The 55,787-nt window shown below is 37.0% G+C and carries 60 protein-coding genes and 1 pseudogene; 12 read left to right on the top strand and 49 right to left on the bottom strand.

The window, feature by feature from the left end:
- Positions 1-198 precede the first annotated feature (198 nt).
- Positions 199-2,886: a cation-translocating P-type ATPase gene (locus ACFSTH_RS13255; RefSeq protein ID WP_377774171.1), complete on the top strand. Its 2,688-nt coding sequence runs from the start codon at positions 199-201 to the stop codon at positions 2,884-2,886.
- Between the two features lie 100 nt (positions 2,887-2,986).
- On the opposite strand, the gene ACFSTH_RS13250 is transcribed toward ACFSTH_RS13255, so the two are convergent.
- From ACFSTH_RS13250 to ACFSTH_RS13230, 5 genes are all read right to left on the bottom strand, one after another.
- Positions 2,987-3,169: a hypothetical protein gene (locus ACFSTH_RS13250; RefSeq protein ID WP_377774173.1), complete on the bottom strand. Its 183-nt coding sequence runs from the start codon at positions 3,167-3,169 to the stop codon at positions 2,987-2,989.
- A 15-nt stretch (positions 3,170-3,184) separates the two neighbouring features.
- Positions 3,185-3,874 carry an aspartate/glutamate racemase family protein gene (locus ACFSTH_RS13245; protein ID WP_377774175.1) on the bottom strand — a complete coding sequence of 230 codons (690 nt, stop codon included), beginning with the start codon at positions 3,872-3,874 and terminating at the stop codon, positions 3,185-3,187.
- 137 nt (positions 3,875-4,011) lie between these two features.
- A complete protein-coding gene (locus tag ACFSTH_RS13240; protein ID WP_377774177.1) occupies positions 4,012-4,134 on the bottom strand; it encodes a hypothetical protein in 123 nt (40 codons plus the stop codon).
- Positions 4,135-4,138: 4 nt separating this feature from the next.
- On the bottom strand, positions 4,139-5,350 hold the full coding sequence (locus ACFSTH_RS13235) for a UxaA family hydrolase (protein WP_377774179.1): 1,212 nt from the start codon (positions 5,348-5,350) through the stop codon (positions 4,139-4,141).
- Between the two features lie 23 nt (positions 5,351-5,373).
- Entirely contained in the window at positions 5,374-5,718 is a 345-nt protein-coding gene (locus ACFSTH_RS13230) for a UxaA family hydrolase (protein ID WP_377774181.1), read from the bottom strand.
- Positions 5,719-5,841: 123 nt separating this feature from the next.
- Here ACFSTH_RS13230 and ACFSTH_RS13225 point away from each other — a divergent pair, with 123 nt between their 5' ends.
- Positions 5,842-6,711 (top strand): helix-turn-helix domain-containing protein, encoded by an 870-nt coding sequence (locus ACFSTH_RS13225; RefSeq protein ID WP_377774183.1) that lies wholly within the window; start codon positions 5,842-5,844, stop codon positions 6,709-6,711.
- A 13-nt stretch (positions 6,712-6,724) separates the two neighbouring features.
- Here ACFSTH_RS13225 and ACFSTH_RS13220 read toward each other — a convergent pair whose 3' ends face one another.
- The 3 genes from ACFSTH_RS13220 to ACFSTH_RS13210 all read right to left on the bottom strand — a co-directional run bounded on the left by ACFSTH_RS13220 (position 6,725) and on the right by ACFSTH_RS13210 (position 9,398).
- The gene (locus ACFSTH_RS13220) at positions 6,725-7,720 is read right to left on the bottom strand and encodes a metal ABC transporter solute-binding protein, Zn/Mn family (RefSeq protein ID WP_377774185.1); all 996 of its coding nucleotides are present in this window, start codon (positions 7,718-7,720) and stop codon (positions 6,725-6,727) included.
- Between the two features lie 74 nt (positions 7,721-7,794).
- Positions 7,795-8,655, bottom strand: a complete 861-nt coding sequence (locus ACFSTH_RS13215) for a metal ABC transporter permease (RefSeq protein WP_377774187.1) — start codon at positions 8,653-8,655, stop codon at positions 7,795-7,797.
- A gap of 2 nt (positions 8,656-8,657) precedes the next feature.
- Complete coding sequence (locus tag ACFSTH_RS13210; protein ID WP_377774189.1) at positions 8,658-9,398, bottom strand: metal ABC transporter ATP-binding protein; 741 nt, start codon at positions 9,396-9,398, stop codon at positions 8,658-8,660.
- A 246-nt stretch (positions 9,399-9,644) separates the two neighbouring features.
- Here ACFSTH_RS13210 and ACFSTH_RS13205 point away from each other — a divergent pair, with 246 nt between their 5' ends.
- From ACFSTH_RS13205 to ACFSTH_RS13195, 3 genes are read left to right on the top strand one after another with little or no spacing between them, the layout of a single operon-like run.
- Positions 9,645-10,022, top strand: coding sequence for a GntR family transcriptional regulator (locus ACFSTH_RS13205; RefSeq protein ID WP_377774191.1), 378 nt, complete (start codon positions 9,645-9,647; stop codon positions 10,020-10,022).
- Between the two features lie 14 nt (positions 10,023-10,036).
- Positions 10,037-10,894 carry an ABC transporter ATP-binding protein gene (locus ACFSTH_RS13200; protein ID WP_377774193.1) on the top strand — a complete coding sequence of 286 codons (858 nt, stop codon included), beginning with the start codon at positions 10,037-10,039 and terminating at the stop codon, positions 10,892-10,894.
- Positions 10,891-11,535, top strand: coding sequence for an ABC-2 transporter permease (locus ACFSTH_RS13195; RefSeq protein ID WP_377774195.1), 645 nt, complete (start codon positions 10,891-10,893; stop codon positions 11,533-11,535). The genes ACFSTH_RS13200 and ACFSTH_RS13195 overlap by 4 nt, the downstream gene beginning before the upstream one ends.
- A gap of 33 nt (positions 11,536-11,568) precedes the next feature.
- On the opposite strand, the pseudogene ACFSTH_RS13190 reads toward ACFSTH_RS13195, so the two are convergent.
- From ACFSTH_RS13190 to ACFSTH_RS13165, 6 genes and pseudogenes are all read right to left on the bottom strand, one after another.
- Positions 11,569-11,754 (bottom strand): annotated as a pseudogene (locus ACFSTH_RS13190) (thioredoxin reductase); the annotation flags it as partial.
- Positions 11,755-11,761: 7 nt separating this feature from the next.
- Positions 11,762-12,739 (bottom strand): ABC transporter substrate-binding protein, encoded by a 978-nt coding sequence (locus ACFSTH_RS13185; protein ID WP_377774197.1) that lies wholly within the window; start codon positions 12,737-12,739, stop codon positions 11,762-11,764.
- Positions 12,740-12,781: 42 nt separating this feature from the next.
- Entirely contained in the window at positions 12,782-14,497 is a 1,716-nt protein-coding gene (locus ACFSTH_RS13180) for an ABC transporter ATP-binding protein (protein ID WP_377774285.1), read from the bottom strand.
- A gap of 11 nt (positions 14,498-14,508) precedes the next feature.
- Positions 14,509-15,519, bottom strand: coding sequence for a FecCD family ABC transporter permease (locus tag ACFSTH_RS13175; RefSeq protein ID WP_377774199.1), 1,011 nt, complete (start codon positions 15,517-15,519; stop codon positions 14,509-14,511).
- Positions 15,519-16,571 (bottom strand): FecCD family ABC transporter permease, encoded by a 1,053-nt coding sequence (locus tag ACFSTH_RS13170; protein WP_377774201.1) that lies wholly within the window; start codon positions 16,569-16,571, stop codon positions 15,519-15,521. The genes ACFSTH_RS13175 and ACFSTH_RS13170 overlap by 1 nt, the downstream gene beginning before the upstream one ends.
- 156 nt (positions 16,572-16,727) lie before the next feature.
- A complete protein-coding gene (locus ACFSTH_RS13165) occupies positions 16,728-18,248 on the bottom strand; it encodes a helix-turn-helix domain-containing protein (RefSeq protein WP_377774203.1) in 1,521 nt (506 codons plus the stop codon).
- 360 nt (positions 18,249-18,608) lie between these two features.
- Between ACFSTH_RS13165 and ACFSTH_RS13160 the strand changes: the two genes are divergently transcribed.
- Complete coding sequence (locus tag ACFSTH_RS13160; RefSeq protein WP_377774205.1) at positions 18,609-19,751, top strand: Fic family protein; 1,143 nt, start codon at positions 18,609-18,611, stop codon at positions 19,749-19,751.
- Positions 19,752-20,007: 256 nt separating this feature from the next.
- On the opposite strand, the gene ACFSTH_RS13155 is transcribed toward ACFSTH_RS13160, so the two are convergent.
- The gene (locus ACFSTH_RS13155) at positions 20,008-20,613 is read right to left on the bottom strand and encodes a hypothetical protein (RefSeq protein ID WP_377774207.1); all 606 of its coding nucleotides are present in this window, start codon (positions 20,611-20,613) and stop codon (positions 20,008-20,010) included.
- 291 nt (positions 20,614-20,904) lie between these two features.
- On the opposite strand from ACFSTH_RS13155, the gene ACFSTH_RS13150 reads away from it, so the two are divergent.
- Entirely contained in the window at positions 20,905-21,099 is a 195-nt protein-coding gene (locus ACFSTH_RS13150; RefSeq protein WP_377774209.1) for a hypothetical protein, read from the top strand.
- A 384-nt stretch (positions 21,100-21,483) separates the two neighbouring features.
- Here ACFSTH_RS13150 and ACFSTH_RS13145 read toward each other — a convergent pair whose 3' ends face one another.
- From ACFSTH_RS13145 to ACFSTH_RS13040, 22 genes are all read right to left on the bottom strand, one after another.
- Positions 21,484-22,227 carry an N-acetylmuramoyl-L-alanine amidase gene (locus ACFSTH_RS13145; protein WP_377774211.1) on the bottom strand — a complete coding sequence of 248 codons (744 nt, stop codon included), beginning with the start codon at positions 22,225-22,227 and terminating at the stop codon, positions 21,484-21,486.
- Positions 22,224-22,646, bottom strand: a complete 423-nt coding sequence (locus ACFSTH_RS13140) for a phage holin family protein (protein WP_377774213.1) — start codon at positions 22,644-22,646, stop codon at positions 22,224-22,226. Before ACFSTH_RS13140 ends, ACFSTH_RS13145 begins: the two co-directional genes overlap by 4 nt.
- A 10-nt stretch (positions 22,647-22,656) precedes the next feature.
- A complete protein-coding gene (locus ACFSTH_RS13135; protein ID WP_377774215.1) occupies positions 22,657-22,971 on the bottom strand; it encodes a BppU family phage baseplate upper protein in 315 nt (104 codons plus the stop codon).
- The gene (locus ACFSTH_RS13130) at positions 22,968-23,963 is read right to left on the bottom strand and encodes a LamG-like jellyroll fold domain-containing protein (RefSeq protein ID WP_377774217.1); all 996 of its coding nucleotides are present in this window, start codon (positions 23,961-23,963) and stop codon (positions 22,968-22,970) included. The genes ACFSTH_RS13135 and ACFSTH_RS13130 overlap by 4 nt, the downstream gene beginning before the upstream one ends.
- Complete coding sequence (locus ACFSTH_RS13125; protein WP_377774219.1) at positions 23,956-24,249, bottom strand: hypothetical protein; 294 nt, start codon at positions 24,247-24,249, stop codon at positions 23,956-23,958. The genes ACFSTH_RS13130 and ACFSTH_RS13125 overlap by 8 nt, the downstream gene beginning before the upstream one ends.
- Complete coding sequence (locus ACFSTH_RS13120; protein WP_377774221.1) at positions 24,239-24,622, bottom strand: hypothetical protein; 384 nt, start codon at positions 24,620-24,622, stop codon at positions 24,239-24,241. Before ACFSTH_RS13120 ends, ACFSTH_RS13125 begins: the two co-directional genes overlap by 11 nt.
- 30 nt (positions 24,623-24,652) lie before the next feature.
- A complete protein-coding gene (locus tag ACFSTH_RS13115) occupies positions 24,653-24,790 on the bottom strand; it encodes an XkdX family protein (RefSeq protein WP_377774223.1) in 138 nt (45 codons plus the stop codon).
- Position 24,791: 1 nt separating this feature from the next.
- On the bottom strand, positions 24,792-25,139 hold the full coding sequence (locus ACFSTH_RS13110) for a hypothetical protein (RefSeq protein WP_377774225.1): 348 nt from the start codon (positions 25,137-25,139) through the stop codon (positions 24,792-24,794).
- Positions 25,140-25,162: 23 nt separating this feature from the next.
- Positions 25,163-27,457, bottom strand: coding sequence for a hypothetical protein (locus ACFSTH_RS13105; RefSeq protein WP_377774227.1), 2,295 nt, complete (start codon positions 27,455-27,457; stop codon positions 25,163-25,165).
- A 1-nt stretch (position 27,458) separates the two neighbouring features.
- The gene (locus tag ACFSTH_RS13100; protein ID WP_377774229.1) at positions 27,459-27,743 is read right to left on the bottom strand and encodes a ketopantoate hydroxymethyltransferase; all 285 of its coding nucleotides are present in this window, start codon (positions 27,741-27,743) and stop codon (positions 27,459-27,461) included.
- Positions 27,740-28,327 (bottom strand): putative phage tail protein, encoded by a 588-nt coding sequence (locus ACFSTH_RS13095; RefSeq protein WP_377774231.1) that lies wholly within the window; start codon positions 28,325-28,327, stop codon positions 27,740-27,742. The genes ACFSTH_RS13100 and ACFSTH_RS13095 overlap by 4 nt, the downstream gene beginning before the upstream one ends.
- Positions 28,320-29,399 carry a baseplate J/gp47 family protein gene (locus ACFSTH_RS13090; RefSeq protein ID WP_377774233.1) on the bottom strand — a complete coding sequence of 360 codons (1,080 nt, stop codon included), beginning with the start codon at positions 29,397-29,399 and terminating at the stop codon, positions 28,320-28,322. Before ACFSTH_RS13090 ends, ACFSTH_RS13095 begins: the two co-directional genes overlap by 8 nt.
- Positions 29,392-29,802 (bottom strand): DUF2634 domain-containing protein, encoded by a 411-nt coding sequence (locus ACFSTH_RS13085; protein WP_377774235.1) that lies wholly within the window; start codon positions 29,800-29,802, stop codon positions 29,392-29,394. Before ACFSTH_RS13085 ends, ACFSTH_RS13090 begins: the two co-directional genes overlap by 8 nt.
- On the bottom strand, positions 29,799-30,170 hold the full coding sequence (locus tag ACFSTH_RS13080; protein WP_377774237.1) for a DUF2577 domain-containing protein: 372 nt from the start codon (positions 30,168-30,170) through the stop codon (positions 29,799-29,801). Before ACFSTH_RS13080 ends, ACFSTH_RS13085 begins: the two co-directional genes overlap by 4 nt.
- Positions 30,145-31,140, bottom strand: coding sequence for an XkdQ/YqbQ family protein (locus ACFSTH_RS13075; protein WP_377774239.1), 996 nt, complete (start codon positions 31,138-31,140; stop codon positions 30,145-30,147). The genes ACFSTH_RS13080 and ACFSTH_RS13075 overlap by 26 nt, the downstream gene beginning before the upstream one ends.
- A complete protein-coding gene (locus ACFSTH_RS13070) occupies positions 31,137-31,925 on the bottom strand; it encodes a LysM peptidoglycan-binding domain-containing protein (RefSeq protein WP_377774240.1) in 789 nt (262 codons plus the stop codon). Before ACFSTH_RS13070 ends, ACFSTH_RS13075 begins: the two co-directional genes overlap by 4 nt.
- Before the next feature lie 12 nt (positions 31,926-31,937).
- A complete protein-coding gene (locus ACFSTH_RS13065; RefSeq protein WP_377774241.1) occupies positions 31,938-33,872 on the bottom strand; it encodes a hypothetical protein in 1,935 nt (644 codons plus the stop codon).
- A gap of 192 nt (positions 33,873-34,064) precedes the next feature.
- Positions 34,065-34,484: a phage tail assembly chaperone gene (locus tag ACFSTH_RS13060; protein WP_377774243.1), complete on the bottom strand. Its 420-nt coding sequence runs from the start codon at positions 34,482-34,484 to the stop codon at positions 34,065-34,067.
- Positions 34,485-34,582: 98 nt separating this feature from the next.
- Positions 34,583-35,041, bottom strand: coding sequence for a phage tail tube protein (locus ACFSTH_RS13055; RefSeq protein ID WP_377774245.1), 459 nt, complete (start codon positions 35,039-35,041; stop codon positions 34,583-34,585).
- Between the two features lies 1 nt (position 35,042).
- Positions 35,043-36,374 (bottom strand): phage tail sheath family protein, encoded by a 1,332-nt coding sequence (locus tag ACFSTH_RS13050; RefSeq protein WP_377774247.1) that lies wholly within the window; start codon positions 36,372-36,374, stop codon positions 35,043-35,045.
- A complete protein-coding gene (locus tag ACFSTH_RS13045; RefSeq protein WP_377774249.1) occupies positions 36,375-36,572 on the bottom strand; it encodes a hypothetical protein in 198 nt (65 codons plus the stop codon). It lies immediately after the preceding gene.
- Positions 36,565-37,044 carry a phage tail terminator family protein gene (locus tag ACFSTH_RS13040; RefSeq protein WP_377774251.1) on the bottom strand — a complete coding sequence of 160 codons (480 nt, stop codon included), beginning with the start codon at positions 37,042-37,044 and terminating at the stop codon, positions 36,565-36,567. Before ACFSTH_RS13040 ends, ACFSTH_RS13045 begins: the two co-directional genes overlap by 8 nt.
- A gap of 841 nt (positions 37,045-37,885) precedes the next feature.
- Here ACFSTH_RS13040 and ACFSTH_RS13035 point away from each other — a divergent pair.
- Positions 37,886-38,275, top strand: coding sequence for a VOC family protein (locus ACFSTH_RS13035; protein ID WP_377774253.1), 390 nt, complete (start codon positions 37,886-37,888; stop codon positions 38,273-38,275).
- A gap of 91 nt (positions 38,276-38,366) precedes the next feature.
- On the opposite strand, the gene ACFSTH_RS13030 is transcribed toward ACFSTH_RS13035, so the two are convergent.
- Complete coding sequence (locus tag ACFSTH_RS13030; protein ID WP_377774255.1) at positions 38,367-38,795, bottom strand: hypothetical protein; 429 nt, start codon at positions 38,793-38,795, stop codon at positions 38,367-38,369.
- A 258-nt stretch (positions 38,796-39,053) separates the two neighbouring features.
- On the opposite strand from ACFSTH_RS13030, the gene ACFSTH_RS13025 reads away from it, so the two are divergent.
- Complete coding sequence (locus tag ACFSTH_RS13025) at positions 39,054-39,389, top strand: helix-turn-helix domain-containing protein (protein WP_377774257.1); 336 nt, start codon at positions 39,054-39,056, stop codon at positions 39,387-39,389.
- 77 nt (positions 39,390-39,466) lie between these two features.
- Positions 39,467-39,970, top strand: coding sequence for an ImmA/IrrE family metallo-endopeptidase (locus tag ACFSTH_RS13020; protein WP_377774259.1), 504 nt, complete (start codon positions 39,467-39,469; stop codon positions 39,968-39,970).
- 256 nt (positions 39,971-40,226) lie between these two features.
- Here the strand turns inward: ACFSTH_RS13020 and ACFSTH_RS13015 are convergent, their stop codons facing one another.
- The 8 genes from ACFSTH_RS13015 to ACFSTH_RS12980 all read right to left on the bottom strand — a co-directional run bounded on the left by ACFSTH_RS13015 (position 40,227) and on the right by ACFSTH_RS12980 (position 48,115).
- Positions 40,227-40,385: a hypothetical protein gene (locus tag ACFSTH_RS13015; protein WP_377774261.1), complete on the bottom strand. Its 159-nt coding sequence runs from the start codon at positions 40,383-40,385 to the stop codon at positions 40,227-40,229.
- Entirely contained in the window at positions 40,382-41,224 is an 843-nt protein-coding gene (locus ACFSTH_RS13010; RefSeq protein WP_377774263.1) for an ABC transporter substrate-binding protein, read from the bottom strand. The genes ACFSTH_RS13015 and ACFSTH_RS13010 overlap by 4 nt, the downstream gene beginning before the upstream one ends.
- A 171-nt stretch (positions 41,225-41,395) precedes the next feature.
- Positions 41,396-43,288, bottom strand: coding sequence for a hypothetical protein (locus ACFSTH_RS13005; protein ID WP_377774265.1), 1,893 nt, complete (start codon positions 43,286-43,288; stop codon positions 41,396-41,398).
- Entirely contained in the window at positions 43,281-44,528 is a 1,248-nt protein-coding gene (locus ACFSTH_RS13000; RefSeq protein WP_377774267.1) for a hypothetical protein, read from the bottom strand. The genes ACFSTH_RS13005 and ACFSTH_RS13000 overlap by 8 nt, the downstream gene beginning before the upstream one ends.
- A 19-nt stretch (positions 44,529-44,547) precedes the next feature.
- Positions 44,548-45,405 (bottom strand): ABC transporter ATP-binding protein, encoded by an 858-nt coding sequence (locus ACFSTH_RS12995; RefSeq protein ID WP_377774269.1) that lies wholly within the window; start codon positions 45,403-45,405, stop codon positions 44,548-44,550.
- Between the two features lie 2 nt (positions 45,406-45,407).
- Positions 45,408-46,550 carry a hypothetical protein gene (locus tag ACFSTH_RS12990; RefSeq protein WP_377774271.1) on the bottom strand — a complete coding sequence of 381 codons (1,143 nt, stop codon included), beginning with the start codon at positions 46,548-46,550 and terminating at the stop codon, positions 45,408-45,410.
- Positions 46,551-46,569: 19 nt separating this feature from the next.
- On the bottom strand, positions 46,570-47,628 hold the full coding sequence (locus ACFSTH_RS12985; RefSeq protein ID WP_377774273.1) for a hypothetical protein: 1,059 nt from the start codon (positions 47,626-47,628) through the stop codon (positions 46,570-46,572).
- A gap of 109 nt (positions 47,629-47,737) precedes the next feature.
- Positions 47,738-48,115: a hypothetical protein gene (locus ACFSTH_RS12980; RefSeq protein ID WP_377774275.1), complete on the bottom strand. Its 378-nt coding sequence runs from the start codon at positions 48,113-48,115 to the stop codon at positions 47,738-47,740.
- A gap of 1,074 nt (positions 48,116-49,189) precedes the next feature.
- Here ACFSTH_RS12980 and ACFSTH_RS12975 point away from each other — a divergent pair.
- Together ACFSTH_RS12975 and ACFSTH_RS12970 are read left to right on the top strand one after the other, a co-directional pair.
- Complete coding sequence (locus tag ACFSTH_RS12975; RefSeq protein WP_377774277.1) at positions 49,190-49,510, top strand: hypothetical protein; 321 nt, start codon at positions 49,190-49,192, stop codon at positions 49,508-49,510.
- Positions 49,511-49,849, top strand: a complete 339-nt coding sequence (locus tag ACFSTH_RS12970) for a helix-turn-helix domain-containing protein (protein ID WP_377793708.1) — start codon at positions 49,511-49,513, stop codon at positions 49,847-49,849.
- Positions 49,850-50,613: 764 nt separating this feature from the next.
- Here the strand turns inward: ACFSTH_RS12970 and ACFSTH_RS12965 are convergent.
- From ACFSTH_RS12965 to ACFSTH_RS12955, 3 genes are all read right to left on the bottom strand, one after another.
- Positions 50,614-51,453, bottom strand: a complete 840-nt coding sequence (locus tag ACFSTH_RS12965) for a hypothetical protein (protein ID WP_377774279.1) — start codon at positions 51,451-51,453, stop codon at positions 50,614-50,616.
- A gap of 1,328 nt (positions 51,454-52,781) precedes the next feature.
- Positions 52,782-53,807 (bottom strand): DUF4917 family protein, encoded by a 1,026-nt coding sequence (locus tag ACFSTH_RS12960; RefSeq protein WP_377774281.1) that lies wholly within the window; start codon positions 53,805-53,807, stop codon positions 52,782-52,784.
- Between the two features lie 407 nt (positions 53,808-54,214).
- Positions 54,215-54,964 carry a hypothetical protein gene (locus tag ACFSTH_RS12955; protein ID WP_377774283.1) on the bottom strand — a complete coding sequence of 250 codons (750 nt, stop codon included), beginning with the start codon at positions 54,962-54,964 and terminating at the stop codon, positions 54,215-54,217.
- Between the last annotated feature and the right edge of the window lie 823 nt (positions 54,965-55,787).

The following is a 55,787-nucleotide window of genomic DNA, read 5'->3' as shown; positions in this document are numbered from 1 at the left end:
ATTGGGGTGATGTGAATTTGTCAAGAGGAACCTTCGTTCGCACTCCATATTTAGGGGTGAAACAATAAAAAGCCCTAGTCGAAAGACTAGAGCTAAAGCGGAAATTTAATTTCCGAGAGACTATTTATAATCATTGAGGTGATTTTATTTAGCGTATAGTGTGAAGTAATATTGTAATACTATAGGATATAAGGAGTGTTGTCCATGTGGTTCGCCAAGTCAGAAGAAGAGGTGCTCAAAGAGCTTCAAGTTGACCCCGCAGCGGGACTCACAGCAGAAGAAGCTAAAGCCAGAGTAGCTAAGTATGGTGCTAATGAATTAAAAGGGAAGCCGAAAAAAAGTTTATTTTTGTTATTCTTTGAACAACTAAAAGACATGCTAATCTATGTATTATTAGGAGCAGCAGTCGTTACGCTTGTTATTGGTGAATATGTAGATTCGTTAATTATATTATTAGTCGTCGTGCTGAACGCAGCTATTGGTGTTTTCCAAGAATATAAAGCTGAAAAGGCAATTGAAGCGTTACAAAACATGACTACCGCCAAAACATTAGTAAGAAGAAATGGCGAATTAATCGAAATAGAATCAAAAGATCTCGTCCCTGGTGATATTGTTGTATTAGATGCCGGCAGAATTATACCTGCTGATTTACGGCTTATCGAAAGTGCTAATTTGCAAATCGAAGAATCGGCACTAACTGGGGAATCTGTTCCATCGGAGAAAGATGCTAAGCTCGTATTGGAAGATCCTAAAACACCTATCGGTGACAAAGCAAATATGGCATTTATGTCTACACTCGTTACTTATGGGCGTGGAGAAGGTGTTGTCGTCCATACTGCTATGGAAACCGAAATGGGTAAAATAGCTAAAATTTTGGATGAAGATATTAAAGAATTAACACCGCTACAGAAAAAACTCGAGGAACTAGGCAAAATGCTTGGCTTTATCGCCATTGCGATCTGTGTCATTATTTTCGTAATTGCACTATTCCAAAAACGTGACTTATTCGAAATGTTTTTGACAGCGATTAGTTTGGCTGTTGCCGCTATTCCTGAAGGACTACCAGCAATCGTCGCAATCGTACTTGCTCTTGGTGTCACGCGAATGTCCAAAATAAATGCGATTGTAAAAAAATTACCGGCAGTCGAAACACTTGGTTCGGTTAACATTATATGTTCTGATAAAACAGGTACGCTAACACAAAACAAAATGACAGTCGTCCAATACTACACACTTAATCAACTAAAAGAGTTACCTGCCGATGCTGTAGAACAAACCGTAGATACAGCGACTTTGTCCACAGATGAACAAGAGTTAGTCACTTCTTTCGTTCTCTGCTCTGATGCTACATATGAACATGGGCAAGCGACAGGAGATCCAACCGAAGTAGCTTTGATCGTACTAGGTGATCGATGTGGGCTCAGTAAAAAACAACTCAATCAAGATCATTCACGAGTAGGCGAAAAACCGTTTGACTCAGATCGTAAACTAATGTCTACATTGAACAAAACTGCTACTGGCTATCGTGTCCATACGAAAGGTGCTATCGATCAGCTGCTACAAATATCTTCGACCGCTCTAGTGAATGGTGAAGTTGTCCCACTAACAGAACAAATGAAGCAGCAATATTTGAGCGTTGCCGAAACGATGTCGGATGATGCATTACGGGTACTTGGAGCTGCTTATAAAGATACGAAACAGGTCATTTCTCCAGACGAAATGGAGCAAGAATTAACAGTACTTGGTTTTGTCGGCATGATCGATCCACCAAGACTAGAAGTAAAAGATTCCATTCGCGAAGCGAAGCTAGCCGGCATTACACCAATTATGATAACTGGCGACCACAAAAATACAGCAGTTGCTATCGCCAAACAACTTGGCATCGCCGAGTCAATCGACCAAAGTATGACTGGTGCCGAGATTGATCAACTATCAGATGATGAATTTAGTAAAAATATTAATAACTATCGTGTATTCGCCCGAGTATCACCGGAACATAAAGTGAAAATCGTCAAAGCGTTCAAATCACATGGCAACATCGTTTCGATGACCGGCGATGGAGTGAATGATGCTCCATCACTTAAAAACGCTGATATTGGTGTGGCGATGGGGATTACCGGTACTGACGTTTCCAAAGGTGCCAGCGATATGATTTTAACCGATGATAACTTTACGACTATTGTTCATGCTATACGGGAAGGACGTAACATTTATCAAAATATTAAGAAAGCCGTTATTTTCCTACTATCGTGTAACTTTGGAGAAGTAGTCGCTATACTGGCATCAGTTTTATTTTTCTGGCCTATCCCTTTATTACCGACCCAAATATTGTGGATAAACTTAATTACCGATACATTGCCAGCAATTGCGCTTGGTATTGATCCTGGTGACAAAGATATTATGAAAAACAAACCACGTGATCCCAAAGAAAGCTTCTTCGCTCACGGCGCAGGATTAAGAGCAATTCTTGGTGGATTACTCATCGGTATCCTTACATTAGTAGCGTTCTACCTTGGATTAAACGAATTCGGTTTTAGTTTAACATCCAAAGATATTTCTGAAGATGCTTTAACTTATGCAAGAACGATGGCTTTCGTCGTCCTCGCAGCGTCGCAGTTGTTCTATTCGTTGTCGATGAGAAGTGCTACCAAATCGATTTTCCAAGTCGGCATATTTACGAACAAGTTTTTAATTGGAGCCATTATAGCGGGGTTACTATTACAACTATCCGTTATCTCCATTCCTTTTCTAGCTAATGCTTTCAAAGTACAAAACTTAAGCTTAGCGGATTGGGGACTCGTATTCGTACTTGGTTTAATCCCATTACTAATCAACGAAATAGTGAAAATATTTATTAGAATGAGTAATAAACAAAAAACAGCATAACAGATATAAAAAAACCGCAAGTAGGATACTTACGAAAGGACTGGTCCTCGTTAAGTTCCTTACTTGCGGTTATTAATAGGTGGAAAATAGGTACGGATATTTACAAACCCATTTCCACATGCAATTGCTTCAATTGCTTTGTGAAATATTTCATATCAACCTTATATTGGATATTTATTCTCAGTCCAGAAGCACGTAACGCCGCACGAAACTGTTGCAACTTCTGTTGTTCTTCCTCCGTCAACGTTATTAACTTATATGTTTCATGCAGCGGATCTCTCAATTTGCAAATCTATCGTTATTGCATTGCTAACTCGACTGCTTTTTCAGCATGAATAATCGTCGTATCAAATATCGGGATTGCAACATCCGCTTGTTTAATTAACATTCCTATTTCCGTACATCCCAAAATAATAGCTTGTGCACCTTTCGCTACCAAACTTTCGATCACTCGTTTATATTGTTCTCGCGATTCATCTAATACATGTCCACGGCACAATTCATGAAAGATAATCGTGTTAATGATCTCGATATCTGCTGCTTCTGGAATATGTACGGCAATACCTTGATCTATTATTTTACTTTTATAAAAATCTTGCGTCATCGTATATTTCGTTCCTAATAAAGCGACACTTGACACTTGCTGCTTCGTTAATTTCTCGATTGTAGCATCCGCAATATGAAGAAGTGGAATAGTAATATGCGCTTGAATCATATCCGCTACTTTATGCATCGTATTTGTACAAATAACAATCAGATCAGCACCCGCAACCTCTAATTTTTTCGCTGCTTCTCCTAGCACTGCTGCACTTTCCGCCCATTGATTGTTACGTTGAAGCTGCTCTATTTCTGCAAAATTAACACTATAAAGTATACACTTTGCGGAATGCAAACCACCGAGCTTTTCAGCAACTACTTGATTAATAATTTGATAATAAGTAACCGTACTTTCCCAGCTCATTCCACCAATCAATCCAATTGTCTTCATACTACCCGCTCCTCATTTATAACATAATCATGTTCGCAATAACTATCACTATTATTCTATCATAATTAGAGGAGTCATTATAACAATTACCTCCCAACTTTAACAAGGAAAGTGAGAGGTAATTTGTATAGTTTGGCTTATAATCCGATATCCTCGGGCTTTCCAGACTTGCCCATCGGTGTTCTTCCCAATATTTTTGCACTTCTTTCAGGATCTCGTTCTTCAACTAAACTAAATCGATTTAACTTATGATCTCCCAATCTTTCACCCCTCACAATTTGTTCCTGCCGATTGATATTTATATGGAATATAATATTCTTTATGATGAAGTAATTCTGCTTTCGTCTGCTCGCCTTGACAAGTCGAGATAATCATCTGAAACAATGCCGAAGTCAGCTCTGCTAAAGTAGCTTCCCCAGTTAACATATCACTGGCACAAAAATCAATATCATCGCTCATCCTTCGATAAGTATGACGATTTCCCGTTACTTTAATAACTGGACTAACAGCGCTTCCTACTACCGTTCCTCTACCTGTAACAAACAACAAAACATGCGCTCCACTACAAACTAAATCCATTAATCCTTCACTATCGTTTGGATTAGTGTAACCAAAGCTCATATACGTTGGATCAGGTACGCTGTCCAGTAACCACAACCCTTGCTCTGGAGCAGATTGCGCTACTTTCAGTACACCTGCAATCGGTTTCGAACCGCTTTTTACAAAAGCGCCCATACTTTTTTCTTCTATCGTCGTTAAACCACCAGCGAAATTACCTGGTGAAACAGAATATTGCCGCACACTTTTACAATAATCAAGCATTTTATTATACGTAGTGAGCAACTGCTCACCAACTTGCTTCGTTTTACCTCGACTTACTAACATATCTTTCAATCCAATAGCTTCTACAATTTCCTCGAAGATTGCCGTGCCGCCTTGCTCCACTATATAATCAAACACACTGCCAACGACTACATTACCTGCAAGACCTGATGTATAGTCCGATCCGCCGCATTCCGCCCCAATGACTAACTCGTCCACCGACATAGTAACGCGCACCGTTTTGTTCCTTAATTGTTCATGTAAAATCGTAACCATTTCTTTTGCTTCAGCAATAGACGTTATCGTTCCACCACTATTTTGAATTAACAAAGACTGCGCTGGCTTCTCCTCTTCCTTCGCAATCGCCGCTAATTTATCCGCCTGCAAATATTCACAGCCAAGCCCAATGACCAACACTGCTCCAACATTAGGGTGGCGAATAAGCGCTAGTAACATATTTAGTGCATACTGATTATCTGTACAACCAGTAAACCCGACTACATCCACATCGATATTCGTATTGCGAAAATGTATGCCCACTTCTTTCGCTACAAATGAAGCACACTCCACCGTATACATTACTAATATTTTATTACGAATGCCCTTTCGTCCATTTTTACGCGCATACCCTTGCCACTCTATATTTGTATTCAATAATTCCATTCGCCTCCTACCTTTTAACTATAAGAAATATCGGTCGGTGCTCCTGAGTGCAAATCAAGCGAAGCTGATCGTTCATCGTAGGCACTTTTACAATTATGCAGATGTACCCACTCCCCCGCTTCAATATCTGTAGTAGCAATAGCAACTACAACGCCGTATTTTATAATAGCTTGTGTCTCTGCAATAAACTGATTAGCCACTTTGTGTCCTTTTGTCAGCTCAGCTTTCACATCTAATTGCTGTAATCGTGCTGTTCCATTAACCCGTATTACTCCTGCTGGCAAATCAGCTAACGCAACACAAACATTATCGTTCCGATCTATTTGATATAAACATTCATCCAACGATTGTTTTTCCATCTGTCACGCTCCCTTCTATTGCATCAAGTGATGCCTCTATTGCTTTCATTATATTTAAGGTATGATAAAATTACATCGATAATAATAAGCTGAAAATACATAAAAATTGCGGAGGTTATCCCGATGAGTCATGTTTACAGTAAAGTTGCTGATATTATTAGTGAAGATTCTTTGCACCTGCTACATACGACTAGTTCCATTGCTGGATCGTTACCGATTCGGATCATTGCGTGTGGACATTATTTTTGTTTGCAAGGTTATCGCGTAGAGCGGAGAGGGCTAGATCATCGTATTCTGCTGATTACTTTAGCTGGACAAGGGCTGCTGTATTATCGAGGAGTACAACTAACTGTAGAAGCAGGCGATGCTTTTATTATTGATTGTAGCGAATTACATATGTACGAATGTACGGGAGATAATTGGGAGACAAAGTGGGTCCGCTTCGAAGAACTACCACATACTAATTATGAAACTATTATAAATAAACATAGCATACAGCTATTACCTTTTTCAGCTTTAAACAATGTGGAGGAACAAATTGACCTCATTCTATCACTCGCAACGCACTATTCCATACATAGTGATTTGAAAATGACAGCAGCATTAACCGATGTTCTAGCTACTTTGCATCATAATGTCACCTTCATTCCGACATCCAAACTATCCGATTCTATCGATAAAACGATAGCCGACTCCGTAGATTATATTCACCAGCATTATATGGAGCAACTGACGGTGCAACAACTAGCACAGGTGGTTCACCTTTCCACTTACGCATTCATTCGCGCCTTCAAACGGAAAATGGGCTTAACCCCTTATGAGTATATTTCACAATTCAGAATAACGAAAGCAAGATATTATCTTGAAAAAACGACTTTATCCATTGGTGAAATTACGGAACTAATCGGCTATCAACATATGAACACCTTTATAAGACAATTCAAATTACTTACTCACATGACACCTACCAAGTATCGGCAATTAATGGTTTGATTGTTCTCTATTCCTATCGTTCCTTTGTTAACTCACTATGAATCAAATCAATATTATATTGCAAATATTTCATATACGTATCTACTTCATCGCCCGGTTTTCCAATTTCATCAGAGTAAATTCGTTTTTCAGCAATCGGGACACCAGATTCATTAGCTACTGTTTCCATTGGACGCGGATCGACGTTTGATTCAATAAATAATACAGGTACATTTGCTTGCTTTAGAAACGTGACCAGTTCTTTAATTTGTTTGGGAGATCCATTTTCTTCCGTATCAATTTCCCAGATAAACGCTTCTTCCAAACCATAGTTGGTCGTCATATATTGAAAAGCACGCTCACTCGTTACAAGCACCCGCTTCTCTGCTGGAATTTCATTAAACTTCTCTGCATAAAGTTTATCCATCTTTTTTAATCGCTCAATATAAGTAGTTGCCCGCTCGATATAACGTGCTTCCCGTTCTGGATCTTTCTTGACAAATGCATCTCGCATATCCTCGGCCATCTTTACTCCAACAGCTGGGTCAATAAAAGCATGTGGATTTATCTCTGCCTCATGTCCATCAGAACCTCCAATATACAATGGTTCTACTCGTTCTGTTAAGTTAAAAATATTTTCTTCTTTTTGTCCTACGGCATCCACCATCTTAAAAAACCAGCCACTTGTTCCACCTTCTAAATTAAGCCCGTTATAAAATAAAATATCGGCATCCGATGCACGCTTAATATCTTCTGGCAGTGGTTCATATTCATGAGGATCTGTTCCAGTTGGCACTAAATTATAAATAGCTACATCATCTCCACCGATTTCTCTAGCTAAGTCTTGAATAATCGTAAATGATGTTACCACTTGCAACTGATCTTGTTGTACAACATCCTTACCTAACTCATTAGTATCCTTTGTTGGTGGATTACCATTCCCGTTCTCATTCGTTTTTCCTCCACAAGCAGCTACGAGCGCCGTTATCGCCAACACCATTATAAATGTCCATAATTTGTTACGTTTCATCTCACTTCTCCCTTTTCTCTTGTTTTTTCATTTTTTAAGTTTCAATTTTAAATATCTTTTTCATACTTCTTTTTTTAAGCTACTTTGTGCGTGTTTACTTTCTGTTTTACCAAAAATCTGCGTAGCACTCCTTGCTTTGGAGATAATAAAAATACAATTAAAAATAATATGGTCGCCACCAATGCAATGACTGGTCCAGATGGCAAGTTATATACAAAGCTAACGTATAAACCAATAATGGCTGATAGTGCTCCGAACAACGCTGATAACACAATCATATTAGACATCCGATTCGTTAATAAATAAGCAGTAGAAGCTGGTGTCACTAACATCGATACGACTAATATAACGCCAACCGTTTGCAGCGAAGCTACAGTTACTAACGTTAACAACACCATAATCCCGTAATGAATCCAACCTGTTTTTAAACCATAAGCTTGAGCCATCGTTTCATCAAAACTGTAGACAAGCAGCTCCTTATAAAATAAATAAACCGCTCCTATGACAATAATCGCTACGATAATCGTTATCCACATATCAGACGAACGAACAGACAACACATTACCAAATAAAATTTGGGTTAAGTCGGTAGCACTTTTGGCGACCGTAATTAAAATAATCCCTAACGCAAATGCGGCTGAAAATACAATACCAATAGCTGAATCACTTTTCACACGGCTATTTTGTTTAATTACTCCGATCCCAACCGAAGCGAGCAAACCAGACATCACTGCGCCGTAGAAAAAATTTATCCCTAACATATAAGAAACAGCAACCCCTGGTAATACCGCGTGGGATATTGCATCGCCCATTAAGGCAAGCCCTTTTAAGACAATAAAACTACCAATAATTCCACAAATAATACCTACTACAATCGATGTAATTAACGCTTTCTGTAAAAAAGAATACGTCATTATATCTTGAAAAAATTCCATTGTTAACCGACACCACCTTCACTAAACGCCATAACCGGAGCTTGATAAGCTCGTTGTAATTGTTCTGGACGAAACACCTCTGTTACCGTGCCAGCACTAATTAGCTCTTTATTAATTAATATTAAATGATCAAAGTAATGCGTCACTTTACTTAAATCATGATGGACAACAAACACTGTTTTACCTTCATCTCTTAATTGCTTTAATATGCGAATAATAATTTGCTCACTCGTAACATCGATGCCGACAAATGGTTCATCCAAAAAGAAAACATCTGCTTCCTGAGCCAACGCTCTTGCCAAAAAAACACGCTGCTGCTGTCCACCAGATAGCTCCCCTATTTGATTGTTTCGAAATTCCTTCATCCCTACTTGTTCCAAACATTGCAATGCCCATTTACGATCTTGCTTCGTAGGTCGGCGGAATAAAGACAATTTAGGGAATGTCCCTAGTAGTACTGTATCTTGTACAACTATTGGAAAATCCCAATCTATAGAAGAACGCTGTGGTACGTAAGCTATTTTCTTTTGAATGGACTTTAGAGGCTCTGTTCCCAACCGAATTTCGCCATGTTCCCGCGGAACTAAACCGAGCATCGCTTTCATTAACGTCGATTTACCAGCACCATTAGGTCCTAATATGCCAACCAGTTGACCAGTTCGTATAGTAAAACTAACGTCGCTTACCACTTGCTTCCCATCATAAGCAACAGATAATTGAGAAACCTTTATCGACTTCCACATTTTCTTTCCCCCTAACAAAATTTATGTTCTTAGTAAAAATTGTTTCCCTAATGCAACTTTTAATCATCTTAATACACATTCCGCTTTTTGTAAAGAGGGTCACTAAAAATAAGCATCTTAGAAAAATAGATACTCAATTAATGATTCCTTTTATTGCTATTAGTTGCTTTATTACAGTTTTTCGAGTAAACTGTATATACTGTATAAGTACAGTTATCCACTTTGTCAAAGGGGGAGTTGAATTCATTGCAAATCATTATTTACAAAAATAAAAACATTCCAATTTATGAACAAATTACACAGCAAATAAAGGATGCTATTCTAACTGGTACATTGCGGCCAGGCGATCCTATTTTATCTATCCGCGTATTAGCGAAGCAATTAGGGGTTAGTGTCATTACCGTACAACGTGCTTATGATGAATTAACAAAAGCAGGTCTTATTGAAACTTTACTTGCCAAAGGTTCTTACATTACAGAAGACTGCAATACCCACTTACAAGCAGAACTATATGACCAACTACAAAGTAGTATCGATAAAGTAATTCATTTAGCAAATACTTTGCAACTAACTAAACAGCAAGTAGTTGATTTGTTTCAAACACAAATGAATGACGTAGAATAAAGGAGGTAAATAAGATGAATGCAGTAACTGTACATAATCTTTGCAAAAAAATGAATCAATTTTCAATTCAAAATGTATCATTTCAAGTACCAAGTGGTTCTATTGTTGGGTTAATTGGCGAGAATGGGGCTGGTAAAACTTCCACAATCAAACTACTGTTAAATATCTTACAAAAAGATGATGGAAATATTATCTTTTGGGAAGACCCGAACAAAGACTTTATCCAAGTGAAAGATCAGATTGCCACCGTATTTGACCAGCTAGCCTTTTACGATAAATTATCAGCAGAAAAAATCAATCATATTATGAAACATATATATACATCTTGGGATTCCGACTACTATTTCTCCTTACTACAACAATTTAATTTAGAAAAAAAACAATTACTTCGTCAATTTTCCAAAGGGATGAAGATGAAATTAAACATTATTATTGGCCTCGCACATCATCCTATACTGCTTATTTTGGATGAACCAACTAGTGGACTTGATCCCGCTGTACGCACTGAAATATTAGACTTGTTTTTGGATTACATACAAAATGAACAAAACTCCATTTTATTTTCCACCCATATTACTAGTGATTTAGAAAAAATAGCGGATTATATTTTATTTATGCACAACGGCAAAGTATTATTGCAAGAAAATAAAGATCATCTCATGCATCACTACGGTATCGCTCGTTGCCATCACCAACAATTCACCCAATTACCGAAAGAACTGATATTTGCTTATCAACAGAAAAACGATATCTATCATGTTGTTATTAATGATACTGCTACTTTTGAAGAAGCATTTCCTGATTACGTACTCGACAATTTATCGCTGGATGAATTAATAACGATTAGTATTAAAGGAGAGATCTTACCGTGAAAGGATTACTATTAAAAGATATGTATAGTGTTATTAATAATGGGCGTGGATTATTACTAATGATGCTTATTTTAGCCTTTGCTTTAGCTCCCAGTAACGGATTAACGGGTTTCATTATAACAGGCACAGTTATATGTAGTATGATGAGCACTACTTCTTTCTCTATAGATCATAGACATCATTGGAATAGTTTCGCTTTTACATTGCCATTATCACGCCAAGTAATTGTAGGTAGTAAGTTTATTTCTTTACTCGTTTTCACGCTATTAGGTGCCGTACTTTCTATATTGTTCGGTATAATTGCTATAATTATTGTAGGTAAGAACGAAGCATTGATACAAACGCCAATTGAAAATATATTGATAGCTACTAGTTTAGCCATTGGTATTTCCATGATTTTTGGTACAAATGCTGTTATTCTGTTTTTAAAATATGGAGCGGAACAAGCTCGATTATATTTATTAGCTTCTTATTTAATCCCCGCTGCTTTATTTAGTCTAATATTTGTATCAAGAATCAGCACTTGGTTCACTGACTTGGACATATATACTATTGCAATTTTGTTTACGATTATTGTTATCGGTTGGATATTGATCGGTTATTTTTTATCCGTTCGCATTTTAAATAACAAACAGTACTGATCTGAATACAAGAGCAATATATACAAAAAAAAGCTAGCTTAACGTAAACTCTACTAAAGTTAAACTAGCTTTTATATGTTTCCAAATATAATTATGAGACGAGACATAAGCGACTTTTGGTGCTGTCGGATCAATAAACAATTTCGCATTATTAACGGCGAGCGCAGCGTCGGTAAATGCGCCGGCAATTAACCGTACTTTACTTTTATAATCTATAAATGAATCATTATTTTTTCTCCTTCGCCACAGCAACTATTTTGTCTGCCATAATTTCTGCTTGGTATAACGTAGAAACAGGATCACCTACAAAAAACTCTTTCATGTATAGTTCCATCACATTACCGTTTTTCACTGCCTCCAATGAATTCCATGTACTCGGCAATTCCGGTTTAACGTCCTCACCTTGTGTGATCAGAAAAATGTAATCGCCAGCAAACTGATTAATCGCTTCCCAAGAAACTTCTGCACGACTTTCTCCTTTATCGATTAATTCCGTTTTTACCTTTTCTTGCGGTGTAAGCCCCAATGCTTGATATGCAGCTAACCCACCACGCTCTGTTGCTTCTCCAACAACGATAGCATCTTTAAGCGTGGCAGCATCGATAATCGAAAACGTAGCCCCTGAAGGAATAGCCTCTTTAATTTTTTCTTTAGCTTTTGCGATTCGTTCATCAAACTCTGCTAGCCACTTGTCTGCTTCTGCTTGTCTATTCAATATTTCTCCCATACCTCGTAATTGTTCATGCATATTAGCATATTTTTTTGTTTCAAATACTACGGTTGGAGCTATTTTTGCATATTCACTTACTTGCTCACGATTCCATGTAATAATTAAATCAGGATTTAATTCTAATACTTTTTCATAAGATACTTGTCCATCCCGACCTATTTCTTCTGTTTTATCCGTAATAAATTGTTTTAACAACAAGCCAAAGTCTAACGTCGTTTTTGACGCTCCTACTGGTTCTATACCTAATGCAACAATATGTCCCAAGTCCCAATCGACGACCACTCGTTGTGGTTCCGTTGGAACTTCCACTTCTCCCATGACGGTATTAATGATACGAGTTATTGCTACTGGTTCGACCTTGTCCGCTTGCTTCGCTGTATTTTGTTCTTTATTCGTTACTGGTGCTCCACTATTACTACAAGCGGCTATCATCATTGCTGCTACCATTACTAAAGCTAAACTTACTTTTTTCATATTCCAACTACCCCTCTATTTTAATTGTCACTTTTCAAAAGTTTACATCTCATATTGCGCACGGTGTAATCGACCAAACAAACCGTTATTCGCTAACAATTGTTCATGCGTTCCTTCTTCTTCAATACCTACTTTGGATATAACGAGAATCCGATCAGCATTTTTAATCGTCGCCAAGCGGTGAGCAATGACCAATGTCGTACGACCAACGGATAATTCCGCCAATGCTTGCTGAATAGCTGCTTCTGTTTCGGTATCTAGTGCCGATGTCGCCTCATCTAAAATTAAAATCGGTGGGTTTTTGAGAAACATTCGTGCAATCGATAAACGTTGCTTTTGTCCTCCGGATAACTTCACCCCCCGCTCACCAATCCATGTATCTAATCCATCTGGCAACTCCATAATTAATGATTCCATCTGTGCCCGGCGGGCTGCTTGCCAAATTTCCTCTTCTGTCGCCTCCAATTTTCCATAAGCAATATTTTCTCGAATCGTTCCGTCAAATAAGAAAACATCTTGTTGTACTACCCCAATGTTTTTGCGTAAAGAAGCTAACGTCATATCTCGAATATCGATCCCATCAATCGTAATGCTGCCGGCAGTTACTTCATAAAAGCGGGGAAGCAAATTGCAAATAGTCGTTTTTCCACCACCAGATGGTCCTACTAATGCGACAGTTTCTCCTTGCTTTACAGCAAAGCTAATGTTTTGTAATAACGGTTCCCCTTGTTCATAAGAAAAACTTACTTGCTTGTAGCTAATATTGCCTTGCACTGTATCAACAGATACTGCTCCTTCACGATCTTCTACGTCCGGTGCAGTTTGTAACAACTCTTGAAAGCGGCGAAATCCAGCAATTCCTTTCGGATACGTTTCGATAACGGAATTAATTTGCTGAATCGGTCCTAAAAAGATGTTCGATAACAAGACAAAGGCCATAAACTCGCCAAACGTCATCGACTTATAAATAACAAACCATGTACCACAAACTAATACAAAAATGGAGATTGCTTTGCGCAAAATATGACTAACGGAAGCATTCCAAGCCATTACTTTATACGTAACTAATTTCGTACGTCGAAAACGTTCATTATTTACAGCGTAGCGATCCATTTCAAATTGCTCGTTTGCAAAAGCTTGTACAACACGAATACCACTTACGTTATTTTCTACACGGGCATTAAAATCAGCAATATCTTTGAAAAATTGTGAAAAAGCAGCAGACATTTTTTTACTAAAGTAAATCGATAAAGTAATTAAAAAGGGAATAATAATAAACGTCAAAATAGCCAGTTGCCAATTAATCGTTAACATTAAACCAAATGCACCCGTCAACGTCATCACAGCAATAAATAAATCTTCTGGTCCATGATGAGCAATTTCGCCAATATCCATTAAATCATTGGTCATTCGCGACACTAGATGCCCTGTTTTGTTATTATCAAAAAACCGAAACGATAATTTCTGAACATGATCGAACGACTTTTTGCGCATATCCGATTCAATGTTTATACCGAGTTTATGACCGAAATAAGTAACGACAAAGTGTAATGCACCACTCAACACATAAATAACTAACAGTCCGAAGCAAGCAAATAAGATAATAGACCATTGACCAGTCGGCAATAAATCATCAATTACTCGATTCAATGCTAGTGGAAATGCTAACTCTAACAATGCCGCCACAATAGCACAGGAGAAATCAACAATAAACAGCCACTTGTAAGGTTTGTAATAAGCAAAAAACTGTTTCAGTATCGTCATCCCCCTTATTTTTTGGATCGAGCTAATAAATACAAAAAGTATGGTGCTCCTAGCACCGCAACAACAATACCTGCTGGCACTTCTGCCGGCTGAATAATCGAACGACCGACGGTATCAGCAAGCAATACTAAAAAACCTCCGACAACAGCAACTGTTGGCAACAAAAACTGATGTTTCGGTCCAATTAATCGTCTGACCAAATGCGGCGCAATTAAACCAACAAACCCGATGCCACCACTGACAGAAACAGCTGTTCCAGCCAACCCAACGGCAGCAAACAATAACAACCGCCGCTCTTTCTCTACCGCTACCCCTAAACTATTAGCTAAAGCATCATCTAGATTTAATAGATTAATAACAGAAGCTTTCACAAAAACAAATGGTAACAATACTAATACAAATGGAAGTAACGCTAAAACATAAAACCAGTTTTTCCCCCAAATACTGCCTGCCATCCAAGTAGCAACAAACTGATATTCATCAGGAGATAGCACTAACGTAATAACAATTGTAAAAGCACCAATTCCAGCAGCTATAGCAATTCCGACCATTAACATCCTCGTTGGCGCTACCCCTTCCCCACATTTGTAAGCAAGCATATAAATAATGGTTGCTGTAATCGCAGCTCCTAGCCAAGCTAACAGTGGCAACATTAACAGATGTCCACCCAAAGCTGCTGGGAAATAAGCAACATAGATTAAAACCATCAATCCGGCACCTGCATTAATACCGAGAATGCCTGGATCAGCTAATGCGTTACGAGTTATTCCTTGCATCACTGCACCAGAAACCGCTAATGCCGCACCTACTAAAATGGACAAAACAATCCGTGGCAGCCGAAAGTCAAATAAAATCGTATGTTGCTTATCCGTCCCCCCACCAAATAATGTCGTTAATACTTCATTAGGTGCTAATCGAATATGTCCTGTATTTACACTTATAAAAAACGTCACCATAATAAGCAGCATAAACGTCAGTAACACATATATATTTCGTCTCACTTTGCGATCCTTCATTACAAAGTTCTCCTTTCTTTACGACTGAGATAAAGAAAGAAAGGAACACCGATAAGCGATATTAATGCACCTACTGGAGTTTCATATGGTGGATTAATGATACGAGCAGCAAAATCTGCCCATACCATTAGTAACGCTCCAAGCACAGCAGAGCATGGAATAATGAACCGATAATCAACACCAACAATATAACGCGTAAGATGTGGAATAATTAAACCGACAAAGCCAACTGGACCAATAACAGATACAGCCGCACCTGCTAATACTAATACGAGCAAAGTACCACTTAATTTAATGAGCTGTGTTTTTTGACCAAGACCAGTTGCAATTTCATCACCTAAACTAAGCAGTGTAATCGATCGAGACAACGCTACCGCACAACCAATCGCAATAATGACAACAGGTGCTAATACCGTTAAATGTGACCATCTCGTTCCCGATACACCGCCTGCAAACCAAAACGCTAAATCTTGTCCAATCCGAAAATATAGCGAAATCCCTTCACTAATTGCACTAAACAATATACTAATTGCCGCTCCGGCTAATACTAACCGTACCGGTGTTAATCCGCCTCTTGGCATCGTTCCTACGCCAAATACGATAGCTGCTCCAACCGCTGCACCGATAAAGGAAAATACCATTAACCATATATATGAAGTATCAGGAAATAAAGCAAAACAAACCGCCATCGCCAGTGCCGCACCACTATTGAGCCCTAGCAAACCCGAATCAGCTAATGGATTGCGAGTCATCCCCTGCATCAACGCTCCTGCCACCGCAAAACTAGCTCCTACAAGTAATGCTCCGAGAACACGTGGAAGGCGAAGTTCTTGAATAACTTGCTGATCGTGGATCGTATTGTCAAAATGAAATACCGCCTGCCAAACATCACGAAGCGAAATATCTGCTGCGCCAAATGAAATAGAAATAGCGATACTTACTAACAAAAAGATAATACCTACCGTTAAAATTAAAGTTGCGGCAATCGGTCGACTACTAACATACGGTCGCTGTATTGTCTGACTGCGACTTACTTTCGTCGTGTCTATCAACTAATCTCACCTTTTCTCTACTCCTGTCTTCATCACTAATAACAACTTATGTAGCTGTCACATCCCGTCCCCTTGGTTGTTGATATTGATAATTATTATCAATAGAATAATAACCAATTACTACTCATATAGCTATAGACAATTATCAGTCTTTCCTTATAGATAAATGTCAGATTTTTTTGTACCTAGTAAATAATCCATCTGAATTTGCAACTGCCCCTCCAGCGCCACCCCTTCCCCCGACCAAAAATCAGCTAACTCCAGTACATACACTTTTTGCTGTTGCATCGCTGGCAAAGATGACCATAGTTCATTATAAAGACGCTGCTTCTGCTCCAAACAATGGACAATAACAAACATAACATCCGCCGCATACAAAGGAACTTCCTGCTCCTCAATCATCCTATCTCGATTATGCGCCAATACTTCCTGGGCAATCCGCTCTGGCGCTGGCAGCTGCAACATTCGATAAAGATTATATGCTCCTCTCGTATTCACACTCCACAAACCAACACGTCCATGATTTCGCAATTCATACAAACCAACAGTAGTTGCAGGAGCCAAACTAGCACGTAACTGATATTTTGCTTCCACGACTTTTTGCTTATAGCTAGCAATCCATGCCTCTGCCTGTTCTTCCCGTCCAACTAAACGAGCAATCATCCGCACTTCTTCCATACGGTCATACGTACTCCATTCGAGCGCTACAACCGGAGCAACACTTTCCAAACTTTTTATATAATTTCTATTAGGATAATGATGGATAGAAGCAATAATCAGATCAGGCGATCCTTGCTCCCACGTTACTGCTTCTTTATACCAACTAGGAGAGAGTTGCTGGACATCAGCAACTTGCGGTTGTAATAATTGCGGCACATTATAATAAGAAGATAAAACAGCTGCCGGCTTCATGCCAGAAGCTAACAAACAACCAGTAAATTGAAGCGCTACAACATTTTCCAGCCGTGTATGATCACGAAACTTGCTCGGAGCTAACCCAACTGCTCGACTAAATTTTCGACTCAAATATAAACTATCTTCATAACCTACTTCCTTCGCCACATCTTGAATCGACTTCGTTGTACTCAGTAGCTGGAACTTAGCTTTTTCTATTCTCACATGAGACACAAACTCATTAAATCCCCAACCCACTTCCTTCTTAAAGCTTTCCGAAAAATAATTAGCATTATACCCAAATCGTTTGGCGACTAATCGCCTTGTAAGTGGCTCCGCAGCATGCTGCCTTATAAAATCCACAATCACTGTAAATGGCTGCTCTGCATCTTTTCTCTCCACATTTTCATATTGCTTATTAATCAGTTCTAATAACAACTGAAATTGCAGTACTGTAGCCTTCTTTTGCAAAGTCAAAAACGATTGTCCAATCGCCTCCGTTACTCCTCTATACCAAATAAATTGTTCGTTGAACCGTGCATGATCTCGCCTATAAACTAAACTATCTGCTGTCGAACTTAACAAAAAATTACGAAAACAAACGAGCCGATAAACTCCTCCTTGCGCAGCAATCACTAACCTCTCCCTCGCTTGAATAACGAGCAAACTATCTTGTGACAAAGCATATATTCGATCATCTACTGTTACTTCCACTTCTCCCTCCACCACTATCATGACAATTGCTACATCTTTATCTATCTCTCTACCATCACTACTCGTCACCACGTCCACTATTTCATAACTATGTAATAAATAAATGTCCCTCTCCCCCACTGTCTATAATGATCGATTACTAGGTTGGATTTATAATAATTGTTGATAATCAGCGATTATTAACAATTATCAATGATTATCATTATCAATTATAACTCAGCTGCTATCTTTTGTCGTTATTGATATTACTATGTAATTTGAAGAGTGGTCGTTTAGAGTTATTTACAGGGATTTATTTGGGCTAGTGCGAAACTAAATAAAGAATAGAACTGGTTTAATATTTTAAAACGTGTACAGCCTACATACAATCAATTAAAATAAGAATGCATTGGTATTGTTAGAAACTATAGTGTGAAGAGTGGTGTACAAATGACATATACGTTTGCTTATAAGCATTTCAATAAATTGGGAAATAAATTAGTCTTTCAACCGAAAGTTGATCCCTTCGATTATGAAATCCACCAACTCATTCTTGAAGCAGAAAGAAATATTGGAGCATTAGCCCGACTTGGTTTGAACTACCATCCCGTAACACTTACAATTTCACATAAAGCAATAATTAGAACAGCACATTTCACTACCAAAATTGAGCAAAACAAACTGGAGTTCAAAGAAGTATTTCAACTTTATCAGCACTATAAAACTAACCCCTTGTCAATTAAACAAAAAGCACAAATCGAAGTTAAAAATGTGTTTCAAACATATGAATATATTTATAGTTTAGATCCCAACAAGGATTTTTCAGATATGGATGAACCCGTTTTGATCAACATGCATGCTACTCTAATGAATGACTTAACTGGTTATCCAGAGGGTTATAGAAATATTCCCGTAGCGCTTCAAGATGGTGATGGTCAGGTCAGTTATGAACCTCCAGCATTTAATGAAATTCCGCGGCTTATGCGGGCTTACTTTGCTTGGCTCTATACCAGTGTAACCGGATATTCTAGTCCATATGAAACGATCCACATTAATCATGATAAAATACTTCATCCATTGATCATATCTGGAATTACTCATCATTTCATTGGTTATATCCATCCATTTCCTGATGGCAATGGAAGAACAGCGAGAGCATTTTCTACTTTGGTTGGTTTAATCCACAACGACTTAGCTACTATAAAAGATGCGTTTAGTGTAGAAGAGTTTTTTGACAAAAGAATCGAAGATTATTATGATACGCTAATGGCGGCAACGCAGGGCAACCTAAAACCATTTCTAGTTTTTTATTTAGAATGTGTCAATGCATCGCTGACTAAGGTTCTTAACGAACTGCAACGTCATGATCGTATAAAACATATTCGAGAAGTGCTCGGTAAAGGGCATGCCAAAACAATGTTCGAATTGATTAGTAGAATGGAGGACGGCGAGATATTTCATCGGCAATTATTTGATGATACGCTAAACGCTTCTACCTCGAGTATTGCTAAAAACCTTTCAAGGCTTAAAGACTTAAGCGTCATTAAACCAGGAGATGGTCGAGGGGAATATATTGTTTGTATCTTGGATTAATTGCTAATGAGCAATCAAAACTCTTACACTACTAAAGAGCACTGCAATCTAAATATTTAGATTGCAATGCTCTTGCTTTATTTTAGCTATCAAGTACGATCCTGCCATCTAGGTTTAAGTTACATTAGGAAAATAGCTCTCACAAAGGCGATCCGTAGTTTTTTTCCACCAGATAACCTCGCTCACTTCTCGCCAACCTCTTTATGAAATAATTAAGACAGACGAATCACAATAAGATCGCTTTTATAAATTATATTTATATATCTGGCTCGTCACTCGATTTCTTTTTATTCTTGGCTGCTTTTGTTATTTTACGGATAAACTTCTCTAATTGCTGTTCCTTCTCGCCATTACTATTTAACAATTCTGATTGTGAATCCGACTTCACTTTTCCATCCTTAACTCTCCAAATACCATCATCAAAATTATATGACCAATATGCTCCAGTAGTAGTTCTATTTAGAATTAGTAGAACGTCTTCTAATGGCTTAACCATTTTCCCACTCTCAATTGGATCATCCGTTGAACCATGTTGTAAATATGTTATCTCTGTTTTATCTATTTCACCATATAAAACTTTGTCTACTTGAATGGTAGCGGGCGTAATAAGCATAGAATTCCCCCTCTTCGTCGCTATTCCTGTATCTTGCGAATAAGTTTCTCCTTCACTCACAACAGTTCCTCGTATAATCAAATCAACATTCCAAAATTCTTCTGCCAAAGTAGTAGCTTGAGATGAAACTGCTGTACTGAACCCTTGCCCATCATACCGCTTTTCTTTTACTGTAACTGCCACAACTCCCCCAATGGTAATAGCTAATGCTAATGAAGCAACCATTATTCCAATGTGTTTTTTATTCACAATCTATCTTCCCTTCTAATAGTACCTGTTAATTTCATTGGCATCGTAAGCAGCTGAAAACAATCTATCTGTTCATCTGTTTGGTTAGTTGTCGGATATCCTTAAAACAAGCTCAATCAACACTAAACCATCCTAATTGCTTCAAATACATTAAAGGCAGCTACTATACTTTAATTATATCCAATTTTATGTTTAAATGGATGTTTTATTAATATTAAAACGATTTTTACTTACACTAACAATAACCCATTCGCTCGATATAAGTACCAAATAAAGGAAGGAAGGGCAATTTTGCAAAAGAAACATAAAAATATACTCAAACGGCTAGGTATTATTATGGGGATTGTAATAGCCACAGGTATAGTAGCTTTTATCGTTCACATCGGAATTATTGTGTTCGCTATGACCATTGGGTCTGGTAAAGATGATATCGCTATATTTTACGGAAGAAGAAAAAGCAATATTGCAAAAAATGGTTGTCGTTAATAAGAGAAGTAATTGGAGGAATGAGGAGAGCACTTTTCGCTCAACTGTAGCAAGACAGAATCTATGAAACTGTATTTCATGAGTATGTAATGCCGTTGCACAACATAACTGGAGGAAACAGTGTCATTTGCTGAGTGGAGATGATGCTTTAATTGTTCAAGTAACCGAAAAAAAATAACCCGTCCAAGTTAGTATGAGCTGCTACCCAACATAGTAGATAATAGAAATACTAAAACTTCTACTGTTACAATGATGGAGGCATATCCACACTAAAGGAACGGGTTATAATTAGAGCATACTGTTTTGTTTATTCCGCGTATTCGATGGATTCCATGAATCCCATGGATACAAAATATATTATTTTGACCATGGGCGGGTACCTTTTCATTTATTAATCGTTACAGTCCTTGCCTCACTATCCCAGCTCACACTTGCTCCGAGCGCTTCAGCGATAGAACGAACAGGGACATACGTAACACCGTCGATCAACTTGCCTTGAAATTCTAACTTTTCCCCATTAACTACAGTATAGATTAGATCGCTTTCCTTCTGACTTACAACAGGTGCTACATAACCATGCCCCACATACAAGCAGTATGCTTTTACGATTGCTTCAGCATATGACTTCCAGTTATTTCGCAGCCGATCAGCATCCATACTATTAGTTAAAAACCCATACTCCACAATGACCGTCTCCACATTTCCCGTTTGCCTATGCATAAAATAATAGTCTTGACTGTTACTGTTACGCTTGCTGTACGTGGTTGTAGGACGTAGCACTTGACCAGCTTCAGCTAAACTATTAGCCATTAATTTGGGCAGTTTGCCATTAGAATAAATGCTGTGAATGAACTCAGCTCCACTCGCTGTATTCGATGTAGCTGCATTAATATGATTGCTGATGCAATGCTTAGCTCCGCTATTTTTAACGATAGTAGTACGTTGGTTAGGTTCTAGTGTTATATCCGTTTGACGTGTTAATGCTACTGACATCCCTAATTCTTTAAATCTACGAAATTGGTATAACGATATATCCAATACCATTTGTTTCTCAACAATATCATTACCGGACGCACCTGGATCGACGCCACCATGACCTGCATCAATAATTAATTGCGGCACACTCATTCCTTTTCTACACCTTTGCCACGCAGTACTTCCACTGCTTTACTAATAATCGGTGGAATAGGTACTCCCAACTGACCAGCATTTTCAATAAGACTAAGTAGTTCCCCAGCCAAATAAAAAAAGATGGCAGCATCTCGGATCAGATGAGCATCTCCTATAATTGTATCTAACATATGAGCTACTGCTACAATGGAAAGTGTCCCTATCTTACGTGTGACCCCTAACCATAACTCTCGGCTGGCGGCTTTCCCTTCTTTTGCTGCCAAAGTCACCCCCAGCAGAAAATCAATAGCAATAAATATAACAAGCACTGTCATAAGCTGTGTCCATCCTCCAAGTAGAAATGATATTACTGCCCCGCCAGCGGCAATGATTGTTTTGATAATAGTGTCCAGATAAATCAGCTCCTTAGAAATCATAAAAAGTAAATTACTTATTCTTACTCAATAACGGTAAAACCTCCAACCGAAAACGTTCGCTTGAAAATACATTGCCACCATTAAATAACACAGTCAGTTGCAACGTATACGTACCAAAAACAGATACATCATCTGCGGTTAGTGCCGTTTTACAGACCCCTTTTTCTGCATCAACTATTACAAATTCTTTGGTGATTTTGGAGCCAGGAGCTCTGTGTATAGTAGCAATAATCGACTTTGCGGCAGTTAAATCTACAACCCTATCGTTATCTGTTATAGTGACTATAATCTCTGTCCCGTTATCATGCTGCACAATGCTGCTCATATTTTCACCTCAATGTTTATCAATTTAGTAATTAGTGTAGTAACTTTTACCGTTCTCTGTATCGACACTTTGAAATGCACCGATTGCGTATAGCTTGGTACAATCGACAGCAGCATAGGATAGTCTGTTTGGTACAGAAACCATATGGTTTGTAATGTAGGAGACAAAGTGGTTATTTGCTTACTCACCTGTTGTTCCGTGTTAAGCATCGCTAAAATATTACGATAAATAGTTGAGACTATAGAATAATTAGTAGCAGCTGGAAGGAAGAATTGTTGCACCGTATCATACTTGTCGCTATAGACTTTATAGATCTGCTGATTCATTGGTGCCAAATAACTAACCTCCAGACCTTCATCTAACCCTATATCTGTGCCAACTGCTCTATTTTGAACAACCTCTGTTGGTGTTAACTTCCGCTCGTAAATTCTAAATACTGCCAAATCGCCATAAAAAGATCCCCACCCACCAGCCAAACCATTTGCCCCGATAACACCTTGCCCAGCATCAAATTGCATATCTGCAACATAAGTTAATGAACTAAGCGGATTTCCATCCATATAGCGTTCAACCGTCTTAGTACTAGCATCATACAGCAATATATATTGTACCATTTGACCAGAATAATCTACGCCACTATTGGCTCCCGACCGACTTTGACCAGCTTGCATTACCCGCAAGTTAGTAATACCAGACTCGTTGTCTATCCGAAAACCATTACTTTCATCGCCAAAAACTAACATATAGTTAGCAGATGATTGTTTGATGTAACTCGCCCATAATTCGATAGTATAAGAGGTTTGAGCTGGCAGCAGCGGCATAATTAACTTGTCATCTACTCCGTCAAAATACAGCACATCGCCTTGTAGCGTTACACCGTCTATCTCTGCATGCAGATCGTTACCGCTCAAGTCCTCTAGATATGGAGCAGATTGCTTGTTCCATTTGGCATTATAATATACCAGTAGTCCATCCGTTACTATTTTAGTCAAAATGATCACCTACGCTATATGACTCTTGTACAACACAAGGTCCGGTTACTCCACTATGATGATCACATTCGTGCCAGTCCACCCAACCACCATAGCTATCTACTATTCGTTTGAAGTCATTAAATAAAGCAGATTTGTCTTGCAAGTTACCAACCCATACTTCAAAAGAAAAAGTATCATCAACTTTAGACTGTGTTACTAACCGCCATAACTGATACTGATTAATGACTGATATAATATCATTAGTATTTACCGACTGTATGTGACCTCGAATACTATACTGCATACTCTTTCGCCTCAATAGTTAGCTTGATGTCCGATTTATTAACACTGTCGGTTAACATTGGAGTAGTAACTTTAATCCATATCGGATGACCTACTGTGTCGGATATATCAGCTATGGCAAGCGGCTCCCCCGCTGCTCCATACGTACCTGCAACACCAGCATTGTCGGGTGCAAGCTGAATCCAATTACTATCATCAGGCGTAATATCGTCCGTTGGTTTGATAGTAATGTTCATATAACGTTTGTCATTCTGGTCATTAAAGAGCCATAAAGGCAGCTCAACAGATGAGCCGCCAATAGGATGTTCGGTATTAATTGGATTTGAGTCCGTTATAATGTCAGTTAATATTGCATTTTTGGATAATTTAAGCACTTTAATCAACTCCTAATAAAAAAATAACACCTAGTTGGTGTATGGTTTGCCTGTTATTTGTTCGTATTCATCCAGATTGATTTTATTGCCTACCACAAACACTACAACATTGTCATCTGTATACCTTCCTGCATCATAGTGTCGTTTAAGAGTATTATACCAATTCATTTTATAGCACTCCTTTTTCTACTAGTGATAATAGTAATTCTGCGTTATCAGTTTCAAGCTGATCTACTTTATTTGATAAAGCCATATTTTCTGCTTTTAGTGCATTAATATCCGCATCTGGTGAATAAGGCTCTACGTAATTAGAGTTCTCTGTAAACTCCAATCCATCATAGCAATGCGTACTAGGCTTCACTACGGAAGGGATATGGCTTACATCATGAACATTTACAGCAAATCCAATAAAGTATACTCCTCCATTTTTAACGACTTTTGTGTCACTACCTACCATTGCAGTTTCGTCTGCAATATCCATAATAATGTTCGTATTGAGTTGTGTAATTACTTTCATCTAAAACACTCCTTTAAATTAGTTTAAACTGCTAATAATGTGCCTACCGCTTCTATGGACATGGCTCTGTTACCTGTTCCAGAAGTAGCAACAGCAACGAATAACCCCTTACCATAGGTTATACTAGACCACTCATTATCAGGCGTGACTATCGTAGTCCAATCTATACCGTTTTCAGACATCATAAGTTTATCTCCCGAACGATTTGCGACAGCTACGAACAGACCGTCCCCAAAAGTTACAGATTGCCACCCACTTTGATTGGGTGGGTGTGTCCGCAAAGTCCAAACGCTACCATCTGGTGAAGTCATTATCTTGTTGGACGAAGAGCCAACAGCAACAAACATCCCATTACCGTATGCAACAGACTCAAACCTGTCCGTAGGTGCGTGTACAGCAGTCCAAGTGATACCATCAGGAGAGGTCATTACTCTATTGTCACCTGCACTAATACCTAAAGTAGAAACTGCAACAAACATGCCATTTCCATACACTATAGAATTCCAGGTTGCTTCAGATGCACCTGTACGTAAATACCAATTGACACCGTCAGAGGACGTCATCACACTTTGTAAATCTGTATAGGAGCTAGCTATTGCAACAAATAACCCATTTCCGTACGTGACATCTATCCAGCTAGTATCTCCCATAGGCGCAAGCTGTATAGACCAGTTGACACCATCAGGAGATGTCATTACTCTTTCTCTATCAAATGTGCCGCTCATGCCAACAGCTACAAATAATCCATTGCCATAAGTTATAGCATACCAATTTGTATAGTAGGACGGTGCTGGTTGCTGTTCAGTCCAAGTGACACCATCAGTAGAAGACATTACTTTTTTAACACCGACAGCAACAAACCTATCATTACCATATATTACTGATCGCCAATAAATATCAGCAACGGAATGTCTTGATGCAATATTCCTTACATCAAATACTTCAAATTTCCTTCTACCTACTAATCCTAACTCTTCCCCATTGCTAAAAGTTGAGTCAAGCAATACGTCATTAGGCGTAGCATTTCCGAAAGCTGAACCTTGAATTGTAGCGGTCATTACTCTGTTGCCAGTTCCACTATCTGCCACCGCTACGAATAATCCATTGGCATAAGTTACCGATTGCCACCCATCAGCTTCAACCACCTGCCCTATAAACCATACTATGCCATCATAACTATACGTGAATTTATTTAGACTATGACCTGAAATACCTATATACATACCTTTCCCATAGGAAAGACGTATAGCAGATGTACTGAATCCACTAGGAACTCTCCTTAAAGTCCACGTAATTCCATCTGGTGAAGTCATTATATTACTATTGCTACTAGACGAAACAAATAAGTTATTTCCATAAACAATAGACAACCACTGAATACTGTCGCTAGCGGCTTGTCTAGTAGTCCATGTAATGCCATTAGGTGACGTTAATACTTTATTAGAATCACCTAAACTAGCAGTTACTACAAATAACCCATTTCCATAGGTTACAGAATACCAATGGTTATCTGCCGCTTCGGAAGGTACTTGTCTTAAAGTCCACGTAATTCCATCTGGTGAAGTCATTATTCTACTTTGATAACCTAAGCCATGACCACCTACCAATACAAATAACCCATTTCCATAGGAAATTGAAATACCGGGAGATGAAACAGAAGCTAATGTCCAGTTTAAACCATCAGGACTATAGGCGAGTTCAGTACCACTGACTACAACAAATATTCCGTTGCCATAGGATACAGAGAGCCATGCCTTATTAGGGACTATAACCTTAGACCAGCTTATACCGTCTGAACTTACACTAAAGTCACCACCGAAACGTGTAATTGCTACAAATAAACCATTACCATAGGCAACTGATTTAAAATTACCAATAGCCTGCCTACTTATCCATTCCCCAAGTTTAGGCACTGGGAAAGGTTTTGCGGTCTCTATGTCTATAATATTATCAGCCATAGTTTGAAACGTTGCATCAGCTGGTGTCGGTACTCCCTTGTCAGTAATCGCACCAGCTACCTTACTTTTACCGTCACTGACAGATGACTTTAAACTGTTTATCTCAGCTTGAACGTTTGTGCCACCAGTAGCTGATATATCTGTAGCATCGAGAGTAACAGCACCAGTCTTTGCATTGACGCTAGTTACTGGATAATCAGGTGTTGGTATAACAATGCCCTCAATAGCTGTGTCAGTATAATCATTTGCGTTTTGCTCTGCTTGACCAGCCACCGTCACAGCTTCATTAACATCTTCACCAATTTGGTTCAAATCCTCCGGCTTTACCGTGTCATACATAGTCCAATTTGTTTTTGCCATATTAATTCACCTCCTTTACTGTAATCGTCTGCATCATCATATGATCTGCTGTAATGGGAACATTTACTTCATTACTGGTGAGAACATTGTCTGCATCATCTTTTAACTCAATCAACGTAATCAAACTTATATCAGTCATTCGTACGATGTAATTCAGCGCTAGTAGATTATCATTTACTATTTTCACTTCAAATGACGTAATGGTATAAATTCCATTCAGCACTACTTTCGTCACACGATCAGCTACATAGTTAGCCATACTATTTAACAACTCAGCAGTTATCATTTCACTATCACCTCTGTATCTAGCGTAATAAACGGCTCTGCACCAAGCTCCCAAGACCCATCCAACTTATAATTCCAGTTCATTTGCATTCTACTAATCCGTTCTACAACATCTATTTCTAACTGCAACGGTGTTTGCTGTTGATAGATAAGATTCACTGGTTTCACCGTATTAATCGTATGCAGTGCTTCCCGAAAGACGCTAGCGTTTTCGATATCGGTTGTTACAGTTAACATAAATGTTTGTGGATCAACAGCTACTATCGTCAGCCCTTTGCCCACAACCAAATCTAGTTGTTGTTGCAAATAACGAATGGTGAATGGGGGTCTGGTCTGATAGCGATTAAGCAATCGTCGCCGCCGGAAATCTAGTGTTTCGATTGCCGGATCGGACTGGATGCCTAGCATTTGTTCCCGACGTTTAATAGCTTGTAAGCCTGCTGTAATAACGAACTGATCATCAAATAATTGATCAACTGCACGGCGCAGCTGATCTAGTTCGATGCTCTCCGTTTCATCTAATCGCCGAAAGTCATCGATGACATGATAATATTCTGGCAAATGCTTTAATACACGATTAGCCATTGATGACCACCGTCCCCATCAGTGGAATTTCGTCCACATCTATCGTCAGATTGCCAGCTACGCCATTAATTGTTGTGTCCATCACATCTTCTACACCCTGTACTGTTAACATTCGAGCATCAATTTGTGCTGTTCGAACTGTCAGTTTCTCTTGGTGTGCCCACTCTTGCCGCAACTCCAACAAATAGTCTGCCAATACCGCTTCAATATCTGCTTGCACATGTCCTGATGTGACGTTTTCGGCTAATGTTAACGTCGTTCCTACATTTACACCAACACCAGCTACTCCAGTAATGGTTACTTCGTGACCAATCGGTGCTTGTCCGAGCCCTTTTCCACTATTAACTACTGGATCAATAGCCGTTTGCACTTCAGCTATGAGTGTGGAAGACGGTTCATTCCAGTCCGATGCAATGATCGTACATTTGACCGTTCCGCCACCATTCCACACCGGATATACTTTAGTTGCTCCGACTCCTGCCATCGCATTCACTTTATGTTTGTAATCTGCCATATTTCCGCCAAAAGCAGGCTCATTGACCGCATCGTAAAACCGCTCTCGCAGGGCATCATCGGTTTCCTCATCTTCCCCAGGTACCAACACATCAGACAACACCGCTCGAGCTAATCCTGCAACGAAGTCGATTGGCAGTAGAGAGCCGAACTGTTCATTACCAACCGTCCCGGCACTTTCACACACCAATTTATATATGCCAGTGCTGATTTTTTCTTTTGCTACATACGTCAACCCTTCTATCGCAAACCGACTTCCTACAGGTACTTCAATCAGTGCATTTGCCGCATTGTAGAACAATCCTTTTCGCTCCGCCACTCTCGCTGCCATTCGATTCACACCGAACTCTGCTGTTTTACGACTCAAATATTCTCCATCCGCAGTATCTGCAAACGATAAATTATAGTTAATATCTAGCATAATATACATCTCAGCAAGTTCCATCGCAGCTGGCGCACACGCATCGTAGATAACCGAACCCTCTCGTTTATCTATCGTATCTGGCACACGGTCTAGCATTCGATCTAATATGTTGTCAAAAGTTTGTGTCTCATACATCTCTTGTCACCTCCATCGCAAACTCGCCATATTCCGTTCGAACTGTACAATGAATGGTCAACTGCTCTGCTTCCACCGTAATGTTCATATCCGTAATGTCGAGAATACGTTCGTCTTGTAATAATGCTTCCTCCAGCAAGCGCACCGCTTCACTACGTACGGTCAACGGGTGATTACCGATCAATAACTTCAATTCATGACCATAATCATCGCTATAAATATAATGCCAAAAGCGGTCCGTTTGTAATATTTTGAACACGGCTTGCTTCATCGCATCGAGCGCATCAATTTTACCAGTAATTCGTTTACGCTCCTGATCAATTCGCCAAGTTAGCGACGGCATCGGCTGCACGGTTTCCCGATATTGCTCCTGCAAAGCTGGATCACTGTGACTTGGTATCATGTTTTCACCACCCGATCTAGTAGTAAATATTTCTGACCACCTTGCAAACGAAGCATAATAACTTTATCTCTTGCAAGCAGCCCAGTCCGAATTACGATTGGTTCCTCATATTTAGCAGCCTCGGTCGTTTTTTTCGTTTCACCGTTTATACCCGTGTCGCTGTATTCATGCGTGTGAGCCAGTTTAAGCTCCAGCTTCTTTAATGATTCTGGCACAATTAAAAAACCCGCCGAGAGAACAAAGCGTTGGTCGACTTTGATCTCTAGCGGTTCTACCTGCACAACTTCGCCATATACAATCGATACGGGGTTACTTGCATCAACGGCATCCATGGCTGCTTGTTTAATTGTCGATAGTAGATTCGTCAAGCTTAATCACCTTCAATTCCAATGACATCGTATGCTCTGCTCCATCAAACTGATGCGTACACTCATTCACCAATAAAGCTTCATCGATACTATATTCCGGAATTTGTATTCGCACCCGCATTCCTGCTCTGACAGCAATATTACCAATCGCATCAACTTGCAAACTAATTGTCTCTCGATTTTTTAACAAAGCCAAATTGTTCAACAGCTCACTAATTTGCTCCGTATTCAACTTATCATCGATACTTTCGTGATGCTGCAACAGTCCCCAGCGGGCAATATTATTACTATCTTTCACCATAAAAATATCCCGCTTACCCGTTTCCTCATTATCTCGATACAATTTAAATTGATTGTACGTATCTTCGTCAATCGATTCGCTAACCGAATAATCGTATAGCAAACTACCAGGACCAATAACAATATCAGTAACCTCTTCATCAATCGAGCGCAAACTCAAATTTCCAGCATCATCAAACAGGCAATAGTCTTTCCCCTTATGATGGAAAGTGAGTACTATTGCCTTATCAATAATATCTAGTAGTTTCTGTGCATCAGCGACAAGATGTGTAATGACATGCTCCGTATCCGCTAACTTACCTACCGTCAATTTATATTCTTTCGCTATTCGTTCCACTATTTGCGTCGCCGTTACATTTTCAAACACATACGTCTCTGTATTCATCAAATAACGTATTTGGTCGTAGACAGTTAAACTAACTTGTTCATCTCGCCCACCCTTTATTTCAAAAATATAACCATAAAATATCCTTTTACCATCTTTTCGTACTTCAACAACATCACCATTGTTGTATTTAAACATTTTCGATTGGTAAATAGCAGCTTTCAAAAAATCCAGTGATAGTGAACCCGCTTTGCCTATACGTGACGTTTTAATTTTCAATTTTCCAACTAATTCACTAATGTCCCAGCGCTCCCCATCTCGATTAATAAGCACAACTTCGATCATGGTAGTTTCAGCACCTTTCCAATAGGTAAACGATAAATTTCAGACTCTGTAATATTGTTTAGTTTCTGAATTTCTCGATAACGTTCACCCTTGCCAAGAAACTTAATTGCCACACCCCATAGCGTATCACCAGATACCATTTTGTACGTTTTTGGCTTAACCTTATCTTTTGGTCGCTCACCTTTAGGCTTTTCCGCTACCGTTTTGCCTAGCGCTTTACCTAGCACTGTGTCCAGTACTTCTTTCTTCACAGGCTCTAGGCGCTTCGCGGAATAAAAAACATACTTTTTCAACTTGAGTGTATATTCAATATCTCCGCCACTACCGCCCATTTCTTTCCAATCAAAACTTTCAATACTAACTGCAGTGTTAATATAATAGGTTTCTGATATAAAAATAAAACGGATCGGTCGTTTCTTTTTCATCCAATCTTCAATTGTCTTCAAATAATAATATGGAGGATGTTGCCTTGTTTCCGCTTTATTTTTTAGTTTATCTTCCTCTTTTGTTTTAGTAGAAAACATATCATTATAGGCATTCGAATTTCTTTTCATAAACTGGTCACTAATTTTAGTTGTAAAACTATAATTAGAAGCTGGGAGGATACTGCTAAAACTATATTCTGTTAACTCTCTACTTTTAATAACGTTCACTTGACCAAGCCCAAATATATCAAACGTGGAGCCATTCCCTGCTTCGCTCACTTCAAGTACATCGGGATTAATAGGTAAAATTAGCGTTTGTTCTTTATTGTTATAGCTCAGTTCAACCGCATAAACATCCATCGTACCACCTCCTTAACCATAAACCGCATTAACTGAAGTCGCAATTTCTTCATTTAGTTGTGTTGTAATTCTACTAAAGATAGTATCTATATCACTTTCATTCCGCACATGCGTATCCCCAAACGTAATTTGCGGCGTCAACGTAACAAAGTTTTGCGTTTGCTTTAATTCGGCTAAGTCTCGCATCATCTTCAAATCTTCACTGCTAATATCAATAGTGTCATTTACTTCACCGATTTCCTTGTTATTGTTATTTGTGACATTAGGAAATGAATCTGGCGTAGTACCTGGATTAATATGATTAGTATTCATAAAATTATTTGTTTGATCTGTCAAAGTAACTTCCGAATTTAGTGTAGTTGATACTTGATTAGTCAACTCACTATTTAGTTGATTGGTTAGCTGTAATGTCATTTCATTTGCTAGTTGTTTTGTTACCTGATTTGTTTTGTCAGTTGAAAAATCAAACGTTAAATCAGGAATTAAATCTTTCAGTTTATCCAATACTTTATCTATTAGATTGTCTATCAATGGAACCAAAAATGTAATTAATAGTTCCAATAATGATTGAATCCAAGATTTCCCAGATGATGGTTGATTTCTTAACTGATCTAATAGCTCATCAGACAATCGAATCGACAGTTCTTGCGATAGTTTATTTATCAGTTCAGTAAACAAACTTACATCAAATTGTTCATTGCAACATTTTGTTGAATTAGGAATTGAATCAGGCGTGCTGTATGGAATAATCTGATCAGAATAAGGTATTTCCGGTTGCTTCGACCAATCTGGGCTTGGTGGAGTTTTATTTTTGTCCTTGTCCCCCGTATTGAACAGTTTACTTCCAACTTCATATCCCTTACTAAACTCTGCAGCAACATCTTTCTCTTCCATTCGTAAATGAGATAAACTGAATAATTCTTTGTCACTAGTTGGCTCTTTAAAATTATCCATAGTAGATTTAATTTTATTGCTCATCGTATGAACATCAGGTGCAGTGAACTCACCCATAGGTTTATACTCTTTTCCTAAAATTTTACTAATTGCTTCTCCAAGCCAATTCAATCCACCTACCGCTTTATTTACAACGTCTAGTATTTGTTCCAGAAACCCACTTGCAAAGTTTTCTACACCTAACAACATGTCGTATAAAGATTGATAAAATGCCATTTTTAGATCATAAAACAATTTTTCTATAGTATAAATAGGATCTATAAAAAGATTTACAAGAAATTCTGCAAAGTCTATAAATCCATTCCATAGACCTGCCACTATATTCCATAATATTGCATATAAACCCATAAATGCTCCTGCAATAAAACCAACAACTTGTTCTGCGGAATCCTTTAGAAAATTGAACATGGTTACAATAAATGTGATAACTTCAATTATCAAAAACAATGGAAAGAGAGCCTGCAGCCAACTAGATAAAAACATCATACCTGCAATTAATGCAGTAGTCCCAATCTCACCTAAATTGTTTTTGACAAGTTCCAGTTTATTGAGTATAAATTCAGTTACCCCATCAACGACTTCCGATAACAATGTAAACCCGTTTTCAATTGCATTAAAAAATAGATCAAATTTACCTACCTCAAAAGTTTCATCTAATGTAGAATGTAATGGTTGTAGTGCCGTTACTGCTCCATCGCTAGCTTCAGAGAATGTATCACCAAAGCTGCTTTCTAGTATACTCAACTGATCAATAGGAGATTGAAACATCTGAGGAAACATACCACTTCCTATTTGACCAGTATTTGGGCCGGAACTATTAGTGGGACGATCTGAAGATGGAGTTGTGGTAGCTCCTGTAGCGCTAGATGTATTTTCTACAGAATTAGAAAGCTTCTTTTGTACGTTAACCAACGTTTCTCCTACTGCAATTCCAATTCTTAAACCTAACCCAATTTTATTAAATAAACTTAAATAATTTCCGATTTTAGCCATTTCACACCTCCTCCCCCTATTACCGTCTGCGTTGTTTTTGATTTAATTTGCGTTCTGCTTGTATTCGCACTTTAATACAACCGATGATTGCGGCTTTTTTAGCAGGTTCCAGCGCACTAAATTCCCATGGCAATATACCGAATTCATTGAGGGCGTAGTAAGCATAGTTCGCTTCTGGATCACCCTCTTTGATTAGTTTTTTACTTCATCCGCCATTTCATCAATGTCTCGATCGAAGCCATTCATCTCTTGTACCATCGTGAGCAATGTAGCATATTCACCAGGAAACAACATTTTTTTCAGCAATTGCTCGGCACCCATCACTTGATAAGACTGTTGTAATTCTGCATTTTTCAGGTCTGGGTAAACAACGCTTGCTACCGCTAATTTGCCAACGTATTCTTCTTGCGATGTTTCTTGCATACGTGTGCCGTTTCTGCCTTTGATCTGACGAGTTGCTGCTTTACGAAGAGCTTCGTTCTCGCTTTCTGTTACAGTACGTAATTTCCATTTGATCGAACTACCTGACTCATCTTTAAAACGATCTGAAATAATAACCTCTTCGACGATTTCCGCTTGAACATTTTGTGCAAAAAAGTTTTGTAAACTCATTTAAATACCCTCCAAAAGTTTTATTTTAATTGGTGTCGCATGACTGTATAGTAATGAAAAAGCCCAGGAACCATGCCCAGGCTTCATTAGCTTACTGCTTAAATAGCGTTAAACTCTGATTGAATTTCGTAACCATTAAACGTAAATGGCATTTCTTCCTCAAGCATATCGTCTGAGCTAGCATCGAAACGAGCAGCGATGACACTATCTAGGTTACACTCTTTAAGTACAACCCGTTGTTCCCCTGCTGTTGAATTTGAATCTTCATTACTGACTACCAAATCAAACCAAAAATCTTTACCAGATGTCATATATTCTTGCATCATAGAGCGAAATTTAGATGATACGTAATAAATAGTTAGCGTCCCTGTTCCACTCCAACCCGCAGATCGTTTTGGTGTACTAGCTTTTCCTAGTACTGGTACATCTACTTTATTTTTTTCAATCGTTGCCTCAAGCGATTTTGCATAAAACAATTCTTCTCGTGTGTCTCCTACAATAATAAATGCTTTTGCCGATTTCCCACTAATTGCATCTCTTTCATTCATATAAGCCATATTAAACAACCTCCACATTCATGTAAATTTTTTCAACACTATCCACTGGTTGGACATAAAGCTGTACGACTACAGCGTCACTATTCTCGCCAGCGTCCACCTGTACATCTGTTTGGTAAGCAAAGTTTTGGATAGCACCCAAATCATCTAGCTTTTGCATATACGAACTAATTTCGGTGAATAACAACGCTCGACCATCTTTATCATTCGCCACTTTACCAATGTAATAGCGATCAAATAACTCTTTAATATCGTTAGCAATAGTATCTAGTGTGCGGACAACGCGGTTTTTGCCAAATGGCTTGCTGCGGTCTGCACTAAAGCTTGTCAGTGTATTAATATCTTGTTCGATAACTGCTCGACCATTAAGTGAAGTAAGTACAAGCTCTCCCGCTTTTAGTGCAGCAATCGTTTCCGCTTGATTCAATCGTGGATAGGCAGCAACACCGTTCGGAATAGCAGTATACGTTAACGATTCAGTAATAGATGCCGCTGCTTGCATCCCTGCAACTTCCCAAACAAGTACAGAAGCTGGCACTTGTAGTCCATCGCTTGTTTCAATACCATTATGCAAACTAACGATTCCTTCGTAATCAGCATCGGGATAATTGGATACAACCGCAATTACTTTTTTCCCTTCTTCGTCACGTAGTCGTTTCATATAAGCTGTTGCAATTTGTTTGCTAGACACATCCGTCTGCGGAATGCCTAGTACATTAAAGTTATAATTTTCAAAACTAGCTAACGCCGCTGCAAAATCAGCACCAACTTGCGTTCCTCCTGTACCACCGCTCAAAGAAATACCAGCCGTAACCGTAAGTTCACCAGTGCCTGTCCAGTCCACAAATGCATTATCTACAAGCTGTTCCACTGTTTTTACTAATTGTCGATCTACTTCATCCATACCAAGCAACGTTACAACTTGTAACACATCCTGCTCATCAATATCTTGTTGGACAACAATGCGGAGATCGTTTCCTCGCTCTCCTCCCCACTTCGCTGTCGCAGTTAGCTCGCCAATAGTAGCTGTCGCTTTTTTCGCATCCGTACCACCAAGTCGATACAGTAAAACAGTTGATGCATGCGAAGTTGCTGCTGCAATATGACGAATCCGCTCATCTGTCGCTCGAAAACCAAGTAATTTTTGAGCATCTTCCAAAAACGTACGGTGATCAAGTTCAATTACTTGTTCCGTCGCTCCCCATGGCAATGATACAGGGAATGCTACTGTCCCTCGTTCTCCCACACTATTTAACGCTTTATGCTGTGCTTTGAAATTAATATATACTCCCGGTCTCACCTTATTTTGAACTGTCCATTGTCCTCCAGCCATTTAATTCACGCCTTTCTTCATATATGTTTTTAGTTTATTTTCTACTTGCCCAATCGTATACAACTGCTCTTTTTCCAAAATACTAGCTAAAACATCTCGCTCTATTCCTGTCCATCGTTTACTTTGCAAATGCTGTTTGGTCAGAAATTGAATTGGCACAGCTTCCTTCGTTTGCTCCACCTGTTCATGCTTATGCATCCTTCATTTTTCCCCCTTCTTGCTGCAATTGCCCCATCGTGTCGGCATAATTATTATCACGCCAACTATAATTCGAATAGGTAATCCGAAACTGCAACGTCCCTTCTTTCACTTCAATCTGGATCGCTCTCCCATGAAGTACATGTGTAGCAAGCTCCAAACGCTCTAATCCTTGTACCAGTTGTTCTGCAACTTCATACAATTTTGCTGTCGCTACAGTAGATGAACCTTCAAGCACTGACTGCGGTAACGAATAGTAAATAATAAATGCATAAACATGCTTGTACCGACTTTTCAACTCTTGTTCCACTGTCACTTGCTCAAACCGCATCCGAAAACCGGCTACAGCATCTACCGCTTCTGACGTACTTGCCGAAACTATTTCATCTTCAACAATAGGTTCTTCAGGAAACTGTTGACGAAGCTGCGACTTGACTGCTTCATACATATTCCATATGGTTGTACTCGCCATACTTCTCTCCTTTCCCACTTCCATTGATTGCAATAGAAAAAAAAGCGTTACAGTAACTGCAACACCCTATCTCTTTGCTTCACTTAGATTTACACTGTTCTCACCCCTTTCCAAACAAAAAAGATCATCCGAGTTCGAATGACCTTTTATATTTGGATATTTTGTAGAGCAGTTATTAAGCAGTTGTTGAAGAGGAACAACTTGCTATGATATTACTATAACACCTTTTGGCAAGCTTGTTTTTCACTCTTTTTGCACTCTTTGTGTTGTGTCTACTTTTATAACTGCTCCAACAGATTAGAAGAGACTCGTATCGTTTGTTCAAACGACTGTTGCACCCCGCCTACTTCTTTCCCAAACAAAAAAGATCATCCGAGTTCGAATGACCTTTTATTATTGGATACTATGTAGAGCAGTTATTAAGCAGTTGTTGAAGAGGAACAACTTGCTATAATATTACTATAACACCTTTTGGCAAGCTTGTTTTTCACTCTTTTTGCACTCTTTGTGTTGTGTCTACTTTTATAACTGCTCCAACAGATTGGAAGAAACTCGCATCGTTTGTTTAAACAGCGACTAGTCCATCTACTTCTTTTTCCAGCAAAAAAGATCATCCGAGTTCGAATGACCTTCTATTATTGGATACTATGTAGAGCAGTTATGGAAGCAGTTGCGGAAGAGGAACAACTTGCTATGATATTACTATAACACCTTTTGGCAAGCTTGTTTTTCACTCTTTTTGCACTACTTAAGTTAGAACTTTATACACAGTTTACGGTTTATCTAAGGAAGAAATAATCTAGTTGTTTAAAAACGATAAGAAATTGAAAGGATGAATCATTTGGGATTATTACATCATATTGAAATTTACGTGTCAAACCTCAACCGTTCGGCTGAGTTCTGGGGATGGTTTCTGTCAGAGCTTGGTTATGCGCCATATCAACAATGGGAAGAAGGTCGTAGTTGGAAATTAGGAGATACCTACCTGGTGTTTGTTCAAGCAAAAGAAAAACATTTGGATGTGCCATACAATCGTTGTCAGGTAGGACTGAACCACTTAGCATTCCATGCGCTTTCGAAAGAACAAGTGGATCAGTTAACTGTAATGGTTCGTTCCAAGGGAATGACCGTGCTCTACGAAGATAAACATCCTTTCGCCGGTGGAGAAAATTACTATGCTCTGTTTTTCGAAGACCCCGACCGAATAAAGGTCGAATTAGTTGCTCCTTAAAAATAGAAATAAACGACATAAGCGAGAGCGTCAACAACCATAAATAGATGTAGTACAAACGTATTAGACGCTGCTCGCTAATCTTGACAACTCATAACTGTTCCACAATATCCGAAGGCACGCGCATCATTTTCTTCAACCGACTACTAATCTTACTTATAAAACTATAGGAGTAACCTAATTCATCAGCAATCGCTCCCAGCGGCATCAGTAATATGTCTCGCATATAAGCTACTTGGTGCTCTACACCTTTAAAATCTTTAATGTTTTCTTCGATCCGATCTCGAATTTGCTTCTTCTCATCGAGTCGTTTCGACACTTCTTGAATTTTCTCTACGACAATATCATATTGCGCTGCTGCCTTATCCAAAGAAACAAACACCGGATGGGTCGCAGATGGCAACTTCCCCTTATGCATTAACTTAACCGCTGCCTTCAACTCTATTTCCAAATCTAGCAAACGTAGTTCATAAATTTCAATCTCTTTCGTAATATCATAGTATAAAGTAACAAAATTCATATTTGTTCTCTCCCTTTGTTGTTTCATTTTAGAAACTAAATTAGTAAAAAAAAATAGCAACACAAATAAAATAAATAGAATATCTATTATTGACAGCTTTCACGTACATTGTGTTTCCTTTTCGAAACTAAACTAAGTATAATCAGCAAAAGTTTCAAAGTCAACAACAAAATTTCATTTGATAGCTTAAAATGTTGCTTTTATGAAACATATTATTTATAATAGGAGTAGATCTAATATAATGAAGGAGCATCGAATATGCGTACAATTGGTGAAGCAATTCGTGAACTACGTACAGCAAGAGGATTATCGTTAGAAGAACTTGCAGAACAGATGAACAAACGATATGGCTCAACCATTAACAAAGGGATGATTTCTAAATGGGAAAACGGTATCGGTGATCCTCGTTTAGAAAACGTTCGACAATTGGCATTGTTTTTCGATGTATCGCTCGATCATTTATTAGGTATCAATCACTCAGTAGAAATCGAAACAATCGCAGCACATCATGATGGAGAAGAATGGACAGAAGAAGAATTAGAAGAAATCGAAGCATTCAAACGATTTGTGAAAATGAAACGGCAAGAAAAATAATCGACTGGCTAAACGATGTAATAGTATTCCTCTACATCAAGCTATCGCTCAGAATTTGAATAACAGGAGTGACGTCTTTGGCATATGATGCATTGGTAAAAGAGGCCATGCAACAAGGAATTGACATCTACGAAATGCCTATGAAGCCACGAACAAAAGGACTATATGCGGATAAAACAATTTGGATAAACAAAGGAATAGAAACCGAAGTAGAAAAAAGCTGTGTACTTGCAGAAGAATTAGGACATTACTATACAAGTCAAGGTCATATTCTCGATCAACAAGATATTCGCAATCGAAAACAAGAATTAAAAGCTCGTCATTGGGCGTACGAAAAACTAATTCCACTATCACAATTAGTAAACGCCGCTGTGCTCGGCAATGTTGGCAGACACCTCATCGCAGAATGGCTCAATGTTACCGAATCTTTTTTGCAACAATCGATTGAATACTATCAGCGCAAATACGGCATTTTCACAACATGGAAAAACTATATTATTTTCTTTGAACCACTGTCTGTTTCAACGATTCGAGAACGACTTGGAACCAAAGAAGAAGTAAGCTATTCCATCGACCAATAGTTTTTACACTCGTTCAACTAACACTAGTAAAACTTTTTTTTACACCAAAAAACAGAACATACATTCGTGCTAAATTTGTCGAATTTCATTTTCTCCCAGCTTAAACACTGCAACTTTATACTAATGACCACAAACGCCCAACAACCCTGTGTCTACTACTTCAAAAGTATTCACAGGGTTTGCATATCTATTTGGCTCAAGCTTTTCTAATTTAAAGCACTAGACGTATGTGTCAAATAGGGCATGCCCTACAACACTATTTCTCTTTACTTGATTGCAATATTTCTAACGAAACTTCACCTTCCGCTTGTATCGTCGCTATCGCATCATCTAATGTCTTATTATTAGTAAGAACTTCTGTTAATTCACGATCGGCAATTTGCCAGATAGCATGTTGCAATCCTTGTGGCATCATACTTTGTTCTTGAACGATTTACTTAATGACTGTGCAAAGTCGTCACCATTAACGAACTTCATAAACTCCCAAGCCATATCAAGCTTACTCGTGTTTAGATTAATTGCAAAAATACTGGAAACGAAAAAGCCATTGCTAGTATCTGGTTTTCTTTCATCTATAGGTACAGTAACAACATCCCAGTTTACCGGTTTAGACCCTTTTTCAATCATATTTAACAAATAATAATTATCCACTGTCATCGCCGATTGACCCACTAGAAACACATTTTGTTGACTTAATATTTCATCTTGCATGTTACTATGTACTTTCGCTGTCTCACTTGGTTCATAAACTAATTTATTTTTATAAGCATTAACAATTAATTCAAATATCTGTCGCCAATCCGGACTATCCATCACCAACTGATTACGATCGTGGTCAAACAACTTCACGCCATTATACTCAGCAATAGTTTTTACGAAATTAAAAGGATCATTTTGAAATGGCTGCGATATGCCATTTACACCTTCTACCTGCCCAACAAACCTCTTTGCCAAATGAAATACTTCATCCCAAGTCATATGATTAGTTTGATATGGAATTGCAAGTTCATCAAAAAGATCTTTATTATAGAACAGCGTTGTACTAAAAAACGTTGGTGCCAATCCATATAATCTTCCATTTCCTTTCGTCTTTAAGTACTCCATCACAGCTGGAAGTATCTCTTCTCTATCAAAATCTTTGCTAGACACCAAATCACTAATATCGAGCAATGCATTTTCATCCATTAACCAATCATACTCATCACTATTTAATACCATAATATCAGGCTGATGCTCATTAACAAATTGCTTCAAGCTTTCTTTTATGCAACTACTCTCTCTCCACTTCAATTATTAATAATGACATGCTTCAAGCCTGCTAATTCAGATACTAGCAAAAAAATCTAATTACTACTTCTGAAAAAATTGAAAATGATTGTTATTTGATGTAAGTAATGCTATCGGATCAAGTTTTTCATGCTCCTATTATAAAGCGAGATTAAGTGTGGATACTTGTTGCTTATTCAGCAGTTCTTTGTAATACAATATATTATCTTCGATATAGAAGTCCTCTGTGTAAATATCATTAACCGTATGTACCTCACCGGTGTTGTATAGGTATCGCTTTAGACGATATTGAAGATCAACATAAAAAACATCGCCATTATAGTAAAAAACTCCAATCCCAGTTACAACATCATTGGTTACTAGCTTCATTTTGTTTGTTTTACGATCCATAATAAACAATTCCGATCCTTGCACATAATAAATATTGTTTTTGTTCAACCAAAATAACGAATTAACGGTACTTAGTTGTTCCTTGTTTTCCCTTGTAAGCATACCAAAAAATTCTTCTTGATTTTCTTTCATGTTGGAATAAATCAGTGTTTGTTTAAAATTCTCCATACTAATGCCATAAATTTGTATACCCGCATACTTTTCATCCTGCGTCGAATAGTAGGTCCAACCTTCATGTACAAAAATTGATAGTATTTTTTTACTGGAATTTTGCTTAAAAGGATCTCGTATTATTGAAAATTGCTCTCCTGTTATTTTATTAGTTGCTACAATATCATTATCTTCTATTTGCATATGTACATTATAATTTTCTGTTTCTCCAGTGTATGCTCCCTTATTTACATGATAAGTAAAGATGTGATCCGAATTTTCACTACTTTGACAACCTTGCAACATTATGCTACTACTAAATATACATACAACTAACCCTAGTTTAACTAAGTTGCTATTATATTTTGCTTTCCATTGTATACCTGCATATTTTCTAAAAGTAAACACAAACAGTAGCACTGTCACTAGCAAATAGAACATTAAAAGCATTAGAAATTCTTTCTTTTCTAGCGCTTGAAAAGTAATTTGTCTCGTTGAGCTACCTCCTGTTGCATAGAGAATCGTATATTTATCTCCCCATAGATAAGCCGATCCTTCCAGCAAACCAGCAGGAATAGGTAAATAATATAACAAGGATTGACCCATCAATAAGACAAAGGGTAACAAAACAAGGACACTACTTGTAAACAATGTAATAATTGTTTTTTTACTAATTACTCCTATAAGCGATATACAACCCATAAAAAATAGCGATCCGATCATGCGAAGTAACAACTTTAGTAGTAATGCTTCATTTAATGTTATTTTATAATCACTTGTAGAGAAATAAGTTAAACTTTGTAATGGATAATTACCGTGATGTAAGCCTACCATCGCATGGACACAGATCCAATCTACGATATAAAACAGTAGCGTTAACATTAGCGCTATAAAGCTTCCAATCACTAGTTTTATTATTCCAACAACATATTTCCCTTTTTTACTAGATTGTAACAGTAATATCATATCCTGTTCATATTCGTAACAAAATAGTGGCGTTAACAAAATAATCAATACGAGCAATAACAAAAAATCTGGTATTCCATGCGATAGAAGTGTATTCCATCCCCGCTCATCGACAATGTAACGCTCGCTTGGCGCCTCTTTGACATAGAAATATTGATTATATAACAAGTGAAACACAGCACTGTTGCTCATCTTTTCATAATATTGTTTACTTTTATCTTTATAATAAATATCTTCTATTTCTCCTGCTTGCCATTGCTGTGACAACTTATCCAATTCATATTGCGCATGAACTACAGCTTCATATTCCTGCTTCATTTGTTGTTCTTTTTCCGTCGTTAAAGGACCAGTATATTGTTGTAAATAATAGTGATACCCCTCAGGATTCCGCTCAATAATCGTTTCTGTATGATAACCGGATTGTATCGTAATTACAATTTTAAAAAGCAATGCTATCGTAACAATGATCCAACCTTTTTGCTTCACGAATAATTTGTTAAATTCTTCTAACCACAAACTACTCACCAACTTTCCTAACAGACCACTTAATATACTTCATACTTCGTGTACTACAACGGAATATGATTATCAACAGTAGAAGTGCTGTGAACAATTGTACAGCTAGACTTACAATCGGTCGTAACATAAAATGGTTGGCGATATTTATACCGAATAGTTCCTGATATAATCCATCTACTTTTAATAACGTAAAAGGACTGGCTAGCGCTACTATCGTTTTTCCAAATGAAACAGATGCAAAATAACCACTTGAAAACAAACCAACAATTATAAACAACAAACTTAGTATGTAAGGATAAATGACTTGTTGGAATAACGTGGAAAAGAATGCTATCCACCAGCCAACCATAACTAAAGCGGTAAATTTGAAAAAGACCAGTAAACAGTAAAATTGTAGCACCGATATATTTAAAGGGGTATATTGAAAAGATTGTAACGCGTATAGTGGCATATCCTTCCCTTCAAGCCCGTACAAGATATGAATAGTAGTTATATTCGTAATAGCAAATATACTAACCAAAATTGCTATATATAAAATAGTGGATAGCAGTTTTGCTATGGACATATTCTTTTTTCCATTTTTTGAAGATAAGATAAGCTGATCCATATCTAGTTCCCGTTCTTGTACATAGATAGGTACTACTCCTAGCAGGACAAGTAATAAAAGAAATGCATCTGACAAACGATAAGTAAATAACTTTTCCCACGTCTTACTATCATAAAACTCATATATTGCCCGATGCTTATATTGTTTCGTAATATATTCATTTTTAGCTAACTCATAAGGTAGCTCATGCATTGTATAAAATTTAATATTGGCGTTAGCTTTATCCAGCACCTGCTTTATATTTTCTTCGTACTCAACAGCATATAGCATCGGTTCGTAAATATATTTGGTAATCATCATATAATCAGTCCATATATAACCGGTGTAAGTGTCTGGTTGATATTCCCGACTATAAGCTCGGTTCGCTACAAGTTCCCTCAGTCTGCTATATTCATCGACGACATATTGTGCTCGTTCATTCGTAATTTTCCCATCTAATTTTTGATGCATTTCCTCATAAAAAGTCCACTCTGTTTCAAACTCTTGTGTATGAGGCATGAAGTACTCCATTAGACCATCCCCTGATACATAAGGGCGATATATCATCAGTACATTTAATACTAAAAATAGGAGAGTCGTAAGGAGTATATAACGTTTCCAATAATTTTTGCGCAACTCATAATATATTAGTCGTAACATTTTTCAACTCCTACATAAATTATGGAAATAAAGATAAAAATATATCTTCTAGCGTTGGTGAAGCTAAGTTGGCTTCTCCTTCTGGTCTATGATCACTAATAATTCTTAGTTGAAATTTAGCTCCTTGTCTCTTTATATTGCGAACTTGATATTTCTCTACCCACTGCTCCAGTTCCGCTTCTTCCACTAATACATGCCATACCTTACCTGCAATAGTTGCTTCTAGCTGCTCTACTTTCCCTTGTAACACTAATTTACCTTCATTAATAATCAAAACTTCTTTCGCTATATACTCCACGTCAGATACAATATGTGTAGCTAATAGTACTAATTTATCTTTACCTAATCTAGCAATAATGTTACGAAATCGAATGCGTTCAGTTGGATCAAGTCCTGCTGTTGGTTCGTCTAATATTAAAATAGCAGGATGATTAAGAATAGCTTGTGCAATACCTAATCGTTGCCGCATTCCACCAGATAAAGCACCTACTTTTTTTCTATAAGCATCCGTCAAATTAACGAGTTCTAATACTTCTTCAATTCTCGTCTTCACTTGTTTTTGAGGTATACCTTTTACGGCACACATGTACTTCAAAAACTCATCGACTCGAAAGTTTTTATAAAAAATAGGGTATTGCGGTAAATACCCTATTTTATCTAAATATGCTGTGCCTAGTAGAGCAATGTTCTCTCCATTAAAAATCACCGTTCCTTGATCAGCACGCAAAATCCCAATAAGAATACTTATCATTGTCGTCTTTCCAGCACCATTAGGTCCCAATAGACCATATACTCCTGCACTTAATGTTGTACTTATCCCTTGCAATACTGTTTTTTTTCCATACTGTTTTGTAATTTGTTCTAATTTTAGTTCCACCCTCATCCCTCACTTACGAAAACAACAGATTGATAAGTTCCTGATTGCTCGATTATTAATGGATAATACTTATTATTAGCATCTGAATTAATTTCAATAATTTTGCCTATCGAGTTCTCTACATCATATATTTCTTCTTTCACTATTTTTCCAAACTGTTTTTCATTTATCTGATATTGGCGAACGCGTAGTTGATTATCGGACAATATTTTAGCAGCAATAACAAACTCACTATCACTTGATATGACTGCTGTCGTACTTTCAGTATCATCTACTTGCAGCGTTACGGACTTACCGGATTCTAACTCTAAAAGTAATAGCTTACCACTTGACTGCTCACTATTAATATAAACATCATCAGTAATGATCGCGTAATAATCCGATATTTGGATATTATTACCTTGAAATTGCGGATCATCTTCATATAACGTTACTTTTTTACTGCTTCGATCCATAAAGCCATAGTGAAATTTCACTTCATTACCATCATCTTTTTTTCCAAAAAATACAATACCTTTATTGTCATGAGTAAATGCTGCTTTATCCCAGCTTAATGGATGACTTTCATCTGATAGTTGTTCTATTTGCTGCGTACCGATTTCATATGTATATGTTTCCCAGCCATTAGACCAAAGAAATATATCTCCTGTTTTAGAAACTGCCTTAAAGTTGTTTATATTTTGCATTGATTCTGGTAGTAGATTCGTAACCTCTATTTCATCTACTAGTTTAAGCTGCTCATCATAGATATGATAAGTGAGTCCTTGCCATGTGCTCGGCGGATATACAATTTCCATTCCACTTTTTCTTTGTACTTGAGTAGGCTCATTACCAGCAAACATTTCGATCACATAACCTTCATCTATTCGCTTCATAGATCCTACATACGTATGTGGTTCTAAAGCAACGCTCTGCACCTGTTTATTGTTCAGTCGATCATACAACATTAGTTCATTCGTTACATAATCAACTTTTATCTCCATAAATAATGGAGTATCATCTTCCGCTTTAATAGATGTTTCCGTCACTTCTTTTTGTTGTTGAAACGCTTCTGGTTGATGATTATTTGTAGGCGATTGCTCGCAGGATACTAACAGCAACATCACTATTCCAATAAGAACTGTCATAATAGTTGTTATGCGCACTTATTTTACTCCTCCTACATTACTTATTTATTAGAAGCCTTGATTTCGTCTTATGGGGTGTAACGTTATCTGTTAAATAATCTCGCTCACTCATACCAGTTACTGCATAAATTGTATTTATTTCCTCTAGTTCCGTAGTATCTATCTCTACTGCAACTGTAGTTAGTTTACCTTTAGCAGTCTTCGTTGTTATATAATCGTAGTTACCGTTAACTTTCACAGGTTGATGGTTAATAAATATGGTCGTATTATACGTTGCTTCTACACCACCATATATTTGAAATTTAAAGGTGGTCTTCCCGTTTACAGCAACAATGGGATCCTGTTCTTCACCAGTTCCTATTAATTTAATAACAGCACCAGCATCTAAATAATTAGCTACTCCATCTATTATTACATTTTCTCCCAAATCCAATATACCTTGTGGTATATCTTCCATAGTTGTTTCTTTGTAAGCTTTCTTCTGTCCAGTACCGTTATCTTTCATCTCTATCTCTTGGTATGTAGTGCTGCTTAAATGATGATACATACCAAAGTTAGAATTTTTAATATTTTCTGGTTGATAATCTGGTTGAAGGATAGTTACAAAAGCTACTCCTACTCTTTCCCCTTTTCTTCCTGACTGAGGAGTGAACACTGCATCAAACTCGACAGTCTCTTCGTGTGCTAAGGTAAACTGATTCATCACTTGTTCTTCACTGATTATCTCATTTCCCTTTTTGATAGTGTAAGGTTGGATTTGACCATCTACTAACAATATTAGTCCAAACTCAGAATGAACATCCTCGTCTTGACCTGTCGCATAAAATGGTAGACTAATAGGTTCTCCAGTAAAATCAAATAAAGCTCGTTCACCGTTGTCTGCATGTTGAAAACCAAAGCTAAAGCTCCCCATACTACGAGTACTATTACTAGTTTGATTGTCAAATATATCTAAAGGAGATTGCGTTACTAGCTGATTATTTGTCCCATTACTAGCATTGTTGCCATTATTCACGCTCTCCGAAGTTTTACTGCATCCTGCTAGTAATACAAAAGTACAACCAATTAACCAGAAATAGATTTTTATTTTTCTCATCAGCTCACCTCTTAATATCATAGTAGTTAATATAAAACAAACATGACAATGGAATAGCATACTTCCAAAGCCATGTTGTTTGATTCATATCAATATCTTTTTTCTATGTTTAGAATGTTTCAGCCAAATATTTCACAACACTGTTCTGCCCTCTTGCTTCATGTGCACTAAACGCAGCTAGTTTAGTGGAAGTTAGATTTGTTGCTTGTATAGAAGCTGTACTATTGTTAGTTTTAGTAACAGATGAATTAAATAATACATTACCTGTTGCATTTTCTTGCACTTCTAAAGTTGTAATAACCTTAGTTGAAGAAGTATAGTTAGCTATGGACGTAGATGCCGTAACAGTTGATCCGCTTTTGCTTAAATTGTAAGTAAACTTACCAAACTCGCTTGTATTAACCTCTGCAGCTAATGCACTACCTGATAATGCCATCATCATTACAACTGCCGTAAAACCCGCTACTTTTACTCTTAACTTTTTCATTAAATAATTCCTCCTATTTGTGTTATATTTTTTTACTGTTCACTTAGTAAATATTCTAAAAATAGTTATATTCACTAGATATAGTATATTGTATGTTGTTAATATTTGTCAACAGATTAATATATTAACTAATTTTTGATGATTAGACCTACTATCTATTCTAAGTTAATACCAGTATTGAATAGAAGAAAATAATTTTGACAGCAGTGGAGTGATAAAAGATAATTTCACTTTTACGAACATCGCTATTTTTCATTACTACATTTACAAAAAAGAAATTATATAAATAATAATTTTGTTTTGCGATGATAATAAAGCAGCGATTTCGCTGCTTTATAAGATTGCTATACGATATCCTAACTATAGTTTCAAGCACGTAACGATGAACAGATATTAATCTGCTGATCACATTCGCCCATTAAATGGTAACATATCCCATTGTTGATGTATAGCTATTATGGAATTATTCACTTTAAAAGTATTAAATTCTTGTAATTTACATAAAAAATTTACAGAAAAGTATTACTTACATATTGTTTGAATTATAAAATTGAATTCTTTAATAAATTTTTGATATCATTCCTAACTATAAAAACTTCAAATTTTAACAACAAAAAAGCACCTCACAATCATGAACATAGTATCATAATAGTCTAGTACTTTGAATTTATAAATATATAACTAATACCGATCACCGAACATTTCACCTGTGAATAAATCGATTAAAGTTAATTATAGTGCAGTCAATAAGCCTCGAACCTCCACATGCTTGCGCCCACTACCCACTCTATGTATAAATTTGGAATGTCAACACTAAGCAGGACAAAAATTATAGGGATTTATCTTGAATTCCACAGGTATTAAATAGCCTAGTTTTTCATAAATTCGTAGGTTGTTGAACTCTGACATACATCACACTTACTTTCCATTCACTTGTTTCGTGTTTCGGCAAAAGGAAGCCGTTTTTTGCAAATATACTCAGAGAACTAGAGTACTCTACATAATTAAGTTTCCCCCCATTTTTCATATTATTCAAATCTGCTAAATGCGCTGTAATTCGATGGATGCCAAGATTTGGCGAGAACTTATATGCAATTCACTTATACGATACGAAAATCTGTTGATGACCTATTCCCAAAAGCCGAAGCTGACGATTTACTGCGAGCGTTAACATTATTGAAGCCCGTTGCCTTGTTACAGCAAGTAAGTGCGTTGTTTACATTAAAAGATTTGATCGACAACGAATTACACGAGCTTTCTTTTGGTAGCTATGTACAAGTACAAGGCTTATTTATCCAATTATTTGTTGAGATGCTGCGAACGATATATAAAACCTCATTCTTACAAGATCAGCCTCGCTTTCCTTTAAGAACAAAAGATGATAGCCGTACCTAAATTAGTAATCTATTTTTCGAGAAAATTATTGAACAACCATTAACAATAGAACAATTAGCCTTAAAACTACATTTTAGCGTCAAACAAACCTATCGCGTTATTCAGCAACTTTACGGTAAATCTTTTAAAGAAATTGTAAAAGACTATAAAATGGAAAGAGCAAATGAACTGCTTAAATCCACTTCCCTCACTCTATACCAAATATCCGATATACTAGGTTATAATGAACTGGACATTTTTCACGTCAATTTACTGCAACTACAGGTTTTACTCCTAATGAATTTCGCATGCAACATGCTCGAAGTCAGTGATAATAATATGACATTCTGTTCTCCTTGAAAGATCTATCAATGTTACTTTTAATTACATGAAGTAGACTTTACTTTTTGCTATACCTGTTAAAAGCCAATTCTCATCTACACAAGCGATTAAAGCACTAGATGAAGTAAACACAGGTGCATCATGCGGGCTTATCCAATTCAATTGCAAAGAGCTATCCATTATCATTTTTTACAGGCTCACTGTTAATAATGTTAATCTTAATTCCAGGCTGGCTAAATGTATCATTCGTAATGATTTTAAATTTGTTACCTTGCAACATAAAAGCATCACCACTCGTAAGATTCAGATTAATTGAAGCTGATGAAAGAAAAACTGTTATCTTGTCTTCTATGAGTGCAAACACGTTGCCACTTCTAAAAGATGAATTACTATTGTTTATATAAGCATATACACTCTCAATGACAATCATTTTTGAACATAATTTCATAGTGTAGATGCCGTATAATCCCCTTGTAATACCCGTAACATTTCATTGATTTCTGAGATCACCATATATTTTTTATTATTCTAGTCAATACACTAAGGGAATAGGTAGCATTCTTTTTTTTATTATTTACTTTGTGAAATTTGAGCTTAGAATTGATGTTAGGAATTGAACATCATAAAGCCGCATCTTCACTAGGTTGAAATATTCTAATTTTACGCTGATTGTTGTACCTCAAATTGTAGTCGTTGTAAATTAGTAACTCACATTTTATGTATTCAAACCTTTCTATAATGGGTAACTAAGCAAAGAAAAAAGCCTACCTTATAAGGTAGGCTTAAATCAATTCCTTATTCAATATTGACTTTTTTAGAGATTCAAATTCTTCTTTTGAAATCAATTTTTTTTCATATAGTTCTGAAATCTTCAAAATTTCGTCTGAAACACTGCCACTACTTTGAATAGGTTCACTTTTTTCATTTTCTTTGTCGTTCTTTATTATATAAGACAACAAATTATACCAATGTGTTACATCATTGTAATAAGATTTTTCTTTAGATACTTCGGCTTCAAACTTTTGAAAAGTTATTTCATAGTATGTTTTAAATGAGTTATTAACTATAATTCTTAATTGTATTTTTTTGACCATTTCTTTTGTAGTTTGAGATGCACCCGTTCCACCAATAATAGCTCCAACACCACCAGCTAAAGCACCACCAATAATAGCTCCACCAAATTGACCTTTTCTCGAAGTTTTAGTTATAGAACTTCCATCACTTAATATTTCTAGTTGTAGGATATCATCATATGGAAAAGTTGTAGCGACATAAGATATATCAATAGAATCATTAAGTATTGACATTGGTGTAATTTCATCTAATTTTTCATGATCAAATTCTATTAAGCATACTTTCTTTCTGTTTTCATCAATTGCTATTGCTGTCATTTTATTGACAGAAACAAATTGCTGTGTTGTCTCAAAATCCCCAACATTCTGTATAGTGCTACTCAAGCTACTGTCTAGTTGCTGCTGAATTAATTCCACTTTTCGAAGATCTTTTATTGACGAATTCCTTGCTAATACAAAACCAACAATCAGAAATAGTATACTAGTCACCATTAACCAAGTAATACTCTTAGCAAATCCTATTAAAAACAAAATACTAAACACAATCATAAAAAGACATCCTACTAATAGTCCTATTTAACACACCACCAAAACCTATATTTTCCATCATTTTATCATCATTTGCAAAATAGGTCTATAGAATTAATAAAAATAATATAATAGTAGTCTGATCGATCTATTTGCTTGACAAAGCATCAACTTTTATAAAATATAATTTTAATATTTCAATCATATCTATTTCATCATCTGGATTAGGTGCAACACAAAAAATCATATCGTCTATTGTCCAATGATAATAAAAATCTTGGCTTTCATAAAAGTTGCTTTCCATCTTTTTTGAATATTACAATTAAATCTGATTTATTTTTTCGTTCCTGCACAAATAACTTAATCCCATCTTGTTCTAAAAATTCTACTCTCATCTTAAAAGCTTCTATTTTCTATTTTTCCATTTATGCGAAAGTGGGTATGCTAGCAGCTCACCTTTTCATTTGTTAGAATGACGAAACATCTTATGTAGTGTAAAGACATCACAACCATTCATTAACATTTTTGAGCAAAGGTATGACGATAGGTATGCGCTAATAATTTTTTTGTCTCTAAATGCCATTGCAGCTTTAAGTCTTTTAAATGTAGACTTGCACCGTCAACAGACAGCTGTTTGTTTGATTGGTTGATTGATCTCTTACAAATAAATATTCTGGCAACTCATCGAAATCAAATGTGCAAGCATCTGTTTTATTTCATTGTCCGTAAATGCTTCTAACTTTCTAACAATGGATTAAATAGTTTTTGATAAGTTTGAATAGCAAATTTTAATAACAAAAAAACACCCCTCTATCATGAATTTAGTGTCATGATAAAAGAGTGTGTTGGATTTACAAAATAGGTGCGCTTCTCGACCACTATATTATTACCCTGTAGATATGTCGATAAAAGTCATATATGGTGCGGTCGAGAGGACTCGAACCTCCACGGGCTTGCGCCCACTAGCCCCTCAAAGTACTACTTCCTATAATTCAGCATCTGTTATAGTGCTAATAAACCGCATAGTATCAATGTTTTTCAGTTTTAAACTTACTGTTTATTTTATTTCTTTAGAGTTTAACAGTAGTTTTTACATCAGTTTTACATCAAGTGATGTTAAACTTACAAATAAATCAAATTAGAACTGTTAAGCATTTGTCAATAATAACCTAGATGTTAGCTAAGTTAGCTAATCATGTGTTCAGATTATCAATCGCCATTTCATTCTTACTATAAGGTAACTCCCTCAGTTTGAAGAGTATTGCTCACGCATGCTGAGTTAGAAATAGATAAAATCAATTTACTGATAACAACTCAATATCTATTCCTGTACCTAGTTCTTTATTTTCTTAACGTGATCTACGAATTATCCCAAACCAAGGATCATGCTCGACCTCGAAGAAACTATCAGAATTAAAAAAAACTACTTCTTTACCTTCAAATATCTTATTTATTCTAGCTTTTTTATAGTTGATATCTGCATCGCTTCTACCATTTGAGTATACCCCGTAAACAATCTTTGCTATTTCTGACTTTTTAATAGCTCTTACTATGTGTTGATCCGAGTGTTGATCTAAGCTGTGTCCAAATATTGTAAGTGTACCTTGGGTCTTTATTAATCTAACATAACAATGCTGTAAATAAGGATTGGAATCGATTGCTTTTTTCTTAAGTTCCCAATCTCCTTCTGATACAAACAAAGGAGGAAGACCATTTTTTATATTGCTCTCCATCTTATCTAACAACATATCACCTGATGCACTCAATTTCTTAACTACTCCATCCTCTTCATATAAATGGAGAGCACCATGTAAATAGTATATTTTTCTTTTCTTCTTGGTTGCAAATGTTTCAGAAAAGTATAACTCACTCATTTTCTGACCATCTTCATAATCATAATAAAAACAATCTCCGAATTGATTATCTCGTTCTAGATTATTTACTGATAAAACAGTCCAGTATGTTAGTAAGTCGTAATTTGTCGTAAATATGTTTTGGGATTTTTGAAAAATAGATTGAGATGCTTCTTTGTATAAAGTACCTATCTGACTACTTTCAATATGGACAGCTCGCACTGTTTCTATAAGAGAATTTTTTATCCGATCATAACTATTCTGATGATTATCTTGTACTCCATAAATCTCATTAACTATTATTGAATTACTTAAGGTTTTTAGACACATTTCAAAATTACTTGTTTTTAAACTAGAAAATAGTGCATTGTCTTCTTTTTCTAAACCTTCGCACTTATCAAGTAGATTTTTATATGAAAAATTTTCTGAAAACCATATAGCGAAACCATTTCCTATTAATAGATTCTCTAGTAATTCTTCTTTTTCACCTAATTCATCAAACATTGGTAATTCAGCTTCCAATCTCCAACATCCCCTTTCATTATTTACTTCGACGAAAAAAGTTTTCCTGCAAGTGAAAAAGCACCAGTTATGGCGCTTTATAGTAACCAATTATATATTTCATCGAAATTTGTCACTAGATAATACAATCCTATTCCTCCTGCCAAACTTATAAAAAAACTTACTATTTTCCCTCTGAGTCTTAATATGTACCTGCTTATAAGTCCTACAGCGAAACCAGGGATAAATACAAATAATACGGCCATCTTCAGTAGTACCCAAACAGAATTCTTAAATACTGATGTATCAATGCCTTCCAACGGATTCATTTCATACCTTCCTCACATAAGCAATTATATAGGAAATTCCAATTTTTACAACATATCATACGCTCTGAGCGAGGAGTGTAATCATATAAAAAGCATCGGTTAGGGTGCTTTTCTCTGCATTGTCTGTTTATTTGGAAATATCCAATTTACTAATTTCAATTCTTCACAATAAATAACCTCTTCTTTTTCCCCATACAGCGTCTCGATAGTAGGATTATATAGTCTAATAAGTTTTAATCTTTCGTTTTTTAATGTAGAATACTCAAACTTCAAAGATACCATTTCTATACTCATTCCTTGAGTAGACTCGATTGGCACAAGGGGTACAAAGACCTCAATTCCCTGCTCGATTGACGCAAGACTGTACTTTTCACCTTTATGCTTTTGAACCCCGTCTAGTATATAATTGTATTGTACCTCTATATTACAATTAATAATAATAGGTGCTGTTCCGTAATGAGAAATTTTTAAATATGAAATTTTCAAGTTTTCGTATTCTGGTATAACTGGTTTCATTAGTAACGATTCAAAGCCTTCGGTCATGATAATTCGGCTATTTTCATGTGTCTTAGTATCCACTAACATTAGTTTTGCATTGAAATCTTGTATGTCAACATAAGAACGATTCTGTTCTATATCTTTTTTAATGTCTGATTCTCGCTGCTTTGTAAATTGAATTACCGCTATAACCACTGCTCCAATAAGCCCAATATAATTAGCGAGAAAACCTAACCAATCACCTTCGCTCCCGTTTACTCTTGGCGCTCTCCAACTCAATAAAAAATAATTGATCAATACTGGTATTACTAAAAACGAAATTATTGCTATTATTGTATTCCTACTTAACATATACTTCCCTCCTATTTGCATACTTCGACAAAAGAAAGCAATTCCCTCCAAATACAATCGTCAACTAGATTACTCTACATATTTAAGTTTCCCCGAAATTTTTGTACAACGCAAATCCGCTAAATGCGAAGTTGTCGTAACCGTTAAAGGCATCCGTTAAGGAGATTAGACGACAAAGACTGTGTTTTTAATAATGCCTACTGTCCTTTGACGGGGTAGTGGGCTTAACGGAATAGTTGAGAAATAAATTTAGCGATTACTGCGAAAAATACCGAAGTAAATAATGCAGTTGTGTATTCGACAAAATAAAAAGAAACTTGTGCAGAATTGAATTTTTTAATTTCCTTTTCGTGATACTTCACTATGAAACTCTTCTTTCGTTCAGACTGAAAGATCGTAACAATTAAACAATATGTAACTCCCCATAATAAACATAAAGCAAAAGCATTTAACCACTCTTCAGTGAATATACCTATTAGAATTCCTGCGATAAAATTCATAGTACACCGTCATGTTATTTCCCCATCGGCTGGAGTACTTGCTAGGTCATCAGGTTTATTAGATTATACTCCAGAAGTTATATTTTGGCGATATATAGAAATTTATAAAACATTTACGTTATTATACTAATCAAAACCTATTTACGTTTGCTGGGATGTTTGCGTATAGTTCCAAAAAGCCGCAATGGGAAAACATTGAAGTGCTCCCTGTCAAGTGGACAGTGTAAAAAACAAAAATAGTTAGGTTAGATACCTCGGCTCGTTTTAACAGAGCTGAGGTTCTTTTCGTTACGCAGCTCTTCGGTATTCGTTAGGTGAAAAGT

The organism is Paenibacillus yanchengensis (assembly GCF_042684845.1).
In the GTDB taxonomy this organism is placed as follows: domain Bacteria; phylum Bacillota; class Bacilli; order Paenibacillales; family Paenibacillaceae; genus Pristimantibacillus; species Pristimantibacillus yanchengensis.
This window is presented reverse-complemented; position numbering and strand designations above follow the sequence as displayed.

Excerpts from the sequence above, each read along its gene's own strand:
- ACFSTH_RS13245 (WP_377774175.1), bottom strand. The coding sequence starts at position 3,874 with ATGAAGACAATTGGATTGATTGGTGGAATGAGCTGGGAAAGTACGGTT.
- ACFSTH_RS13230 (WP_377774181.1), bottom strand. The coding sequence starts at position 5,718 with ATGGAAAAACAATCGTTGGATGAATGTTTATATCAAATAGATCGGAAC.
- ACFSTH_RS13225 (WP_377774183.1), top strand. The coding sequence starts at position 5,842 with ATGAGTCATGTTTACAGTAAAGTTGCTGATATTATTAGTGAAGATTCT.
- ACFSTH_RS13220 (WP_377774185.1), bottom strand. The coding sequence starts at position 7,720 with ATGAAACGTAACAAATTATGGACATTTATAATGGTGTTGGCGATAACG.
- ACFSTH_RS13215 (WP_377774187.1), bottom strand. The coding sequence starts at position 8,655 with ATGGAATTTTTTCAAGATATAATGACGTATTCTTTTTTACAGAAAGCG.
- ACFSTH_RS13210 (WP_377774189.1), bottom strand. The coding sequence starts at position 9,398 with ATGTGGAAGTCGATAAAGGTTTCTCAATTATCTGTTGCTTATGATGGG.
- ACFSTH_RS13200 (WP_377774193.1), top strand. The coding sequence starts at position 10,037 with ATGAATGCAGTAACTGTACATAATCTTTGCAAAAAAATGAATCAATTT.
- ACFSTH_RS13185 (WP_377774197.1), bottom strand. The coding sequence starts at position 12,739 with ATGAAAAAAGTAAGTTTAGCTTTAGTAATGGTAGCAGCAATGATGATA.
- ACFSTH_RS13175 (WP_377774199.1), bottom strand. The coding sequence starts at position 15,519 with ATGAAGGATCGCAAAGTGAGACGAAATATATATGTGTTACTGACGTTT.
- ACFSTH_RS13160 (WP_377774205.1), top strand. The coding sequence starts at position 18,609 with ATGACATATACGTTTGCTTATAAGCATTTCAATAAATTGGGAAATAAA.
- ACFSTH_RS13145 (WP_377774211.1), bottom strand. The coding sequence starts at position 22,227 with ATGAGTGTGCCGCAATTAATTATTGATGCAGGTCATGGTGGCGTCGAT.
- ACFSTH_RS13140 (WP_377774213.1), bottom strand. The coding sequence starts at position 22,646 with ATGATTTCTAAGGAGCTGATTTATCTGGACACTATTATCAAAACAATC.
- ACFSTH_RS13135 (WP_377774215.1), bottom strand. The coding sequence starts at position 22,971 with ATGAGCAGCATTGTGCAGCATGATAACGGGACAGAGATTATAGTCACT.
- ACFSTH_RS13125 (WP_377774219.1), bottom strand. The coding sequence starts at position 24,249 with ATGCAGTATAGTATTCGAGGTCACATACAGTCGGTAAATACTAATGAT.
- ACFSTH_RS13115 (WP_377774223.1), bottom strand. The coding sequence starts at position 24,790 with ATGAATTGGTATAATACTCTTAAACGACACTATGATGCAGGAAGGTAT.
- ACFSTH_RS13110 (WP_377774225.1), bottom strand. The coding sequence starts at position 25,139 with ATGAAAGTAATTACACAACTCAATACGAACATTATTATGGATATTGCA.
- ACFSTH_RS13105 (WP_377774227.1), bottom strand. The coding sequence starts at position 27,457 with ATGGCAAAAACAAATTGGACTATGTATGACACGGTAAAGCCGGAGGAT.
- ACFSTH_RS13100 (WP_377774229.1), bottom strand. The coding sequence starts at position 27,743 with ATGATAACTGCTGAGTTGTTAAATAGTATGGCTAACTATGTAGCTGAT.
- ACFSTH_RS13095 (WP_377774231.1), bottom strand. The coding sequence starts at position 28,327 with ATGGCTAATCGTGTATTAAAGCATTTGCCAGAATATTATCATGTCATC.
- ACFSTH_RS13090 (WP_377774233.1), bottom strand. The coding sequence starts at position 29,399 with ATGTATGAGACACAAACTTTTGACAACATATTAGATCGAATGCTAGAC.
- ACFSTH_RS13085 (WP_377774235.1), bottom strand. The coding sequence starts at position 29,802 with ATGATACCAAGTCACAGTGATCCAGCTTTGCAGGAGCAATATCGGGAA.
- ACFSTH_RS13075 (WP_377774239.1), bottom strand. The coding sequence starts at position 31,140 with ATGATCGAAGTTGTGCTTATTAATCGAGATGGGGAGCGCTGGGACATT.
- ACFSTH_RS13070 (WP_377774240.1), bottom strand. The coding sequence starts at position 31,925 with ATGGATGTTTATGCGGTTGAACTGAGCTATAACAATAAAGAACAAACG.
- ACFSTH_RS13065 (WP_377774241.1), bottom strand. The coding sequence starts at position 33,872 with ATGGCTAAAATCGGAAATTATTTAAGTTTATTTAATAAAATTGGGTTA.
- ACFSTH_RS13060 (WP_377774243.1), bottom strand. The coding sequence starts at position 34,484 with ATGAGTTTACAAAACTTTTTTGCACAAAATGTTCAAGCGGAAATCGTC.
- ACFSTH_RS13055 (WP_377774245.1), bottom strand. The coding sequence starts at position 35,041 with ATGGCTTATATGAATGAAAGAGATGCAATTAGTGGGAAATCGGCAAAA.
- ACFSTH_RS13050 (WP_377774247.1), bottom strand. The coding sequence starts at position 36,374 with ATGGCTGGAGGACAATGGACAGTTCAAAATAAGGTGAGACCGGGAGTA.
- ACFSTH_RS13045 (WP_377774249.1), bottom strand. The coding sequence starts at position 36,572 with ATGCATAAGCATGAACAGGTGGAGCAAACGAAGGAAGCTGTGCCAATT.
- ACFSTH_RS13040 (WP_377774251.1), bottom strand. The coding sequence starts at position 37,044 with ATGGCGAGTACAACCATATGGAATATGTATGAAGCAGTCAAGTCGCAG.
- ACFSTH_RS13030 (WP_377774255.1), bottom strand. The coding sequence starts at position 38,795 with ATGAATTTTGTTACTTTATACTATGATATTACGAAAGAGATTGAAATT.
- ACFSTH_RS13025 (WP_377774257.1), top strand. The coding sequence starts at position 39,054 with ATGCGTACAATTGGTGAAGCAATTCGTGAACTACGTACAGCAAGAGGA.
- ACFSTH_RS13015 (WP_377774261.1), bottom strand. The coding sequence starts at position 40,385 with ATGATGCCACAAGGATTGCAACATGCTATCTGGCAAATTGCCGATCGT.
- ACFSTH_RS13000 (WP_377774267.1), bottom strand. The coding sequence starts at position 44,528 with ATGTTACGACTAATATATTATGAGTTGCGCAAAAATTATTGGAAACGT.
- ACFSTH_RS12985 (WP_377774273.1), bottom strand. The coding sequence starts at position 47,628 with ATGAGAAAAATAAAAATCTATTTCTGGTTAATTGGTTGTACTTTTGTA.
- ACFSTH_RS12980 (WP_377774275.1), bottom strand. The coding sequence starts at position 48,115 with ATGAAAAAGTTAAGAGTAAAAGTAGCGGGTTTTACGGCAGTTGTAATG.
- ACFSTH_RS12965 (WP_377774279.1), bottom strand. The coding sequence starts at position 51,453 with ATGATTGTGTTTAGTATTTTGTTTTTAATAGGATTTGCTAAGAGTATT.
- ACFSTH_RS12955 (WP_377774283.1), bottom strand. The coding sequence starts at position 54,964 with ATGTTAAGTAGGAATACAATAATAGCAATAATTTCGTTTTTAGTAATA.